The sequence below is a fragment of the Candidatus Fukatsuia symbiotica genome (genome assembly GCF_003122425.1).
Lineage (GTDB): Bacteria > Pseudomonadota > Gammaproteobacteria > Enterobacterales > Enterobacteriaceae > Fukatsuia > Fukatsuia symbiotica.
Genome location: NZ_CP021659.1, coordinates 346029 through 403699, shown reverse-complemented (window position 1 = coordinate 403699; position 57671 = coordinate 346029). Strand labels below are relative to the sequence as shown.

Genomic DNA, 57671 nt, shown 5'->3' with positions numbered 1-57671 from the left:
GACGGTGAACCTGTAATCTGCACAATACAGCAAATTAAGCGCAGAGCGTCAAAAACCTATTAAAAGAGAGTAAATCTACTTGCTCCTTCGTATACATTTATAACTTGATATCTTATAAAATTGAGATAAACATAATGACTAAATTACAATACATTAACGACGAAACAGGCAAGCCCTTATATGTGCTTTTACCTGTTACTGATTATGAAAAGCTAGTTGATAATACTGATGATGATTACGAGTCTGTGCCGTACAAAGCTGATCATCACGATGATGAAATTATCCCACATGACGTTATCTCAATCATGGTTAATCAGGACATTAGCCTAATCGCGGCCTGGCGCATTTATCTCGGTATGTCTCAGTATGAGGTTGCCGAAAAACTACAAGCTACTCAATCAGCCGTTTCTCAGTGGGAATCCGTAGATTCGACACCACAGAAGAAAACCCGAAAGAAATTGGCGGCACTGTATGGATGTCGCCTGGAACAGATGACATTGTAAGCAAGAGTCCCTTTGCACGTCCCCGAGGAATACGCTGTTATTTTTTCAATAACGCACTGACTTTAACCAGAATACCGTAGACGACACAGGCGATAATCAGCGAATTGAATGACGGAATACCGAGTTCGATAGTCATTCCCCGATGGCGCCCAGAATACAAGCAGCAACAGCAGGCCAGCCCATTAATTGTGTTGATTCTGGTAACGTCTGTCTCTGGCGTGTTACATCAAGTAAGTGACGGCTGGTACGTAAAATGTAATAGTCCACCAGCATCACGCCTGCAATAGGCGGAAAAACAACGCCGAGTAGAATAAGGAAACCCGTAAAACGCTCTAAAATTCCCAGCATTGATAGCAGGGTGCCGATCACACCTAATATTATCGTCAGCTTTGTACGACTCAATTTCCTACAGGTGACACCTTCCACAACGTTTGCTAAGGAAAGTGATGAAGAATACAAACAGGCATCGTTGTTCTTGGTCGTCGCAAGAATAACGGTCAACAAGCCTATCCAGCCCGCGCTTTGGGTCATGATAGTGACGACATCGGCGGTATTGAGTGCACGAGCAACCAATATGGCAATGCCGTTGACAATAAATTCTCCAACAATGATAGAAATCAAAGTCATCCAAAATACATGCCGACCGTTTTGGCAGAAGCGACTAATATCGGGGGTGATAAGGGCCCCTACCATATAGCCACCGGCAACAATAGTGGCACCGGCCCCGAGTGTCATCGGTGCTCCCATAGGAAGACGGGTAACAAGATGAGAGAGTGTGTGTTCCTGCAAAATACCGAATGAAATCCAGCCTATTACCAGAAAGAAAAGGGGCACTGTTATTTTTGCTGCCCAACTTAAGGCGCGAAACCCAAAGGCAACCAATACCGTGAGCGCACCTCCTGCCAGCACAGCAGACCAGGTAAACCCCAATCGTCCCCCTAACGCATAATCCAGACTATGAGCAAAAACGGCATTTTGTACACCGAACCAGCCCACCAGACTGATAGTAAGCAGTATTCCGATTAACACCGACCCGAAACGCCCAAACCCACACCAGCGTGCTAAAAGACTCGTCGATAATCCCTCGCGAGAACCCGCTAACCCTAGCCCCAGGCTAATGAACTCAAGGATGACACTACCGAAAAAAGTAGCAAGAAACGCTTGTTCAACCGTCATGGAGTGACCTAACAACGCGCCCAACATAAATTGAGACAACGAGGTTGTCATACCAATACGTACCAAGGCAACACTGAAAAAGCTTGAACGTGCAGTGAGCGGGACACGACCCACGGCGTAATCGTCGCCGATCAACTGATCCTTGTTCATCTTTCATCCTTGAATTTGGCGGGGTAGGGCTAGAGCGAGATAAACTGTACCTCGGGTTTTATCAGCTCAGGCGGCATATATCGGTCAAAACCTTCTGCGCAACAAAATTCTTTAAACATCGCTGACGAATTGACTTTAGCTTTCTTGTATATTCTTCGCAAATTATCTTTTATTGCTTGCTGAGGGTGATCTAATTTTCTGCCTATTTCCTCAGCATTCATGGACTGTAATGCATAGAACATGACTTTAAGTTCAGGTTTCGTAAACAGATCTGTAGGCGGATCTAATACTAACGTAGATGGAACACGATTATTGAGACCTTGTGAAAGGCAGAGATAATCAAGTTTACTCGCAGTATAGATTGTCCCAATACATTCCTGAGATTCATTATAAACCGGGTATTTTGGAACGAAGTAGGATAGAAGTTTTTGTGCTCGTGTATAAAATTGCGTCGAAATTATCGCTACGCTCTTTCCTTTGCTTTCGGTCTCACGGTCTTGTTTTTGGAATTCTGGTGCAAACTCCGCCCAAGGTGCGGGACATTCATCATCTAATCGACCTTCAATATCATATCCAATAGGAAGGTCCAAAAAGTCGAACGCCGCCTCATTGGCGTATACATGCCGCGACTCAGTATCTTTTACATTCCAAGGCTCATCGCTTGCGTCCATAAACGAAAAAAGTGAGTCGAAAGATTTTACAGTCACTCTCTGAGAATTTGCTTTCTTTTTCCGAGGATTAACTTTATCCATCACAGCCCCCTCATATTTCAGGCAAGTCTACTTAGGCACCGACAACGGATATAACAAGCCGAGGCCGTCTTGAGTACACGGTACCCTTTAGTGTAGAGATAACAAGGCTAAATGTGACATTTTTTATCCAATTGTATCTAATATATTCATTTTTCTACTTTTTATTGTGTATATAAAATAAATATTTTGGAGTTTGGCTAGGAATTCTTATGAGGCTAATAGTCATTTTTATAAACGAATCAACGCAAAAAGCCCCAGCTGTTAACCGAGGCTTTTAACATTAAAATTCGTGTACGCACACCATCTGCGGCATTTTAGCACAATCTTATGGGGGTTGGAGCCCCAGTCAAGCACTTTTAAAATCCTAATTCTGAATGTGAACCAAGGTGTACAAGGCGTAAAGTATCGGCATCAGATTTTTGATAGATTAATACCAAATCAGGCTTAATATGACAATCACGGTGACCCTTCCGGTTTTAGTTAACAAATGGTCTTTATTCCAAGATTCTAGCGGAGAATCATTTGCCAAAGAGATCAAGACTGGCATTAAATCTGCCTCTAACGTCGCCCTATAACGTCCTTTAGATTCACGTCTTAAGTCTCGTTTGAATTGTCCAGTTTGTTTAATTGTCCGCATTGATGACAGCTCGAATTTCCTCAATTGTCACTGTTTCTAACTTGCCAGTACGGGCTTCTTCCATTGCAGCAATGGTTGTTGCATTCGGAACAAATGGCTTGAAAGGTGGTACTCCTTTCCGTGCAACTTTGTTTGTATATTGTTTTCGCTAATACCTAGCGGTACATCTGGAACCTCGTAAAAATACCCCTGTGCATTCACAGGGGGAGATCAGTAAATCAATGATTAGCGATACGGTTATAATCACGCTGGAGAAATTTGTTAATATCGAGCTGTTGCCACTTTTCCAATGTTTCAGCAAATGTCGTGTTCTCTTCTTGTATTACAGCATCAAGCAGTTGCTTCATTTCATACAATACGACATTTTCATTTTCGCCGTGGCGGAGTACCCGTTTGATTATTTGTTTTTCTGCTTCGAAAATAGCCTTTTTAAGCTGATTGGTGAGTGCATAAATACGGCAACATTCTTCTGCGAGCAAGGGAATTTGTTGCACCTCAAACCGTTGTGGGGAAGGTGCCCCTGTTACCTAACGTAATGCATGCCAAATACCGTTACTCCATGCCTGTTTAAACCAAAATCCGTTGCTCATGCAACACACTAATTCTGAGAGACTGCTAATATCGTCGCCACTAAGCAGTTCAGGGGACTTAGAACGAGTGCGTTGGTTTTTAACCTCTCCTTTCGTCCAGTACTCGTACAAAACATCGTCACATTCTTCCTGATACTGAATAACCTTATCACGGATTTCTGGCTTAACTTTGTTCGGGCTGATGGTGTTGAGCCATGCAGCAAGCTTTCTAAGAGCGAGGCAGATCATATTTTGAGTACCACCCTTCGTAGGTATGGTGATTTCCGCCATACCTTTGCTAAACCTGTCTGAAAGCTTTTTATGTTGAGACTTCCAGTCTAACCTCATACCCTCAACGATAGATACCGTCTTTGAGTGCGGCCTGTTTGCTGCCGATGTCCAAGGCATCAAAGGCGCTGCGTTTGAGTGTTTTGTGTCCGTGCTGCTGGGGTGTGGGCTGCGAGCCGCCGCCACGGTGGCCGGAGGCTTTCAGAATGTGGTCTTTGTGCGGATACTGTTCGATGAGGTATTCTAAGGCTTCCTCAAACTCCGCGATTTCCCCGGGCTGACGGCGTGAGAACACCTTGTTGCCTGCCGCATCCGTGGCAACCACCTTGCCCGCGTCAATGCTGAATGCGTGACCGAACCGCGCTTGCACCAAATCCGCCGGAATAGCCAGGTTATCCTGGATAAACGCCGAACTGCTGAAACGTCCGCCAATCATCTCTTGATACAACTGGGCTTCCAGGGTTTTATTTTTGCTGCTGGCCTCGTCAAGCTGAGTTTGAAAGGCTTGGGTGATTTGTGCTTTCACCTGGTCGACCGCACCGGCCTCGATTAATTTCTTTTGATCGATGTGGGTGAGCGTTTGCAGTGCTTCACGGGCTTTCGCCGGGTCGTCAATGCCCGCAAACGCCTTGAGCTTGGCTTCGAGTGCTTCCTTGGCCTCACGGTGGCTTTTGGCTTCCCCATTGAGGGCGCTAATTTTGTTCAAGGCTGCCACCGCATCAAAGGGGATCGCTTTGCCGTCCTCATGCAAATACACCGGCATGCCGTTTTCCAGTACCGCTTTTCCTTCTGTATCGAGGTGTAATTTCATTGCTATTGTCTCCGCCCGCAGGCTGGGTTAACCGGTCATCCGACCCGGGCGCTGTGGCGCCTCCGCTCACAGCTGTTCATAAAAAAAGTCACCCTGGGGTGGCCTGTGTAAAGTTGGTTATCAACGCTATTTTAAAATGTCCAGTTTTTGCTACTTTACGTGATGAGAGAACATGTTAAGTTGTGCTGACATGTTGATTTTTTACTCTATATGGAGGGTTTCGCGCAGCTGTTCCAAGGTGAGCCATTCCCCTTTGTCGCTGAAAAAGTCATCGGGACGCCGTCCCTCCTCTCGCAGCATTTTAGCGCGGGTTTTACCCAGGACTTGGACTTGCCGTGCGTAGGGTTGTTGCTGTAACCAGTCAGCATAGGTGGTATCCGCAGGCACTTGCCCGTCCAGGCTGGCGCGTGTGCCCGGGTCCAGCTCATCTAAGTCAATGCCCAGGGCGCGCCAGGATTTGATGACCAGTGTCTCCGTTGAGCGACAGCAAAAGTGCAGGCGTCCCGGTCCTTGCAGATAGGGGATTTTGTGGCCGAGTGGCTGGCCGGCTAGGGTGTAGCACAAACGGTCACGGATAACACAGGGTGATGAGGTTTTGTTATCCAGCGTACTGAGCCACTGTTTTCTGTCTATCATTGCGGCGTTATTTTCAGCAAATTTATCCCGTGCTACCGCTGAAACATGGTTAACAGCGGTTTTGACCACACTGGTGAGATTTTTGCGACTGATGTCCAGTACCCCATCTTGATACTGTTTTGCCCTGCTCCCGCGTACTTTGCGTGTAATTTGCTCGATGGTATCACCCAAGAGAAACCCGTTTTTTACCGCGTTGTTGATACGCTGAAAGCGATCGCTTTCCAGATGACTGACCCAGTCGCGCAGTAAACGCCCTTGAAAGGGCTGCGCCATCGCTGCCGCGTAAACCTGTTCTGCGGTGATAATCGCTAAGGGATAGCGGTGTAGCACCACATCAGGCAGCAGCTTATCAACAAGACGGCAGTGATAACCCGCTTCGTGCTCGGCAAAGGCTAGCAATTCCTCGCTGAGCGATAAATACAGGGTACTCATTGCCTGCTGATTCACCTCTTGGACACAGGCTAACAAGCGGGCTAACTGTTTGACTTCGATGTGTTGCGGATTAACCTTCTCCAATTTCCCGAAAAGTCGGGCGGTTAGTTCAGCATCATATTGATTGAGTATCGCCACCTTTTCTTTAGCCACACCGTGGGCGTAGCGGGATTGAAACAGACTGTGTGCAAGGGCTTCATCACGCAGCCGCTGGTTGACAGTGGACATGGTAACCCCTTAATAGAAAAACCGGTTTGATGGCATGAGGATAACGGGGTGTTTTTATACAGCCTGCGCGTTACCTCACGATGCCACGCGGGCGTTACAGCAAATCCGGTGGCAAATTGTTAAGTTCATCACACAGGGTTTCCGGGTTGGCATCGGCATCAATAAGGTTCAGTGCCTGTAAGGCGCGGATGGCATCCACCTGACGAATATCCCCGCCTTGCCGCAGTGCCTGTATCGCCAGGGCGGCCGGGGCATTGAAGGCTTGCTGGGTGGTTTCAAGCTCGGTGCGAATGTTCACCTTGCCGCCGTCTTTTTCGCCTGACCAGTCTGCCATCAGTTGCAACAGGGTATCGAGGGCATCTTCTAGCGAGTTAGACAGGGTGTAGAGCGGGGATTGTTCTTGTAGGCGCTCTTCGCTCACTTGGTCGAGGGTCTTGGTGCTACTGTTTTGACTGCGCAACAGCTTGCCACCGGCTTGACGCATCTGCTCGACCAAATCCGTCAGTGCCTCTTTGCCTGCTCCTACGGCGGCGCCCGAATGTTCGGTGTACGCACTGCCCTGTTTGGTGCGGTCAGTAAAGTGTGTCGCGCTTGAGGCACCAATGGTCAACTTTTCGCCGGCTTCAAGACCAAACACATTGAGGATGGGCACCCGGGCCACATGCAAAATATTGTCTTGCTCACTCTGACTTTGCCAGTGTTTGATATTGAGTAACGCCAGATTCAATAGCGGCGGGGCGCCACACATAAAACCGGTGCGTTTGCTGTACAACGTGACCAGCGGAATACGCGGGCAAGAGGTGGCCCAGCTGTCGTGCAGTGCCCAGCGGTCAGTGCCGTCGGCTTGCCTGATTTTACGGTAGAGTTCAACCCGACCGGGCGTCAACTTGCGGATTTGCGCGATTTTCTGTTGGCGGTAAGGGGCGGTCTCGACGACAATCTCTTCTCTAATTCGCAATTCTGTCAGCTGGACCGGCCCTCCCTGGTGGCTGGATTGCCAGCCGATGACCTGACGGGGGTTAATCAACACCGCATAGGGACGGGCGCCACGGGCTTTTTCCTCGGCACGGGTTTTCAATGTTTCCACACGGGGATAGTCAACCAGTGCATGCGCCACGCCGTATTGCAGCGCCAAGCTGAAATACGCTTGCGCCCAAACATCCAGCCGGTTGCCCAGCAAATCCATATCCTGGCAGTACTCGACCATCACGGCGGGGGTGGACTCACTCAATTGGGTCGGTTCTGAAAAGACACGACCTAAGTTATTTTTGAGAGTTTCCTCGTAAGCCGGCAGCAGCGTGGCGACGGAGAGACGTTGCTGATAGCTGTGTTTATCTTCATTCGTCCAGCGCGGTAAATAGGTTTCACCCTGTTGGCGCAGGCATAAGGTGCCGCCCATCAGGGCGTCATTGATGTCCCAGGCAGCTAGCAGGCTGTTGTAGTCAAGATGGGGGGTAGCAATATAGCGTAGGCTGTATAAATTGATGTATAATTTCAAGATGACTTATCCATTAAAATTTCGCCAACATGTATTGGCTATTAAAGAGCAAGAAAAGCTTACATATGCCCAAACGGCCACACGTTTTTGTATTGGGACCGCAAGTCTGATGCGCTGGGCTAAACGAATAGAACCTTGTCTGACACGTGATAAACCCGCCAGTAAATAAAATAGCTCGAGCGGCGTTGATTCTTGATGTGGAAACCTACCCTGACGCGTCTCAATACGAGCGAGCCCAACGTATGGGAGTGAGCGCTAGAGGTATCTGCCATGCGTTGAAACGGGCAGGGTTTAGCTATAAAAAAAACATTTTATCATCCAAAAGCCAACGCCCAATCCCGAGAAGATTTTCAGATCAAGATCCAGGCCTATGAAGCCAGCGAGACCCCTATTATTTACGTTGATGAAAGCGGTTTTGCTCATGACATGCCCCGCCTCTACGGCTATTGAGCTAAAGGTAAGCGGTGTTACGGTCAACATGATTGGCACGCTAAAGCACGTACCAATGTCATTGGCGCTCAGCTTAACGGAAAATTAACCACCGTTTGTGCCTTTGAATACAATATCAATAGCGATATTTTTCATGCGTGGGTAACCCAAGACTGACTGCCAAAAATCCCTCAAGGGGCTGTTATCGTGATGGATAATGTGAGCTTTCACAAACGCCAGGATATCCAGTCTACTATACAAAAATCTGGTTTTATTCTGGAATATCTCCCGACGTATTCTCCTGACCTCAACCCGATTGAGCACAAATGGGCTCAGGCTAAAGCCCTTCGTAGGAAACGACAATGCGATATCGACACTCTCTTTTCTGACCCTTTATTTTGAATCAATTTATACGGCTACAGCCATAGTAGAGACCCTACGTGAACAATGGCACAGGCTTGATGATATAGCATAGGCATTATAAATTGATGTATCATTTAAGAATGACTTATCCATTAAAATTCCGCCAACATGTATTGGCCATTAAAAAGCAAGAAAAGCTCACTTATGCTGAAACAGCGTCATGTTTTTGTGTAGGGATAGCGCGCCTAATGCGCTGGGCTAAACGTATCGACCCTTGCCTGACTCGTGATAAACCGGCGACCAAAATAAACCGTGCAGCGTTGCTCCTTGATGTGGAAACTTACCCTTATATCTTGATTATTAACTTTCAAAGGTTGATGATCCCCAACTGATCATTGGGATGTCACCGGAGAGTTTGTTTGCGCCCTTATATCTGATGCGTCTCAATACGAACGCGCTCAACGTATAGGTGTCAGTGCTCGAGGGATTTGCGATGCGTTAAAACGAGCCGGGTTTAGCTATAAAAAAAACATTTTATCATCCCAAAATCGACGTCCAAGCTCGAAAAGATTTTCAGAGCAAGATTCAGGCCTATGAAGCCTTATATCTGATGCGCGGTTATGCGGAAGGGGGCCCGGTCAGTCATCGCCAAACAAAATCACCGTGCCCCCTTCATTGGGGAGGCAAGGGAAAGCTACAGCGGTAGCAATCAACGTGGGGGATATTAATATTTTGAATCAAGGGATGGGACAGCAATCCAGCCCAAGCACACAGGATAGCGCCGCCCTGCGAAAACAAATCAAAACAGCGATTACCACGACTATCAGTGAACAGCTCAGCAAGCCCGGTACGCCTTTATGGATGGCGATGCACGGGCGGGGGTGATTAAATAATCAGGATACAATTATGGCAATCGATACCTTCACCTGGCGTACTCAGGGTACCCCGGAGGGCAGTTTTTTACATCGCGTCAGGGTGGCGCAGTTCGGTGATGGCTACAAACAGGTTGCGGGCGACGGAATCAATCCCGAAAGCCAATCTTGGCCGCTAACCTTTCAGGGCACCGAAACAGACATGCTGCCGTTACTCACCTTTGTTCGCCAACACTGCATACAACCTTGCTTGTGGACACCACCCTATGGGGTGCTGGGCCTCTACCGCGTGGCAACCGATTCTATCCGGGTCACTCCGTTGGGAGGTAATATCCTGTCCATCAGCTTTATCTTTGAGCAAGCCTTCCAGCCTTAAATAGCGAGTAACATCATGGCAATCCATACCGACCTGCAACGTCTGTTGCCAGGCAATCGCATTCGTCTGTTCGAAGTCGATGGCACACAATTTAATGCCGATATTTTGCGCTTCCACGCGGATACCTTAGCCCATACACCGGAAGAACTGACCACCGCTGCAGCTGATGAAACCAAGCTCAACGCAAAATCCATCTGGTGGCAAGGTAAGGAATATGCTCCCTGGCCCGTACAGATAGAAGGACTGGAAACCGCCAGTGATGGACAACAAGCGCAACCCAGATTAACCGTTGCCAACCTCGATGGCAGCATTACTGCCCTGTGCTTGAAATTTGACGACATGGTACAAGCTAAAGTTATTATTAACGACACCTTCAAACACTATCTGGATGCGCGTAATTTTCTAGAAGGCAATCCCGAAGCCGATCCGACACAAGAAAAAGTCCAAGTCTACACCATTGACAGTAAATCCATGGAAACCAGCGAGATGGTTGAGTTTACCCTCTCCAGCCCGGCGGATTTGCAAGGCTTGTTAATTCCTACACGGCAAATCCATTCGCTGTGCACCTGGGCGATGCGTGGTGACTACCGCAGCGGCAGCGGCTGTGATTATGCGGGTAGCCAGTATTTTGATGAGCAGGGCAACCCCACCGATGATCTGACCAAAGACAGATGCACTGGCCGGTTAGTGGAATGTAAAAAACGTTTCGGCAAACATAATCCGTTACCTTTTGGCGGGTTTCCAGGCTCAGCACTGATAAAGAGATGATGATGCGTAAAAGAACGCTACAGGCGATGCTGGCTCATGCGGCTGCCGCTTATCCCTTTGAGTGTTGTGGTGTCATCGCGCAGCAATCACGACAAGAGCGTTATTTCCCTTGCAACAATTTAGCAGCCAAACCAACAGAGCAGTTTCATCTCGATCCTCAAGGCTACATGGATGCCGAAAATTGGGGCACCGTCACCGCGATAGTGCACAGTCATCCCGATGCAACTAGTCAGCCATCGGAATTGGACAGGGCACAATGTGACCATACCCAACTGCCCTGGTATATCGTCAGCTGGCCCGAAGGCGATGTGCGCACCATTCAGCCACGGGGTGAGCTACCACTGGTAGGGCGTGAATTTGTCCTTGGGCATACCGATTGTTGGGGATTGATATTGTCTTATTTTCGCCAGACGCATGGCATTGAACTGAACGATTATCGGGTAGCGTACCCTTGGTGGGAGTCCGGTAAGGAAAATTATTATCTGGATAATTGGTATGCCTGTGGATTTCGTGAATTTAGCGGAGAATACCAGCCAGGTGATGTAGTGATGATGCAGGTATCCGCACCGGTTGCCAATCATGCGGGGATTTTGCTGGCAGACGGCATGTTATTGCATCACCTGTATGGCAAACCCAGCCAACGCGTGCCTTACGGCGGCTATTGGCAAGAGCGTACGGTGAAAATGGTCAGACATAAGAGGTTATTATGAGAAGATGTACAGTTAATAAAGACAAATTAAAAAATGATTGTATTCACCGCGCCATTGAAGCAGTGAATATCTCTCCTTCTATAGAGAAACGTCACATCAACTGGATAGTGTCTTCTTTATCTGACGTCATTCAATAAACAGACTTGATGGGTCTTTAACTTCATTTCTTCAGTAATGTCGGTGCCTGAACAAATACCAAATATCACAAAAATACCTTTTGTTAATTAAAACGTGTGCTCCCATTCGACGCGCTACTGTTAATCAATAACAAAAAAGGGTGCTATCATTTTTTAAATTGATAATACAGTGGACGAGAAATGGCGAGTAGAATCAATTTGAGGTGATTTTATATCACAAGCTCATTTGCTAGATTATGACAATCACTGTGCTTTTTTGTCTAATATTCCCCTGTTTATAAACTAGAGGTGATTTTTATGAAAGGTAGTGTTAAGTGGTTCGACGAAAAGAAGGGCTTTGGTTTTATTACTCCTGGTGATGGTAGTCATGATGCATTGGTCTGTTCTGCAGATATTGTTACTGATGGTTTCAAGATACTTAACGAAGGTCAGATAGTAGAGTATGACGTAGAGGAGGGCGCAAAAGGTCCTGTAGCGAAAAACGTCAGATCGACATAACATTTAAACGCCAATCAGCAATCTTAGGCATGAAAGCGTAAACAAATCGTCACTGTAGTTTGAATACCATTTTTTGATAATGGTGCGTCAGTGTGATCTAACCTCCAAACAAAGAGAATATTGCCAGGCTGAATGATATCCGTAACGGTACCACCTTGAGTTGGCAATATGTCAACTTGCATAGAGAATACGATTTCACCATTCAAATGGGAACTAATGTTGTCCGAAAATAGCGCTGCATACACACCAAGCTTACACGAGTCTTTGAATGCGACACAACTGAACTAATTACTGTAAAAAATGATCTCTCATAACGTTTTTTGAAATGGACAGTTTATTTATTTTTTTCTACGTTAGTAGTCCGAAATGGCAAAATTTCATCTTCATTAGCAATGAATAACATTGCATTGTTATTACTGCTGCGATAGAGCTGTAGCCCCGGACCTCATCTTGATAAAGTTATTTTATTTTTTGATGATAAGGTTCACAGCCCAGTAGAACTACAAGGGCTTCATTATTTTTTTAATCTGTATTAATTTGGTCACTTGATGATCCCTGAATGGGATTGCTTGTGTGGTAAAGTGGATATTATGAGGTTAATAAATTGAAAATTATGAAAGTTAGTCATGCTCTTTTTATGATCGTGTCGTACATGAGTGTTACCAGCTCATGGGCAATAGACGGCAGTTGTCCACCATCCTCACAGATAACCAAGCAATGTAATGATAAGGAGTGCACTTATACAGCAACCTACCCTCCTGAGGGACTTGGTTGGACAAGCGCACGACAACGTAAAGAAAATTTAGATAATTCAAGGCCGGAGCTCAATTTCAAAGAAGCCATTATTCTTATTGATAAAAAAGTTGCTCCATTCGTATGTGTCTATAGTTCTGCTGGGTATGATAACAAAGACTTGCGATTGTTGGTTTCAAGTCCTGTCAAATCAACCGTAAATAAAGATAGCAATCATTGGAAAGAGAACAAACAATTAAATCGGTGGTCATGTGTCGATTCCGATCCTGCCAGTTGCGTGTTTGAGTATTCACAATGATGTGGTGTCAGGGCTAATGATAAAATGAGTCTTCCGCAAACAATGTTAGCGACATTAGCAAAAATTACTCAGTATTCTTCTGCTGAATAATTCAAGCTGTGCCCGACTTTAATATCATCTTAACTTTGAACAAGAAACCCTTCTGGCTGCCCCTGCAGCCTTTTTTATTTTTCGGGAGCCAATACCATGGCTGCACTCCACCAAACGTTACGAACAATCCGCCTGTACGGAAAACTCGGGCACCTGTTTGGCCGTGTGCATCAACTCGCGGTCGAGACCCCCAGAGAAGCGATAAAAGCGCTGTCGGTTATCCTGCCTGGGTTTGAGCAATTTATGTTACGCAGTCAAGCACAAGGCCTGACCTTTGCAGTATTTAACGGCCAGCACAATATTAGCAGAGAAGAATTAGCCAGCGCCCACGGCAGCCAGGATATTCGCATTGCCCCGGTGATTATCGGCAGCAAACGGGGTGGCGTGTTTCAAACCATTATCGGTGCGATGTTAGTGGCGGCGTCATTTATCCCCGGCGCTCAATTTTTGGCCCCTGTTGGCATTTCCATGATGGTCGGCGGGGTGATTCAGATGCTATCCCCACAACAAAGTGGGTTATCACGCCGTGAGGACCCTGATAACAAGCCGAGCTACGCCTTCGGGGGGCCCGTGAATTCCACCGCACAAGGCAATCCGGTACCGATTGGCTACGGCAAGCGGCGTATCGGGGGTGCAGTGATTTCTGCGGGCATTTACGCGGAAGACCAGATGTAAAAATAACAAAGCAGCGAACACAATCCAGGTCGCCAAGGCGATCTTTTTTTATGGGTAAACTATGGTCATCACAGGAAACAAAGGCGGTAGCCAGCGGCCACCTACGCCCACAGAATCCCCGGACAGCCTGCATTCTACCGCCAAAGCTAAAATATTATTGGCCCTGGGTGAAGGGGAATTTGCGGGCGAATTAGACGGCACCCGTATTTATTTGGATGGCACCCCGCTTAATAATGCAGACGGCAGCGCTAATTTTACCGGTGTCACCTGGGACTACCGCCCCGGCACCCCATCGCAAGACTACATTACCGGGATGCCGAACGTTGAAAATGAAGTTACGGTCAACACCGAGTTAAAGGCCGACACCCCGTGGGTGCGGGCTATCAGCAACACCCAGTTATCTGCGCTGCGTATTCGATTTAGCTGGCCGGCGCTGCAACGTCAGACTGATAACGGCGATGTTAACGGCACTCGCGTTGAGTATGAGATAGAGATGGCGACCGATGGCGGGGCTTACCATACTGTCCTCAAGACCACAGTGGAGGGCAAAACCAGTACAGGGTATCAGCGTTCACACCGTATTAACTTGCCTGACGCGAAAACCGGTTGGCAACTCCGTGTCCGTCGTCTGACACCGAACAGCACCAGTAACCGACTCGCCGATAACATGCACATTGAGGCATTGGCCGAAATCATTGATGCCAAGTTGCGTTATCCCAACACCGCTCTGCTGTATATCGAATTTGATGCCAGCCAGTTTCAGCACATTCCCGTGATTGCCTGTGAGCCCAAGATGCGTACAATACGGGTGCCCACGACCTACGACCCCGCAACGAGGACGTATAAGGGCACGTGGGATGGCACTTTCAAATGGGCGTACAGCAATAATCCGGCCTGGGTGTTCTATGATATTTTGCTCGCCGACCGCTTCGGTCTCGGCCATCGGTTAACCGCTGCACAGGTGGATAAATGGGAGCTGTATCGCATCGCGCAATACTGTGACCAATTCGTCCCCGATGGCAAAGGGGGTAACGGGACCGAACCGCGCTTTCTGTGTGATGTTTACATCCAATCGCAGGCCGAGGCTTTTACCGTATTACGTGATTTGGCGGCGATATTTCGTGGCATGACGTACTGGGCGAATAATCAACTCTGTGCCCTGGCCGACATGCCCCGTGACCGAGATTACCTGTACACCCGTGCCAATGTCATCGACGGACGTTTTTCCTACTCGAGTAGCTCAGAAAAAAGCCGTTACAGTACGGCAATGGTCAGCTGGAGCGACCCGGCTAACAGCTATCAGGGTACCCTTGAAGCGGTCTCGGATGAAGCCTTGGTGCGACGCTATGGCATCAATCAACTGAGTACCACGGCAATCGGCTGTGTCCGTCAGACAGAAGCTCACCGGCGGGGTCGTTGGGCGCTGTTGACTAATGCCAAAGACCGCTTGGTGACCTTTGATGTCGGCTTGGATGGCGCTATTCCGTTACCAGGGCACATCATTGCGGTTGCCGATGAAATGTTATCAGGAAGAAAAAGTGGGGGGCGACTTCGTCATGCCGTCGGCTGCGACATCACCTTAGAGAGACCCGCTGACGTCAAACCCGGCGATCGGCTGCTGGTTAATCTGCCCAGTGGCACAGCTCAGGCTCGAACCGTCCACGCGGTTAACGGTCAACTTATCACCGTCAGTGTGGCTTACAGTGAAACGCCGCAACCGGAGGCGATTTGGTCGGTGGAGGCCGATGACGTAGCCCTTCAGCACTACCGGGTGACCCGTATCGAGGACAATAACGACAACACTTATCGCATTAATGCTGTCCAACATGACCCCGATAAATATGAACGTATCGACAGCGGCACGCGCCTCGACGAGCGGCCTATCAGTGTGATTCCGTTGACCCTTCAACCCCCTCCGACACACATCACGTTGACCAGCCATGCGGTGATTGCTCAAGGTTTAGCCGTCACCACTTTACAGGTTAATTGGCAGGCAGCCAGCGGTGCGACCGCTTACGACGCCCAATGGCGGCGGGATAAGGGCAACTGGACGCCGCTACTGCGGGTATTGACTTGCGGCTTTGAGGTGCCCAACAGTTATGCTGGGTGCTATCAGGCCAGAGTGAGAGCCATTAACGCGACGGGTAGCACCAGCCTGTGGGTCACGACGCCAGAAATCCCTCTCCAGGGGAAAGAAAATCCACCACCCCAACCGGTTGGCTTGACCACCACACCAATTGTGTTTGGCATCACGCTCAATTGGGCCTTTCCTGCGGGCGCCGAAGATACCTTAAAAACCGAGGTGGAATGCAGCCGTTTTGCTCATGACGCCCATCAGAAGCCACTGATTGACATTGCCTACCCGCAGCGTCATTACACGATGCAGGGTCTGGCTGCGGGGAGAACCTTTTACTTTCGTGCCCGTCTGGTCGATCGACTGGGCAATCAAGGCGCCTGGACACCGTGGGTGCAGGGGGCATCGAGTGACGATGCGGAGATGGTGCTCGATCACATCCGTGATGATATTATGACCACGCAGGCCGGTAAAAGACTGACCTCTCAACTCGATACCCTCATAAAAACCAGCCAGGCCAATGAAAGAAAACAGGAACACAGCCGTATCACACTCCAAAAGGAGGTCAAAGACCGGGTAGAAGAAACGCTGCTGCAGGTGAATGAGAGGCTAGAGCGACAAGATAAAACATTACAACGGTATAATCAGGGACTTAAATCACGCTTCAAAATAAGCCAATTACAAACGCAAGATGTGCAAAAGACCGCTACCCATCTGGATACCGCATTTATCACCTACAAAGAGGAAATGGACACGCAATTTGACCGTGCCAATGCTGATGTTCTAGCGGTCAGACAGGCGCAATCCGATACCCACCAGGCATTCAGCCTTTACCGCCTGGATATGACTGCTCGCTTTGACAAAAATGACGCACTGATAACCGACATCCACACCGCGCACGCCACAGCGACCCAGGCCCTGGCTGACTATCAAAACCGGATAGCCGCCCGATTTGGCAAAAATGAAACGGCGATAAGCCAGACTCAGCGTGCTCAAACCCTGGCAACCCAGGCGCTAGCGGAATATCAAAACATGATTACTGCACGATTCCGTGACAACGACGCCGTCATTGAAACCAAAGCCACAACACAATTTACCTCATCAGGCGGCAATGCCCTGTACAGCATCAAAGCGGGCATTCATCATCAGGGCAAATATTATGATGCGGGTATGGTGGTGGGTGTGGAAACCCAGGGTGGCAGTGTGAAATCACAAATAGGCTTTAATGCGGATAATTTTATTCTGTTAAGCGGTCAGAACGGCAAAAAGTTCTCACCCTTTGCGGTAAAAAATAATCAAGTCTTTATACGCGAAGGCTTTATTCAAGATGCGACCATTGACACGGCTAAAATAAAAGAGGCCGCCATCACTAATACAAAAATTGGTGGGCCTCTCCAGTCGACCAACTGGGCAGCAGGCCGTTCAGGATGGAAAATAGAGAAAGCCGGACACGCTGAGTTTAACGATGCCACCTTCAGAGGGACGATATATGCCACCGATGGCTGGTTTAAAGGGACAGTGTCTGCGGATAAAATAGAAGGGGATATTCTGGACATGTCTCCTAATTTTTTTAAAACAAAAAAAGGCAGCATTCCCGATAGCCAATCTGTAATATTCCCTTTGTTTTATATAAAAAAAACAGCCTCACCACGAAGAGTGTTGCTATTAGGGAGAAAAGAGAAAGGGATAGCCTTGAGCGTATCACCTGATTGGGTCAGAGCAACGATAACCCGTGATGGCATGGATGTGCAATACCTTGGGAAAGCCGGGTCGGGGCTATTAGGAGAATATGTTAACGCTGTCAACGAAGATATTGATATCACCCTCCCGGCAGGTGAAGGGGAGGTATTAATTGGTTTAAGATTACAATCTACAAGGGGTAAGCTTAGAATGTTCAACTGGACGGCAAGCGGTGATATCTACACCATGAAAAACGCAGCCAGTATCAAAATAGCCTGATTAAAATAACTACCCGCCTATGAATTTTACCGTATGTAAGATGACGTTTTCTGTCATCTAAAATTTTATATAAAAACAGATGACAAATAACCACACAAATTGCGAAAATAAAGATGGTCTGATATAGAGTATCGTTCGTCAAGATAAGCATGGAATACATACGACTGTATTTAGCCTTCCCTACTGACGGGAAAAATAAGTCCTTAAATATTCCCTAAACCTATAGTAGGTGCTGTATGTATTCATTATCATTCGAAACACTGGAAAAATTAGATTACTAAATAATATGTGAAATTATAATTTTTATGAAAAATTTATAGTATTATTCTAAACACAAAAACCAGTATCTTCTGGTCAAATGAGTATATGTAACATCACTATTTATAGGGGCTTACTTTTACGTAAGTCGCCTTTTCGTCATTTGAGCTGATTATATGCTTTAAGATTCTCAAACATATAAACTGCTAATAATTTATCTGAATTTTTTTCAAATACAAACTCATCCATATACTCACCTTCATGCCTCTCTCCATCACCTTCTTTCAAAGTAAAAGCTAAATAAAATCTGGCTGCAACACGATCAGTATCCTCTGTGTTGATGAAATATTGCTTAAATTTAGTACTAGCAGAACGAACCTTTGGTAAAAAATCTTTAAAGAATTCTTGGGCGTTGAATTTACCTTTACCTGTTGAGAAAACGACGGACTCTTTAGTAAAAATTGTAGCGATTTCTTGATACTTTGCTGCTCCCAAACCATTAACGTATTTTTTAACGACTTCCTGACGTTGTTGAGCAAGTTCCTCGGATGTAGTTGCAAATGCAGTATTGGTGAGAGCGAAAAGTACGATGGCAAGATAAGACATTTTCTTTAGTTTCATAATAGGTTCCATATTAGTAAGTTATCCCTCATTTGCATAGTGATCCATCACTAGATTAATGTAATAAGCTACCATCTTGATTGTCAACTGTTACCGTTAGAGCTGATATAAATGGAACGGCAAGGAATGGACAGTAGAAGAAAAAAACTTGCCACCACAGCGGGTCAACTGCGAAATGTGTTTATTATTACCACTCACAAACTGACCTTGATTAACTATTCGATTAACAAGCAGCCCTTCACCGACATTCAACACATGGAATTTATGACCATGTGTGTCGCGTAGGCATCTTGGCTGAAACAGGTAGATTGGTTGCTAGTTACGACCACTTATGGGGATCCCCATCGGTCAGCTGTTACACCGTGGAACCATTAAGGCTGGCAGTAGCGATACTAGCCTTAAGCAACAAGCATGGGAAAAAATTTTTTAAAATTTAGTATTAACCTATTTTAATATATATTATTATTCTATTATCTATTCATAATAATTATCATTAAAAAATAAATAATTATCCTAGCAAATTAAAGTAGAGTATAAAATACTTTTTGACGATAAATAAGACGATTTGATACGTACAGAAACGATGAATGTGTTTTTTATACATTAAGCTATTAGCTCATTTTATTGCACGACGCTAATGGATGTTTAACGACCAACAAAGCATTAAAGGAACGAACCGTGGTAGCACCTGTTTCCTCTGAAGTTACTCACCCCCAATCTCATCAAGACACTCCAAAGTTTCAAAGCTCTCGGATATCCTTAAGAAAGGGGTCCACTGATCGTTCTTTTTCTCTGTTAGACTTTGCAAGAGAGAAAAAATGGCGTCATGCATTTGGGCATAACGGTGTGGCAAATTTACTTAGTGTGAGTAGAACAGCACATCGTGATACTGCTCAAGTTTCGTCTAATATTATTCGCCAGGCACCAACATTTCATCGATCCCCCGCTACAATTTATGTCCTTCTAGAAAATCAAAGAAAAAGTCTAAAAACATTAGCAATACAACCTTTCAAGATGGAAGAAGAATTATCACACAGTGAATATGCTAGTTGTCGTGCCTTAGTGGGAAGTCAGGCTCAGGCTCTACTACCCTTGCTGTCTACTTCTGAAAGAGGAAGTCAGCAAGTTGGTACAGAAGAGAAGAAAGTAGTTATTTTTAAGGCTAAAAATGAAACCGCTTCTATGCCTTTAAGCACTAAACACTGTACTCGGGAAGAAGAGGCACCTCCTGGATGTGTAACCAATAACCCCAAACGGTCATACCCTCCAGTTAGCCGTCAAGGAGTTGACAACCATGCAGATTTTACTCATCTCCGTCATTACAATCGGTAAAAAAATGAGCGCTAAATAAACACTGAATGTTATTAATTCTTAGCATCCATTAGTGCTAGAAAATAAAGATAAATATTGCCTCTTTCATCTTCTGGCATTTTGGCTACACATTATCTACTGCCTATTAATTTATGATGGCATTAATGGTTAACAATGAACCCCGAAAGCAGACTTGATTATCTTAAAGATGTATTACAACTACCCAGCTTAGTGTTTGATGAAGAAGGCTGTTGCATCGTTACTTTCGATGGTATCCCGATTAATTTTCAAACGATTGATGACCGCTTGGTGATGACAATTTATATCGCTGAATTGCCGGAAAATACTGAAGCTGATTTTTTCGCTAAATTACTGGCGGCCAATCTGTATTGGAAATCGACTCAAGGATGTACCCTGGCGTTTGATCCAGAGAGCCGATCACTGGTTGCTCAGGTCATTGACGATGAAAATAAGGACATTAAAAAAGTATTGGAATCACTGCTAGAAGTGACCGAGGGTTGGCGTACCTATATGGATAACCCTCCCATCCCACATAAACGACAAGATATTAGAGGAATAAGATTATGAAAACCGGTTCAGCTAGCGAAATAGTAGGTTCTTCTAGCTCGTAGACTACAGAAAAAAGAAGTGTTGAAAGCAGTGCTAAGACTCGTTTATCTTCAGGCGGTGTTGAGATAGAAGTCAGTCATGATGAAAAAAAGTCATCCTCCAAAGAAAAACTGAAAAGGGTGATGATAAGAGCTTATAACTTGCCTTTTTCACTACTTACAGCCAAACCTAAAATTAGCTCAGAGCAAGCTAGTAGTAGTGGATACTCTACAAAACAAACAGTACTCGAAAAGAGAAGTTTGCAAAACACCTCTAAGATACCTAATGTTGCAAACATTCCGCAAGAGACTGCTCATTTAGCTATGTCCCAAGAAAAAGCACCTTCACAGTTGGAAAAGGGATCCTCAGAATTTCCATATATGGTTGATCATGCCGCTGCAGCAGAATTCTATATAAAAAACGGACATCGTTCTCATAAATGTTTCCACGAACAACATGGTGTTGGATGTAATGGTCAAGCAAAAGATGTTAAAAAATCTGAAAGCTCTAGTCCACAAATTGAAAATCGCCAAAATAGTGGAAGAAATGTTTACCCTTGGCCCAAAGGGAACACGTCAGGAATAAAACCAGCTTCACATGCTGTGCCTCCTGGTCAATACGCCTAATTTATTTTCCATTTTAAAATAAATTAAAAAGCAGAATATTACATGATTGCTTATTGGCAATCATGTGAGTTCTGAGTAACAACGTGCTACCACTGTATTTTTTACTAGCAGGTAGATAGTTTGTTGGTAGGAAGCTCTTCTGCAAGAGAAGTCACAACGCTGGATTCACTAGACTTCTTCGGAAACTAGCATTCATGTAGGAATTTTGTTAAAAATCTCCTGAACAAGGAGCCCCTATGAAATATGAGGGACTCAAGGTACTGGAAGAGGAAAAATTTCGGCGCTTAACCGGAATTAAACGCAGTACATTTGAAAAGATGATAAAGATATTGAATGAAGCAGATAAGTGTAAGCAAGGAAAAGGAGGTCGGAAACCTAAGCTGTGTTTGGAAGAGCGCTTATTAATGGCCCTTGAGTATCTACGGGAATATCGCACTTATTTTCCTGTCAGCCAAAGCGATGGGGTGAGTGAGAGCACATGCTATGAAACGATTAAATGGATAGAGAATACGCTAATAAAGCATCCTGATTTTGCCCTACCTGGACACAAAGCTTTATTAAAAAGTGATAGGGAGTATGAGCTCGTTCTTATTGATGCCACAGAAACGCCGATTGAACGTCCAAAAAAAACAAAAGCAGTTTTACTCAGGAAAAAAGAAACGACCCACCTTAAAAACCCAAGTGATCGTCGATAAAAAAAGCAAAGCAGTCATCTGTACAACCATTTACTAATGGGAGGCGCCATGATTTTAGGTTGTTCAAGGAGTCTGGTGTGCGAATACATCCTGAAATCAAAACAGTGACAGATACAGGTTACCAAGGGCTTGGCAAGATTCATTCAAACTCGGCGTTGCCTAAGAAAAAGACAAAGAAAAATCTTTTAACACAAGAAGATAAACGCAACAATCGTAAGTTATCAAGCCTGCGTGTATTAAACGAAAATGTCATTGGTATGATTAAACGATTTAAAATTGTATCAGATCGTTATCAAAACAGGCGAAAACGGTTTGGATTACGATTTAATCTGATTGCAGCAATTTATAACATGGAAATTAGATAAATGAGAGTTTCCGAAGAGGTCTACTGAAGAATAAGCAAGTTGAAAAACAAAGTAACAGGTTACGTAGATTATGTACTACTAGGTAAAGGATTATCGACTGTTGTAGACAGAACTTTTAGCGTAATACGTTGCTTTGAAGGTGAGCCAGGCAGCAACGCCTATGGTTAGTTTATCGGGCTAAAGGTTTGTACAGTTAAATCAGATAGGTCGTATGTATCATTATGCATAGTAAAGGTCCTGAAAAATTTTTGCATATCATTAATAGAACTAAACAAAAATTCTCCAAAATTAGGATCAAAAAATTGAAAAGTGTTGGACTTTATATCAATATACATTCCAACAGCATGAAGTCTCTTTTCATTATAAGGACGGATTGTAAGGTAATATCTACCATCGCTAATGGGTAGCTCTAATGTTGCTATTGCGTTCTTACCCAATTTTGATTCTAGATCGTTAATATGGCTAAAACAGTATTTTTTTTCGTCTATTTCATACATTCCATCTATTATATTGTGTTTTATATGTATTTTTTTATCACCTGGATTGCTATTTCTATTATATCGCTTTAATAAGTTAACTATTTTTTCATTATGATCAGAACAATATTGAACTGCTGATCCAATTATATCTTATTTTGTAAGGTAAGCTTCTAGTACCAAATCATGTATTTCTGACTTGTGTAGACTATAATATTGAACTAATGATTCAGTTATTTTTTCATCATTTATAATATTATGTTTATTTACTAATTTATTTATGAAACTATCATCTTGGGCTATGATTTTAACAAACTCAACAAATTCTTTATGATTTTTATTAAAAATACTGACTAGCTCTCTAATACTTTCTTTATTTTTTATAAAAACATTTTCTTTTGCTAATTTAATTATATCGCTATCATTCTCACCGAAATATTTAATCAATTCAATTAATTTTCTATTGTCTTCAGAAAAATATCTAAGTTCATATTCATCCTGTGTTTCATTTTTAGTGAATGTAATTAATGTTTTTATATTTAGTTGTGCTATTTTTTTAGCTCCATCTTCTGTTTTTATAAAATTGAAAAAATTATTTTGCAGCAACGGATCACGCATACCTAACCAAGTCTCCACAAGTGGAGAACACACCCCGCGCGTTGCTAGCTCTAGATTTTTTAAAGAACGACTAGTAAAATCAGCCTGACAAAATGCCATTTTGTAGAATCCATTATAACGTTCCGCCAGTTTTTTAAGAGAAGCAATAGTTTCTTTATCAAGATAATGGCTATTTTCCTGATATTCTGTAATGGATATATCTTGTTGCGGATTTTCTTTCACTTTTTGTATTAAATTTTTTGTAAGTTCCTCCACACTTTGAGAAACTTCAACAATTCTTTGCAAAGTACTTTTAGAGGTATGATGTTGATTACTTAATACCTTATTTGTTTCTTTTCTGGCTAATGAAAAATTATTGTCTGTTATTGGCATGTTATTTACGATATATACTGTAAATTATCTATGGTTAATTAATTACTGCCTACTATAATAGAGGAGAGAACAAATGATCCTGATAAGAATATGATGAATAACAATGGCAAAGCCACAATATAATATTAAATTAGTCACGATTAAATTTAATACCATAAATTTTATGGTTAATAATAAGTAGGTTTTACTAAATTAATGTGTGTCACGAACATGAACGTAAGTTATGGTGCTGTACTAGAGATAGGACTAGGCCTTCTTGAGTCGACTTACAGGAACAGGCTTCACACTACCCAGTGCAGTTGCCCTTCTTTGGCAAAATACTACAGTTGTAGTTAAGTCGAAAATCTACAGTTTTTTCGGCATCACCGGTGACACTGCCAGAATGATGGTCAGTGCCAATCAGACCATCGCATCATCGCATCATCGCATCATCGCATCATCGGGATATTAAATCCTATTGGAAAAAACCGCCGGTTGGTATTATTGATGTGAAGGTAAGTCTGTCGATATTGCCTACGCCAGAGGATACAGTCTTGGAGGTTAATTTGAAATCGTTGTGAGAATACTCAGACGAGTACGAATTTTATATTTTGAACTAAGTGGTAAAAATCTCGGCAAAAATAGTAAGTGAAAAGGGAAACTTTTATGGAGTGAGTCTGGCTGGGAAATCAAAAACGAAGAGGGGAAGTCTGTGGAAGTACAATGATAGGGAATTATATTACGTGCCATAAACGTGCCACGGCGATTTGAGGGAGACTGATGGTTATTGATGTTTTTTGATGGTTTGTTATATTGCGAATGCAGTTATTTTGTTTTAAATCAATATATTATAATTTTACCAACGGCCTTCTAAGCCGTAGGTCACAGGTTCGAATCCTGTAGGGCGCACCAGTTTTTTCAATATCTTAACCAGATTTTATTAATTTTACAGGTGTTCTAATGGGTGTTGTTTCTGTTTCTGGATCCTCCCATGTTCGATTCTGTATTAATACCAACAAAATCCCCATCCGATAATTTCACTTCCATGCTGGTGCCCAAGGCACGAGTAGATTGTGCGTACGATCTTTAAACAGGTAACTGCCAATTCTGGTTTGGATAGCGTAAGACAGCATCCGAATAGATTGACGATAAAATTATAGGGTGAACGATGACGAGCTTGCTCTAATTTGACACGTATTTCTAATGCGAGTCACTTATCTTATTCTTTATCATTAACTGTTTTACAACACTTAGACTATATTGTAGTGACTCCTGATGAAAAACAAGGAGCAGTGTGTATTCGGATCGAGCTTTGTAAGCGTAATCTAAAAAATAGGGGCATCTACGTGAAAAAAAAATAATATTTTATTGAAAATACTCTTCATTTTATTATTACCCATGTCTGCTTTGGCCGATCAGAAAGAACAGCGAGAGTGTGGGCCTCTATGGAAAAAGTGGGATAGGTGGACACTAGTACATATGCTGGAAGAAGTGTGCACTCAACAAGAATCTCCACCCCAGCAAACATCTGATGCTGCTGAGCAAAATAAATGGAAGCCATGGGGTAGATTTAGTTAATCACGCGTTATGACCCGTCATTCACTGAATTTTTAGTGTGGCGAGTGCAGCAACGCGCGTTTTGAGTTGCTCCCCTTATGTATTCAATGATAGACCAACGATTGACACCGGAAGGAAAATATCCGTCTCTTCAGTAGACTGATCGCTCTCTGCCGTCGTATTGCTGGTGTGGTATGAGGCCAGCACGTTGGCTGTAATCTGACCTTCGTCAAAACTGAGCTGTAATCTGGAGTAAGCACTGTTTTCCTGCGGATCGAAAACCGCTTTGATGGTTACCATCTTATCGACTTTTTCTGTATCCGTTTTATCGGCAATGAGTAGCCGCAGATCCATACCCATGCGTAGGATAACCACATGTCTTCGTGAGCATCGACAGCGGCAGTGCAGTGATCCCGCCCCACGATGAAGCAATTGTATCTCTTTGTAAGAGAACGACTGGAGATCAACCGTGCACTCCCTATCGTTTTTTTGCTCCGAGGTGGTCATTATCAATAATTTCTCTACGTTATCAATATTGAGATAATGAGGGTTGTCAGCGATATCCACATTTAACGTCATGTGCTCATCCAAACGTTTGTAAATTGCTCCCTCCTGATTATCGACAATCTTTTGTGTCCCCGTAGAAGACACCTGTAGCGTAAAGCCTGGAGAGTTACCAGTAAAATAAGCGAATTGCTCGCGGCTATTAAAGCCAAGATATTGATGGGAAAGATAGAGATTTCCCTTGCCTTCATGATAGTGGAGGACAAATAAGCGACTACTTTTCGGATGATACCAGCCACGTTTATCCCTTTTTAATGGAATAGCAATCACTTCTGGGGCATTATTTTCTGAAATGTAGTGAGCACAAAGCGTACTTAATCGGTGAGCCATCCCTGTTTCCTGTATATCACCCGATGCGAAATGGTAAGGGTCACTAAAAGCATGGGTAACACCTAACAGGGTGGTGATAAATCTGTTTTTTAGTCGATCAGCTTCATTATTAATATCACGTCGACTGATATCAAGCATGATCCCATTTTGAGTTACCCCATTGAGATGACCTCCCCCCGCTGGAGAGACACCGGTAAAGTGATCACCGTTGAGTAAGGTGTTTGCCGGTAATGGCACTAATGCCGGTATTTCAGCGGCAGGGATCTTAGCCGTGGTGAGCAGATCATGATAGGTAAACAGTTCGATAATATCGATTGCCGGTAAATAGCCAATTTCGACACCGTCGCTGTCATTGCTATTTTTCACCATCCACGCGCCTTGCTGATCATTGGCCATCCCCAAGCAGCTCCAGTCTGCAACCAGGCTCGGTGCTTGATTACAAATCAGTAGCTGTTTGCCAATACTATCATACCAGGCGGGCAGAACATGACCGTCATCGCTGGTTCGTAGATCAGTGATAGTCAGAAGAGGTGCGACCTTAATCGGCTTCTTTTGCCCGCTTTCGCTCGAAAAAGAGGTGCCTTGCTGTGCTTGTAATTCACCGACATAAGCCGTCAAAGATAATAACCAATGGCTATCACCACTGTGCCATGTTTTGCTGATGCGTTGTAAACAGAGTTGCTCATCGACTGAGAGATAATAACCTTGCCCCTGTTTCATACTGATCAGGACACCCTGATGACAATCTGTTATGTTGGTTATCTGCGTATTTATCAAGCCAAAATCAGTTAACTCAATCTCCCGCGCTCCAGACTGACCTTTTTGTAGGTAAAGTTTATAAAACTGCTGCTGATTATCGGGTTCTGTCACGCTCCAAAAATAATGGTGCTGATCTTCACTGTCTCCTTTGACGATACCGGCCAAAGTGGTCAGGTAGCGCGTATCATACAGGATAGCGCTATCAATTTTTGCATCTATCCTGCCAGTCACGCCATGTAAACTCTCAGGCAGTGGCCATATCAGCCGGTTACCGATGGAGACTGTTGTATTGGTCTGTGGAAGACCCAATTTAACGATACTACTGTGACCGGGGTGCAATGAAGAGAAACGTGCTCCAGCAGAAGAGTTGACGGTTTTTTCCTTCATGAAGCGATGCAGGTCCTCAAGGCTATCACTGTGACTTAACGTCGTCATCAGGTTTCTGGGAAGGTCTCGGGCTTCTAGCAGTGTCATACTTCCTTCAGCAGAAGAGGTATCAATCATGCAGATCAGATGGATCTGTTGGCTAACATAACCACTGCTCATCTCCCCTGTATGGTAGGTATATCTGTGCTGAAACAAGATACCTTTGGCAAACACCTGTGTTTGTGTGATCTCTGATAGAGCAGCAGGTGGGCGACCCACCATACTGGTGGTGTGATTGACAACCGGTAGATGAATGGCAGGCAGATATAATTTACACAGCTTTTTAGTACGGTTGTTCGACATCCAAAAGACGTTTTCATAGGTGCTGGACTCGATAACGGTCGGAGGGACAGGCCGGATCAGCTGACCCCGACTGCCTGCTCGCTCTCGAGACCGCTCAAGGGTCAGAGTAATATCACCGCGATACCACGCAAAATTCTCATTGTGAAAAATCAACTCAACATGACTGCGTGCAATTTCACTGTTGAAAGGTGTATCGTCGTGGTTGGCAGTATAGAGTAAAGTGGAACGCTCCTGCCTCATGGGATAAAAACAACCTACAATCTTTTCAGCGTTGCCTTGGTTATCATGGTGTAAGTAATCATCAAGATGAATATAATTAACGGCATGGTTATTAAGCCTATTCTGTTGTTGAAGATAGTGTGGCAACGCCGTTTTTACCCGTTCACCATAGGTTGCGGGATGGCTGAGGTCAACGTTCAAATCAGCCACATTGACGCGGTAAAAAATACTTTGCTGATTATCCAGTTTTTTTATCGTACCCTGAGGTAAACGCACGCTAATTTGGGTCTTTTCACTATTTCCAAGAGTAATGGTGGTGATAACTTCAGTACTATATTCCCCCTCGGTCTTCAGTATACGACGCACAAATTTCAGTGTACGACTCCTCCCTGCACCTGCATTATTTTTCATTTCAATCGCGTCAAGATGGCTAGCATCAATGATCCAGTCTACCTGTTTGTTAGCACAAATAATCGTCATATTCGCCTGTGCTCTATTTAGCACTAGGACCGCCGTCGCTGGCCCCTGTTCAGGCGCACGTAGCCAATAATGTAAATCTTTCGCGTATACCGGCTGATTGATGAACGAATGTACCGGTTGTGTTGGGTCAATCCCCGGTGCAATCAGATGATATTGATTATTGCCTAATAAAATTTCTACGTTGGTCAACAGATAGTTCAAGCGGAGTTCGCTCGGCATCAAATAGTAAATACCTCTATCAACCGGATCAGTGTGGGGGAGCAACGGCAATTTTTCTGGCTTCTGCTTTTCTAAAATTCGGCACTCTGAGAGAGTGTTTATCTTGGCTCGTGGCTGATTGGGTAAAATCAAGGTTGTTATGTCAGCCACGTTATTGTTTTTAGCGCAGGTAGTAACGGTTTTATGTGTGTCGCGCAACCGATATAAATTGAGATAAGGCTGGTCACTGAATATTTCTTTGTTGTTGCGCAGTTGTTGCCCCTCTTCGTTAAAGATGACAGAAATATAATCTGGGTTCCTTAGGTCTAACTGTTTGACTACCACGCCCTGACAGGGCACGAATACGCCTCGCTGTAAGGTAAAACCGCCTTTTTCCCAACCGGTAAACATATTTTTAAAATAATCGATAATAAACCGGACCTTTTCAGCCTCATTGAGTGAATCAACGACAGTTTGTTGTATAAAAAAGCCCGCCACTGCCAACGCAATACCGACGATAAACAGCCCTGTGACCAGTAGCGCCAAGCCAAGCAAGCCGGCAATGACACTCCCGATAAAGAGTGACAGACCTGCAGCCGAGAAACTCAACTGTGTGATTGCAAGGGTACGTTGCCCTTCGCTTTCAGCCTTGCTTAGTTCGATGGTACTGAGAACCACGTCGGCAATGCCTAACCCTAGCCCTACGGGTAAGGCAATGAGTTGAAACAGACGAGAAAAGGCGGTAAAACCGGTTTTGTTTAATACAACATTGCTTAATACAGTACTGCCTGATGCAGGGGCGCTTAATGTCGTACTGTTTAACCCCATCTTCTTCAATGCGGTAAAAGCCGCACGATTCTGTAAGATCTGACGTCGTAGAAAAGCGTTTTGCAACGAAGCCAGACTGCTAACGCTATCACTGGTGGCATTAAAACCGACCTGTGTCATAGCAACATAGGTATGTACCTGTAAAATGTTGGCCAGCGGTGTATCGCTGGGGAGGGTCACACCATTGCGTAACCAATGCTGGATTGCCATGATCGCAAACACCGTATTCACACCCATGCCGATAATCTCTGTTTTGCTAAAGAATTTATTCTGTATGAGACGCGCATTGCTTGTCAGGTGGTAGTAATCAGCGAGGATTTCTTGTTGTTGATCCAAAAAAACCTTCATTTTGGCAAATTCGTCGCTGGAAGTAAGGAGCTCTTTCTCTTGAATGCCATCATTATGCAAATAGGGAACCACATACTTGCCATACCCTTTATCATGTCTGGTCGCTGAAAGTAACGGCGACCATTGCTCGGCCGGCAAATGGTTTTCAGCCAGTAAGGCTTGATTGGCCTGACTGAGTGACTCACTGAGCATGATCGGGTCGCCAAATAAAGTACGAAAAGCAGGCTTGTTGCTTAAAGCACGTAATCGGGTGAGGTAATCCTTATCAGCATACTTTCTGCGCAATTTACTGACACCGACAGTCGCTGCCTCTGATTTTTTGATGATCACGGAACGATAATATAACGGGGTATCACTTCTCCCCCACTTAGATGGAGAAGATTACCTTCGATTATTTCAAGCGCCCGTTGTATTTTGCTTTGATGGACTGACAGCTCATCTTCAAGTTTCAGGACTTCTCGGGTCGTGTTAAGCAATAACTCCTCAACCGAACCTAAGTCAATGCCACGAACTGCCCCTTTTTTGCGTATATCACGATCAATAATACCGGCACTCTGTGGATCACTTAAATCGAGACAAAACAGATCAAACTCATCGTGCAAATAACGTTCTTTCAAACGCATAAAAGCTTCTTCTGGATCAGGAAACAGTTCTTCCATACAGAAAGTTAATTCTGTCGTGCCAGAAGACAGATCCAGTGCAGCCAACCAGGAGAGATAATCATCATGATCTTTGGTGAGTTGTAACGCTTTCTGCCAGGCAGACATGGCACGTTCACTGCCATTGACAATAATCCCCTGGCCTTCACACATCCCTGCTACCAATGCCATACAATCCGGCGCCATCAATACCTGCCCTTTCTTCATGTTATCCATCAGCCTCAGCACGGTTTTTTCATCTACCTTGCCACTGAGTCTGACTTTCTGCCCGTCGGGAACCTTAATCATATAATCGACACCAAATCGACCGCTGTAAGAGCTATGTATCTTTCTGGTACGTGCCGCAATATCTTTTGTCTCCAGAATACGCTCACTGACTATTTTTCCATCATCCTGCTGCGTAAAAATCAGTTTTTTGCTACTCTCTTTGACGAGTGTCCACTGGATATACCATTGATTTTGTGGTGCATTCGGGTTAAGCGGTACACCTGTCCATTTACGACCCAAAACATCGACAGTGACTAAATTATCACGGGCACTGATACTATTTACCTTGATTTTCTTGGCAGAAAAAGTGCGATAAAGACGCTCGACAAAGCCTTCTGATGGCTGCTCTACAGTCAGTTGTTGCACGGGCCTGTTAGCCTCTATAGGCGTCGATTCGGTAAGATTACACGCCACCAGGCTCACCCGATCAACGGCAATAAATGCGCCAGAGGTATCTTTAGCTAATAAATTGGCGTCAACCAGTAATTGCACGATTTTTTCTTCACCCATCGTTCTCATAAAGCTACCGTGACCGATCAGGATGATGCGTGTTTTACCGTTGAATGCAAAATTCGGTTTGGCATTCACTTTTACCAAGCGCTGATGTTGCTGCGTATAACAGTAATGGGCAGTGCGATCGCCATTTTTGTTGTAGAGAAAACGCGCCATTTGGTTAACCGAGGCATCGTCCTGCAACTGTATAATGTATTGACTATCGTAGTTGCTTTTATGGTGAGACACATAGTGAGGCGATTTCATTCCTGGTTCACGCAAACGTGACCGGTGGGCTTCTTCGGTCAAGAAAAAAGCACGCTTAAAAGGAAAGAAAATTTTTCTCGACAATGATCTTTTGCTATCTGATGCAATATCCTGATTATGTAACAAGGAAGAATAAGCATGATGGTAGGTGGAAACGCCTGCAACCTGGTCTGTACCCGGGATACTTGCTGTGATGGCACCTTCTGAACGGTAACAAAACAGCGTATCAGCATGGATCAGCAGCCCTTTGGCTTTGAGTTCTGTGGTCATCGTGTTGAGGGTTTCTTGCGGGATCGGGTAATCAAGCTCGCCAACATGATGTTTGTCCATTACCTCATGTATTTGCTGCAAATTGGTTAATAGTTCGTTGATGAAAAAGCTATCTTTCTTCGCTACTACTGCCTTGTTATTCCCATTGGCGTAACTGTACTGAAAAAGTGGATCGACAGTTAGCTTGTTCAGTGGCAAAAAGGGTGAATCTCCTCGATCCAGAACGAGTTGCACCCACTTCCTGATACGTCGTATCTCATGAGGGCTTCTGTCCTGCAGCGGATCAAGATACCCCCCGTGATTTTCACTGGCAATAACCGCAGCACGCCCAGGCATTTTACCGCGTTCGGTCAACTCATCTAAAATAACGCGCATAATGACTTCATGATTACGCGTATCTGTTGTACCGGCGGAATCGAATTTAGTTACTAAAGAAAATAGCCACTTATTAAACGTGGGCAGCACATCGGTATCAAGGTAGAGGCCACCATGTTCCTGCAAAAGCATGAGACGACTGATATCGGTTGCAGCAAGCAGGTTACCCCTTGAAGCGAGTTCTCTGATATAAAGCAAATAATGAGGTTGATCACGCATCGAGTAAAAATCAATCAGATTAATGTTTTTCCTATCACGATGAGGTATGCTCTTTTTCAGTTTTTCAACACTGATATGAAAACTTTCCGCGTTGGCTCGGCGAATTTTTTCCAACTCACCGGGTTTTGCTAACCCGTTATCTTCCAAAAAGAAGCTTACTGCTTGATCAAAAGAAAATTTTTGATTGCCTTTCTTACTGGAATCAATCAGTGACATCTTTGCCACAATGCTCTTATAAGCCCGGCTTTGCCACTCCATCAAGTGGGTTTTGAAGGCCTCATTACTTCTATATTCTGCATTCAACGAATGTTTAATCGCCACTTCCTGTAGGCGCTCGGCGAGCTCCCCCGCTAACAGGGTGCCCGAATCCATCCAAATATTTATCTTGTAATTACTGGCGTTTTGCTGTGCCCAAAGATTAATGTAGTCAAGCTGCACCGCCTCCAGTTTGACTAAAGACATAAAATGCATTTCTTCCGGCACAGGTACTGAAATAGTGGCAATACGTCTTGTGATGGAACGCACGAGATTACGTTGATAAAAGTTAGAGTATTTAGATTTTTCAAGCAAATAGAGAAGACCGCTCAACTTTTCCATTTCTTTTTTTGGGTTTTCCATTCTTGGAACAGGTTTGGTAAAGCGTTCAGCACTGCTAGCGAGATAGTCTACAAGGGCCGTAACCAGCTTTTCTTCAGTAGTCGTTTTTAGCAGGCTGTGATTTTGGATGAAAAATAGACTTATTTTTGTGGCGAGATCTGACTCGGTCATCTTAATTTGCCTTTTTTATTAGAAGTTCCAGTAAAATCGTCGCATAAACTGGGAAAAGTAAACACCGTACTTCTCTTATCTGCTGAGACTGAGTGTGGTAACATCCTCTTAATTCAAGGGACGTTAAGTGCTCGGTAGCGATAATCAGCAACCTGGGGATGCGACAAATTTAAGTTTAACTAAATAATGACAATTAGAGAAACTTAAGTCAAGGGAGTTTAAGATAACCTGATTATGGAAAGTTCTGGTCAACGAATTAAAAGCAGACGCCTAAAACTGAAATTAACTCAAAAAGAGTTAGCGAAAAGGGTAGGCGTAGCGCATGTTACGATTTCACAATGGGAACGTGGCGACACCTCTCCACGCGGCGATCGCTTATTTTCTCTCGCGGAAGCGCTCGATTGTGAGGCTTCCTGGGTGTTACGAGGCGATTCCTCTTTAGCAGAGACGCCGACAGCAGAAGTAACCAGGGAGAAAGAACAACTCACTTCCAAAGAAACAATATTGCTTGATTTATTTTCTGGCCTTCCAGAAAGCGAACAAGAACAATTAATCAAAACGCTTGAAGAGAAAAAAGAACATTATGCCAGGTTATTAACTGAACTGTTAAATGCCAGAGATAGAAAAAAGGCTTAAAATACAAGTTATTATTTGGCACGAAGAATTTCGTATAAGTTTTGAAAACCTATTCAAAATCGTCGTGATAAAGCCGCCGTTTTGTCGCTGCTGTACAAATACGATGCCTTGCTCTAAGGCTCAAAATTTCATGACGATACTATATGAGGCGTTTATCTCAGAAATCAATTTGATGAAATTCTTCCCTGACCCACTCACTCCCATAACCCGTTACTGTTTTCATGTTCGTGTTTCCTGATGTACCTCGCTCCTTTACTATTGACTCTACCAATCATCCAATTCCACCTGAATCATTTTTCATTTTTACGCCATTCATCGGCAGTACAGATTTGCCTGAATTCTTGGCATCCAGCGAGCGCTTTAAAAATCTTATCAAAAGATATTGTTTGTATGTCAAAAACAGAGCGGTAGAGCAAAGAGGAAATAAACGCTTATGGAAGATATGTTAAATAAATATTTTTAATTTTTTGGGTCATTGCTGGTGGAGTTTGCGTGAGTTTCAAGGTAACACCTTTATTAAATGGCATACAATAAAATTGGCATGATTTATGCATATATTATTGTCATAAATTTTGCTTATAAATGATAAAATTTAATCACCGATAAGTAAAAGATACAGCAATAGAGCATAAAAAATATGATCAAAACCCAGATTAACCAAATCAAGATCAGTAAGATGACTGTCGCTGATCTACGCAAAAACCCCCGGATCCCGTATGGGTAAACAGGATTCATGGCTGGGCTTACACTAAAACACTCAAACCCGTCTTGGGGTCATTTCGGCCGAAGAGCAGGAAAATGCCCGCGAGCAAGCCAGAACACGAGTTTCGCACGAATCTAACCTGGTGCAGCCAATAGTACTCTGATGTGTGTAGTAATAGCGTTTTTAATGACAGCCCAATTTTGTTGGTAAAGGGTTATTTTTTCGGACAGACGGCGTTTATGTTGTTCAAACCAGGCAGCCATGGCTAGAAAAATATGATTTCTTTGCGCCCGGCCCGTGCGGGCCTGACAGCGTTCTATACCCAAGTGAAATCAAGATGCAGGATTTAGCGCCTGGAAATTATCGTTTAAGCGAGATACCAGAGAACTTGCCATTTGTGGTAGCTTCACCTCAAAGAAGTTTAAGATATCGTTCTTAAAACTCTGTTTAGATGGGTAATATCTATTGTTTCGTGTTTGCTCATTCATCACCTTCCACAATCGCTCTATCGGGTTTAGATTCGGGCTATACGGCGGAAGGTAATGAAGCTGGATATTCAACGTAAGCGCGGCGTCTTGCACAAGCTGTGAACGGTGATAGCCTGCACCCTCGAGGATCACATGTGCCGTTGTCGTGATGGGATAATGCGCGCGAATGGCAGACAGGAAGTGAACCACATTTTCGCTGTTAATCGTCTCATCATCACGGATTATGGGGTTAGCCACATTCTGGATGTTCAAGGCTCCCATGATATTCAACCGCGTTCTGCTCCCGGTGGTCTCTATCGTTTTATCCTGGCCTTTTCGTATCCAGCCGTAGCTTATTTTGGTGGCTTGTGTCGGATGAACGGCATCAATAAACAGTATGGGGTCATTACCCGCGGCGTCTTTCAATTCGCTGTAGGTCTTTATAAATTGCGGCTGTTTCTCAACGGCAAATTTATGCGGAACACCTTTCGGCTTTTTATAGCTAAAGCCATGCTGCTTCAACCCTTTATACAGACCTGATACGGTAAAGGTGATGTTCCAGCGTCCAGCGATATACGCCACAATTTGGTGATTGTGGTGGTAGAGCTGCTGGGTGAGATGTTCAACCAGCGACGTGGTCTGTTCCGCATTGAGATAGCCATCGGAGCCGCCATTTTCAGGCTTGAGCTTGTTGAGTTTATGATAGTCTGTAAGGTGGCGCCGCACCGTGGTTTCATTAATGAGCTGTGAGTGAGCAATCATAGGGGGAGTCCAGCCGTCTGCGGACAACAAAACACACCGGATCCTGTCACAGACACGGCGGTCATGGCTTTGACGATGTTGGGCTTCGAGGGTAATTTTCTGGTCAGCAGTCAGCTCTATTTTCATGGCTATGAGCATGATCCTTATCGACTTCAAAATCAAGCATCTTCATTGATCACGGGTATATACCACAAGTTTGTTTGATTTCCCGATGATAAACTTCAACAGACCAACGGGCCTCGGTGACAGCCTTCATCTGTTCCCGGGTGGGGTTCTCTTTGTTCGTTGCAACATAATCAATGCGACCGTGTTTGGTCACAAACTTGAAGACTGTCACCCAACCATCGCCCCGCAGGTGTACTGAAAGCCCTTCTTCTGGAATATCAAGTGAGGCTAATGTGACGTTGCGATTAACTATCCGGTTCTTTCTCAAGGTGGTGACCCCAATCCAGCCAGGAGAACGAATGGCGTTGAGATTATCTAAACTTGAATACCGAATACCACGCATCCATTACCACCGCTTCAGGGGCTATACCCCTCGCTTTTGCCAGTTTGAGCATGTCGCAAAAATGCGAGTTTTTTGTTTTTCCGTCGGTCTCTTTGTCGTCAATTCGGTAGTCAATAGGCACTGACTCTCCCTTTTCAAGACCCTGCCACAACAGATTAACCAAACCAATACCGGCTATCACATCATGTTCATTACCAGAATAGTGATAATGAACTCGCTCTATCTTCTTACTCCGTTTTTTGGCTAGCACTCTATCATCCGCAATCAGAAAACAAGGTGCTTCCCGGTCTATCGAGGGGGCGACAAGTTGCCACAACTCTTTCGGACGAAAACACCGGCTCTTTAACCACCGGCTTACGCTATCATGCGATACCCTCGACGGGCTCACTTCTGACAACGCTAGACCAGAATATCTGACACTACTCGCTTGTAAAAATGCTTTATAAAGGTCTTTCGTACAGGGATAGTCTGACATCTCATTACCATTCTTATCTTTTTTCCTACTCTCCTTTTACCATCATTTAGTACAGTGCGAAACTCGTGCAGGGATGAGAAAACCGCTACCGCGCTGAGTGCGGTGTTGACGACATTGCCCTATAGCTTCACAATGACTTCGGTCGATTTGCGGCACGGCGTCGCCATGGCCGAGATGATTCAACCCGGCTCGTCAAGAACCCTCTCTTTCGATGCCCTGTGTGAACTCGCTACTAGCGATGATTTTGACTGGGCAACCGACGAACAAAAAGAAACCGTAATAGCGAATATTGGCACAATTATTGCATAAAAGCAATGACCAGACGCACCGCACGTGATTACCAGGATGGTCAATTGACTTTTGCCGGTGTGGTATTCGGTCTTATCGAACTGGCCAGCTTTTTGTTGCCATGTGGTCTGGCGGCAAAGCAGGTATCAAAGCTGCGCTGCTGTCCAATAAAATCGTCGTTACTTCAAGGTCGCTCAGTACCTTAAAATTCGTCTTGACATCAAAAAAGCCGGCAAAACGTTAGTTATTGGTCTCCTTGACGCCACGAATCCGGTGGGTTTTCTAGTCCCATTTTATCAAAGAGGTAGAAAGGTTTTCTCGTTGGCGTACAGTAGTTATCAATGGATGCGAAGAAAATTAGAGATTATACCCTGTCTGGCTCGGATGAAAAAAATGCAGCCTCTGTCTACTGAGACACTAAAACGGACGGTGATCTATGTGGATGATATTGACCAACGCTATCCCCTGCTAACATGTTGCTGAAGCCTGTGGTCATCAACACCGTAAAAAAGCTTAGCACTGATATGACTGCGGTAGAGGCAGAAAAGTGGGTAGGAAAAATCTTCCGTTATCGCGGTGATCTGGAATATAGCGTAACGTATTAATTTTGATTACAATGTATAGCTAAATTATTTAGCAGGGAGTTAGCGATGAGCCACTCTGTCGATTTTCGCCGTAAAGTTCTGGGTATTCGAGAGAAAGAAAACCCTGCGTCATCCCAAGGCAGACGAAGAGATACGGCACGCCTTCCAGGACACGATAGCCTGCTATAAAAAGCAGGGAAAACCGGTCGTTTATCTGGATGAAAGCGGTTTCGCACACGATATGCCACGAACCCACGGTTATGCTGCACAAGGTCAACGCTGTTGGGGTACCCAGGATTGGCAGCCTAAGGGCCGAACAAATGTCATTGGCGCGTTACTGGGAACCGTCCTGATGGCGGTCGGATTATTTTTTTGTTCCATTAACAGTGATGTTTTTTACGCTTGGGTTACCCAGCGCCTTTTGCCTACTCTTCCTCCTCATTGTGTCATCGTGATGGATAACACCAGTTTCCACAAACGTCTCGACATTCAGCAGGCTATCAGTAAAACCGGGCATCGGATTGAATATCTCCCTCCCTACTCACCTGCTCTCAATCCCATTGAACATAAATGGGCACAAGCCAAAAGCAAAAGAAGGGACTTAAATTGCAGCCTTGACGCCTTATTCTCTCAATATAGTGCATAATCATTATTATGTTGCTCAGCTATATCGATATACTTTCTGCCTAGCAAATCAACACGTTGCATTACTTTTCCTACATTTAACCCATATTATCCTCTGTGAGATGGAGATCAGGTGATAAAACAGGATGCTCTATTGTGGTGGCAAAAGAGAGGACGCGATACGAGTGAGACTTGGGCAATCCGTGTCGCACCTGTTACGACAGCTGTAGTAGGTTCGGTGCCGATAGAGATCCAACGGGAGCAAAAAAAGATCATCGCCAGACACAGTGATCAGCGCGTCTATTTATCGGATAAAGGCATAAAACCCCTCGAAACAATAAGACTGGCGGCATTAACACTGCAAAAATTGTTTACTCAACCTTTTTATCAGTGAATTAAATCGCTTGCCGGACAGGGATACTATTAGCCTGGATGACCGTGGTCGGGGCGTGCTGCGCGCCTAGGCGGCACTCATGGGAACAGGTTACAGTGCACGCCCCGTACAAATTTCTCATCTGCTGGTGGATAGTAACGATAACGATGCGATACAGTCGTTATTGCAAATACAAAATGCAGCAACCTTAGCAACCTGGAAAGAAAATACGGCTTTACATTTATCTCATTCCAACAATCTCCTGCCATTGCTTTAAAAAGCGTATCTTGAGTAAAGGAAGAGGGGGAATAATCGATAAAAGTTTAATTGTCGGAGATTTGTTAAACAGGTTTTTAGTGTGGATTGATTTAGGATAAGTTAAAAATAAAGTGCGCATCAAAATTTAGCTAAAAAGAAATTTCATATACAACTAATCTACGCCTTTTTTTTATCTCTAACATGTAACAACTCCGTTAAAAGTTGAGCATAATGGCGTTTTTTCTCTTTAAGCATTGCAATCAATTGCTCTTGTTCGCTTGCCGGAAGGCCAGAAAATAAATCAAGCAATACGTTTTCTTTTGGTGTCAGCAAATCTCTTGCCGAAGATGTTGCACTTAACGGTGTATTAGGTACCACATCCCCACGTAATACCCACGAAGCCTCACAATGGAGCGCCTCCGAGAGAGAAAGCAAGCGGTCACCACGCGGTGATGTATCGTTACGTTCCCATTGCGAGATCGTCACATGCGCCACCCCCACCCTACTGGCTAGCTCTTTTTGCGTGATTTTTAGCTCTAAGCGCCTATTTTTAATTCTTTGACCTGGATTTTTCATAATTAAGTTATCTTAAATCGCCTTGACTTAGGTTTATCTAATTGTCATTATTTAGCTAAACCTAAATTAAAAGCGCGCCACCGCGGTATCAAAAAATGGCTGGCCCTAGCGTGTTGATTAAACCTTCCACAAAGAGCTTAGTAAATCCCTTGGATAAAACAATGTTACCACTTTCAGAATTCGCAAATAAGAGAAGCATATACCCATTCATCTTAAATGGTTTTAAGACGACATCACTAATGTCACCTGGCATATTCTCTCGATCATTAAGTACTACTGACATAATTTCAACATTCTCTTTAGGGCTTGGCTATCGGGTATTAGGCTTAAATTTTAGGGGCCTGTTGTTATGAGCGTAAAGTTATCGAGCTATGTGTGGGATGGCTGTGCGGCAAGCGGTATGAAAATAGCTAAAGTGGCAATTATGGCTCGCTTGGCTGATTTTGCTAACGATCAGGGGATCTGTTGGCCCTCAGTGGCGACCATTTGCCCGTCAAATTGGTGCCGGTGAAAGTACTGTCCGTACGGCCCTGGGTGAATTAGAGCGTACCGGTTGGATTATGAAAAAAAATCGGCGGGTGGGTAATCGTAATGCCAGCAATGTTTATCGGATTAATGTTGAAAAACTCCGCGAGGCGGCGCAAGTATCAGATACCGCAAAACGTGATATTTCAAAATGTAATATTTCCGAGTTTGATACTCCAAAACCTGATACCGCAAAATGTGATATATCAGAATTTGATACCTCGGAACTCAGCAAAATTAATGGGTTTCACCCGCCAAAATCTGGGGGCGATCCGTCAGTAACTTCAAAACAGGATCCATCAGACAAAAAGACTGTTAGTCAATCCCCTGCGACAGACGATCGGCAGCAGCACGATGGGTCAAAAATTGATTACCTCACCGTACTGGAGGCGTATCACCGTATTCTGCCGGAAATGCCACAGGTACTGGATATGACGATCGAGCGCAAAATCAAACTGCATCAACTATGGAAAAAATTCGACTTCAACCAGGATAAATGGCTTAACTATCTGTATTACATTGCTAAAAAGTGTCGTTGGATGTTACAGGAACGCCCTAATACAGTCACGGGAACAACCTGGCGGCGCAAAAATTTCGATTATCTGATCACCGAAAAATGCTATCTGACCGTCAGAGAAGGGCGGGCAAATGATTTACCGAACGTCGCCAAAGTGGATATTGCGAGCCGTGATGATGCTTTTACCCGACTGGTCGCGCAACGCAGAGAACCACGAAACGCAGTGGAAAAATTAGCGCTTGCCGCCGCTAACAGGATTGGGTTAGGCAGGATGAACGAAGTGACAGGACGGATAACCTGGAAAAGTATTTGGGTGCAAGCACAGCTACAGGTGAGTGAGTACCCACAAAATGATCACATAAAAACATCTTGTGGGTGACATGTTATACCCAATGAATTTCGAGTTACGGCAAGGCAGCAATCAATCGAATCCAGGTAATACATTACTGGGATGAATGCGAGCAGCCAACGCCGCCGCAACTTGAAAGACGAAGGGTATAGAGCCTGCGAATAGCTCAATGCTCCCTTACTTCTTTAAAGCTTAGTATTCAACTAAATGGATTATAAACATGAGCAAAGAAACATTAATACGTGAAATACAGGACACACTGAGTACAGACATAATGATTTTTCATCGAGTCTCTCTCTTGCTGAATGAATACCAGGAATTTGCTGCTTCTGGCAGTGATCAAGAACTCAGCGTGTTGGCACGTATGCAAACGGAGCTTGAACAACTGTTAAACCATGAAGATCGCTTGATCAGTCCACACCAGACGACAAAAATTCAAACTGTTTTGGACAAAGTACTACAACAAAAGCACAGCTTATTAACACCGATAGAGAAAAATATCCATTTTGTCTGGATCGGTGCAATAGGTTCTGCGCAAATTGCTTATATGAAAGCCTGGGCGTGTTACAACCCGGATTATGAGATTCAGTTGTGGCACGATCCTAATGCGTTACTTGCCGATGTTTTGCGCAAAAAAATCAAGCTGTACGCGGGTACACTACTGGGCATCGGCAACAATATGGGGCCAGACAGTACGGCATCAACGAATATTAGAGCCATCATCGATTTACAAAACGAATTTTACAAAGATTATTTCCTTCCTGGGATCGGCCACAAACAAACTTTTGATGACTGCGCCACCCGATTCCTGTTAGCAAAAGGATGGAATACCCTGGAGGAACTAAACCAAATAAAATCGGCACATGCGCACTCTTTCAATACAGCCATCACTGAGCTTCAGACTGCCCAGAGAACAGGGACAAAAGCTCAGTCGAAAAAACCTATCCGTTTGTGCGAGATAAACGCTACCCTGTTTCAGAACGCGACCGGAAAAGATTATTATCAATATTACCTTAAGGAACTGGGTTTGCGCCAAAATCTGGCCTCAGCTTCTGACAAGGCTCGTTACATGATCCTTTATAAAAAGGGGGGTGTTTATCTTGATGCCGACCTGTTGCCACATCCTCACAGTGCAGTTTGGCAGAAGATAGAAATAGAGTTACTGAGCAATCTCAACAAAAGAAAAATCATCAACGCGGCTTATTTACAAAGTGACTCCTCTTACATGACCGGGGTATTCTGGATGCATTTAGTCGATGTGCTAAGATCCATTTTTACGGGTAGATCTATCGCCTTTGATACCAACGTTTGTCGTCGACGTGCGTATGTAGAAATAGTTTTGATGAACAGCCTGTTACGTGCCTGTAATGGCGACGGTCAACCGCCGAAACCTGATTATCACCAGCTTGCCCACGATATCAGTCAAGGCAATCTAGATCCCTTTTTCGATGCGGTCCAGCCGCTGTTTGCTGAGATTGATCAGATCATTGCGACCCTGCCTAAAGAGATATTAATGGATCCCTTAGGTGAGCTGCGCATGCTGCAAGATGGGCTAGGCTACATGGAGCATCCTTATGTGGAAGGACGGATCACCAACTCTTATCTGTTTGCCCCTAAAGACAGTTCTGCCATGTTGCAAATGCTGGATTTGGTTTTTCAAAGGGATGTAAAAATAGCAGAAAATCATTTGGATAGGCTTGATGTTTCCAATCCACCCACACCCACTCGCAGACACTCAACGTTAGACGTTAATTTAATGATGTACCGCTATGATGGCTGGATAGCAGGCTCTGTCGCTACCGTCTATAGTTCAGGACCGAAGATCATAACGGACTGGCTCGCCAATTATGTCGCCAGTCATCCCAGGTTAGCTGCGCATTTTGAGGTGTTTAAGCAGCAATTCTTTATTTTTTCAAACATCAGTAGAGACACCGAAGAGGACATGAAATCCACCTGGATCGGATCGGCCATGATGACCCGGGATAGCTACTACGAAAAACCTTCCAGTTACCAAAGTCAGTTAGTTCTGCAATTTGACAGTGACCCTGCAACGGAAGCCGCAGCACGTTGGCTGTATAACAAAAGGAAAGAAAACAGCCTGTGGGTGAAAATCATTCTCTCAGGGGGAAGAGAGCGCATCAGGATCCATGGCGATATTCCAGCGAATTTTAAATTTTACGATGATGGCGCAGACGAAAAAGCCCGTATCCTGCTGGTGGGGCGTGGTGAAAATAGGCAATTAAGCGGCTTCAACGGCAAAGAAATCGCAAAAAAAATCTTAAGGGTGTTGAGCAGTCAAGAGGTAAAAAGCCACATCGATCCACGTTTTTCACCAAGCGATCAATCCGCTGATGTCATCTCTCGTATTAGCGTGGTCTCCAGTGGTATTGAACAATTTGGTGGAGAGGTACCAGGTACCAGCTCCGGCACGCGTTTCTCACTCAATTATGGATTTACTTACCAGCTACTGACTCATCTTCGAGACGCTCATATTAGCATCTCCTCAGGGGTTTCCGTACGTGATGCTATCATCGGTGTCGATGCTGTTGGACGAAAATGGACAGGGAATTGGGATGCACTGAGTGCAACCATCCTTTGGCATGCTTCCCAATCTGCTTATAAATGGATCGGAGTGCTAAATCCTGGTAGTCAAGAAGTCAAGTTTACCAAAACCTGGTTGGAAAAAGACGTTTTAACACAGGTACGCCCGTGGATCGATATCAATAAGCACGGCAGATTTAGCCTCTTTAGTCGCTATGCATTTAGAGATGGGATAATTCCTTCCAAAATGCGTGATACTTTTAGTGAGGAAGATTTTACCCTGTTTACTGACAAATTCGATAAATCTGTGGGACACCGTATTTTGATGGCTGATGTGATGGTGTTGTTTTCTGGGATGAAAAAAAAGGAATGGGTTGGCGGGAAAAAGGTACGTACTGCCATTGTCGATGAGCGAGCCGATCAACTGCGTATACTGCGAGATGTCTTACGACAGGTAACATTCAATGAACATCAGGAGCAATGGCTTGCCTGGCTAGCGTCTTCCAAACTGGTCTCTGATAAAATCCATCAAAAACTGCGACAACTGTTAACAGACCATCCGCGCTACTATGCTCAGCTCAGAGCATCAGCAGATGAAGATCTTTTTGATTTTTATTATATCGATTTCGCCAAAAAAAACGCCTATTATCCGATCATCAACCATCTGGGAGCAGAATCTCAGAGCATTAAAGTGATTTATTTGGGCGATATGGAGAAACGTCTACACGCCTTAATAAGAAAAAAAGAGTTAGACTTACCCGCAAAAACCTTATCATTGGGTTTTTTTGAAGAAAATGTCTTAAAATTGATCAGCGATCAGACAGAGTTGCTTTATTCTATTCACAACACCGGTAAAAAAGCCGTTTCTACTGAGACGTTTCAATCAGATATTTCTGAGATGGCTACCGATTTGCTGCTAATACGTCCTCGAAAAAACGCTTCGCCTCTGGCCGAATCTTATCTTGCCAGTGCCTTAATTTTTGAAAATTTGACCAAGGAAATCGCCCTTTTGGGGAGTTCGGTTCCTGAAGGTTCCTTGGCGCTATTGCAAAAAATCATTCCGATTCGTGGTCAAAATAAATCCAGAGTGCCTTTTCTGGATCCTCGAACCGGTCAGGTGACGCATATCGATACCAACAAAAGGGTCTTCAGGCAAGCACGCGATCTATTGGCAAAAAGTTACCTTATCCCCCTGCCTGATGACGGTTTGATGGCGACGTCAAGAGGCGGCTATTCAATCAAAATGGCGGCCGATCTCTCGAGCTGGATTTTTAATAAAATCTTTGTGGCGCGTTTTCTCATCGAGCAAATTAAAGCAGGCAAAGGTCTGTTCGCCGCACCTGATACACAAAGCCTCTCCGATGGATTAGGGCAAGCCCTGGTACTACAACATTATGTCGGCATCCTGGGAATGGCCAATGATCTGGCAGATGATCTTGCCAGATTGTCCTATTTCACCGTAAGCAAGGTTTTGAATATACAAGCGGTGGAATTCTCTTTGCGCAGAATGGCGTATTTTTCCTCCGAGTTGCTTTCAGGTACGACGAGCACCCGTCGTTATGCGGTGTTAGCCAAAGGTATTTTGGAAAAAAACCAAATCAAATATGCGCTAAAAAAAGTCACCAGTGGTATTAGCAAGAGTGCGATGGGGCTAGGACTGATTTTCAGCGCCGCGGATGTAGCACTGACCACCGAGGCATTTTTAAATGCCCCGGATAGCGACTCACAAATGATCCTAGGTACACAACTTGGTTTTAGTGTAGTGGGTTTTGGCATACAGCTGGGCGCTATTGCTGCCGCACTGGCCGGCGCAGCGAGCCTGGCATTGGCACTTGGCGTACTTGCCTTGATTATTGCCGTAACCGCGGTGTTGGTGATTTTGTTACTGGAATCTTTTCAAAAAGAAGCGAGTGAAGTTAAAGCCTGCGCCCTATTTTTCAAAACACTGAAAGAAAGCCGCCAGACGGGTTATGTACTGAAAAATGGCTGTTTTGTCCATGAAGGTCCCGCCTGTATCACAAAGATAGAGTTGGCGACACATTGCAAGATTACTTTTGGATCGCAAAAATACCAAACGTATGGCAGTAAGTTCCCCGGACGTTTTCAAGCTAAATTCGGTAAATTAAATATATTACGGGAATTTAACAGTGCTGGTGTGGTACTCACTGCGCTACCAGCTGGCAGCGATACTGAGGAGGCATTGAGTCATAATCTGGTTTTACCTTGCATAGCACAGAACAGCTATGATTTTTCTTATACAGGGAGTGCATCTGAAACTGCAAATTATGAATTTGATGCAATCTTTGCCACTGTTAGGGCGCTTGAACAGGATCATAAAGATTTTGTTTTTTTTCATCGCCGCATGATCCCTGGTGTTTCGCAACTTGGATTTTTCTTTCATGAGATGAAAGCGATCACCACGAGCAGAATACCTACCAACATCAAGGTGAGCATTGCGCAAAATCAATGGGCGCTTCATTTTCCTTGGATAGAAAACCGGGAGGATTACAAAAGAGAATACAATGTCTTTAAAAAAGAAAATCCCGATTTGCAAGTCATGGAATATCAATATTTTAAGGAGAAAGTAACAGAACAGGAACAGCTGTTCCGCAAAGAAATTATCAGTAACGCCAGTGAGATCACCTACCACATTGAAAACAGCTCCGGCACTCAACAAATCCTGGTTTTACCACCGACTGCCTTTCCGTTAAAATTGCAGCTACAAGGGGACAACTGGCTAATTAGCGCACTCGCTCTAGGCACGATAGCACCCCTCCGCAGGGAAAGAGATCAATTGTACATCGGTGAACACCAGGTCAAGGCCACCCTCACTGCGGACCAAAGCCTACAGGTTCAATACCTGATTCATCCGAAAGCAACCCTCATTCAGCGTATTACTGCAAGCGGAATGAGTATTGGCTCACTGACCTTCGATGCCTCTGACTACCCTGGAAGCAGCATAAAAACAGAACTTAGTCTTTTATGTCAGAGCCAGGCAAAGGCTTACCCTGATTTTGCGGCGTTACCGTATCTGTTGCTTAAAAATTACCAGGAGGATGATTACCGCGGGAATGCCCATTATCTGGTTAAAAATGGCATGGTGCTCTGCACGCCGGTACTGGCACCCTTTAAATCTGTCACTAAGCATACACACTTATTAACCATTGAAGCCGGCAAGGCTTTTTTCTATGCCAACATTGATCTGAATGCCACGGTTGTTGCCGAGGCCAAATCAGACATGGCAGATCATTCTTTTCAGCCCACTTTCTGGATTACTCATAACGGACTTTCTCTGTTGGAGTTCATCAATTATTCTTTTCTTCCTTTTTTTTCTTCATCGACACGATTAACGATCAAGACAGGGATAGTACAAGAGCAAGGGCAATTGATGCTTATCGAACATTACAAAAAAGGGGCTTCATCGATAGAGGTACAGTACGTGATCAACATCAACTCTACGACGAATCAACCGTTATTACTGAGAAAAATCCAGCTTAGCCAAAATATCTTCAATACTCTCACTCTGGATGCCTTGTTTTCAGGCACACTGTCTTCACAGGTTACGCTTGAACAACTTCGATCTCTTCTGTGCAGCATACTGCTGGGTGATGATCTGTCACCTAGTGATCTACCAAGGAGCAACACACAGGCCGCTGCTGGCAACATCCATACTGATGAAATAGTTCATATTACTGATAACGAAAATACTAAAGAGCATTGGTGGAGCCGATCATGTGGAATACTCGCGCCTATCACATTGCCAACAGAAAAACGGGAAAAAATCAAGCCGATATGGAGCGGAAAAACCGACTATCAACAGGCCAGCTTTTGGATGCCAGCAGAGAATGAAGATCAGGCAGGGATGAAAAAGCTTTACGTCAAACGTAACACTGAGCCTTATGCTGATTATACAAAACTGGGTCTGCTCAAACACAGTGGACACACGCCAGAGCGGCTATATATCGAGGACATACAAGGCAACACTTACGCCATCGATGTTTCTGGGCGGGCGTATTTGTCTATTGTCGGTAGCACATGGCTAGCAACCCACAAAGATGATCTTCCCGTCGCTTTTTCCACCTTACTGACCTGCAATGATGACGAAGCCGACGAGCGTTTTCATCTTCCTGTGCTATGTATAGAAGGATTTTCATACACTGATGATGATCCTTCAGCGGATCCGCAACCACTCAAAGCCTGGTATGACACGTGCCTGAAAAGATTTTATTTTCATCGGCCTATTAATGGACAAAAACCAGATTACCTGACTAACGATACGCATGGCAAGGCCGCCCTGTGGGATACCCACAACAAAACTCTTTTTTATGTAGGCAGCATGAGTATCGACCAGGTACAGGAGTTTGATACCCTGATCCCTAAAGCTAAGCTGCCACATTCAGAAATCGTGATGTGTGACGTACAGCAAGCCTGGAAAAACGAGGGGCTCATCCATATAAAAAACAATAAATTGCTCTTTAGCGTTGATTTTAAGCAGTCTCCCTATCACTTTGCGCTACAGGGTATCAGCGAAGAATACAGCTCACCTTATTTGCTGTCTTATCAACTGGCGCATGCTTTAAAACGGGAGTTTTTCTCTCTTTTTGGTGATAGCAACGATACCTATACCTATGATCATTATCTGAGTTGGGAAACCCGTCTTCCCAATACGTCTTTTGGTGTGCAAAGGTTATCTGCGATTAATTTTACCAAAAGAAAAGTACAACTACGGAAAATCCTGATAGAAAAAATAGCCCAAAAAACACCGCAAGATGAATCTATTACGCCAGGAAATATGTGGGCTTTTTTAAAGGCAGATCTTATTAGTCGCCTGCCAAAGGCACATCTCCGTACCAGCGACATACACACAATGATAAGAGAAGTTTTCACTACAGTTCAAAGAAGCAGTACACGTAATATTATATTGGAGCAAAAAAGACTTCTGCAATTTAGCCAATATGGATGGTATGACACAGATTCTCACGCCTTATTCATCATCCCTCTCGATGCGCAGAAGCTTGCCCATTGCCAATATTTGGCGATGAGTCGAGATGAAAAAAGCATCTATATCAGTGTTGACGAAGAAAATCTGTATAAACTTTCGGCGCGACAGGTGTGGCAAATAATGGACGATTGGCCGGAGGCATCGCTGCTGGTAGAAACACCTTTGTTTATCAAACGCTTTGGTGATGAGCTGATCTTTATTGAAAAAAGATCACCTTCATCAGGATTCCAGAAAATTGAGCCTTTTTCTGCTGATTTTCTCTCAGACATGCTAGAGATAAAAACCTTACATCTGGGGCGTAAATCTGAGACCCTCTGCATCAACATGCAAGATTGGTCAAAGATAAATTTCGTCATTCAGGCTCATGGCAGAAAGTTTGATGAAGATATTGAGCTGATTGTTAAGAATGACAATCTGGAGGAGTATAAGGTACAAAGAGAAGGGCTTGATCTGTGGATCAGCCACCGTAGAAGAGAATTTGCCCTGTGTATTGCCAAGGTATTTAATCCAGATCCTGTGCCTGAAGATATTACCCTGAAAACAGTCAGACCGGAGAATGTGATTACCTTTACTCTGGGTCAACTGGTTGAAGAATATAATAGGAAAATCAACAAATCGGAGAAATTTTATGATCAGCTAGTCTATCCCACTTATTTCCTGGATGATCTGTTAATCGATCTCGCCTAATACTACAGTCGTAATGACGTCATGTATAACGAAGTGCTGCAAGATTGATGATATTTTAACCTGTGCTATTAGATAACTTCGGTGGTCGGCGATTTTTAACAAATTAACGAACAGGCTGAGCAGAATCCATGAGCAGTGGGTATAATAATTTATTACAAATAATATATTATTTAACAATAAGCTAATCTTGTTAGATATATTAAAATGGAAGGCGATTTTAGACTCGGACTCGCCTATTCTGTTTTTGTTGCATAGCAATCAGTTACAAGTGGTGGTTGGCATTTCTATTTTTCAATGAGCGATTAAATTTTATGGAGAATACACTAACCTTTCAGGGCACTTATTATCAAAGATCTATCAGGACAGGTGATTTGGAAACCGGATCAGAATGGGATGTACATAAAATATGGGAGAAAATTAAGGACTTTTTCTCTGGAACTGACAGCAAGAAAATTTGTGTTGCTTTCTATAATCTATTCAAAAATGAAACAGTAGATAAAACAGAACAAGCAAAGGCATTGTGGGAGTTAATGCTTTCTCTTACAGACGACAGCAAAGATAAACTCAGTTTGGAACCTGATCTTAAGAATGTAGACAAGGTTTTAGTAACTCTGGCTTTGCCCGGAGAAAGTACAGCTTTTTCAGCATCAATTGAAATATCCGAGCTGGCGGAGACTTATAGCACATTCTTCATGAAGAAAAGGTCTTCACATGATGGTCTCTGGTGCGTAGATAAATTGCGATATGCATGAGGAAACAAAGTAGGTAAAGAGTTATGTAAAACCGAGATGTCAGCTACGTTCAAAAAATTTTTAACCAATTTATCCACAAAAATATCCAATCCAACCGGTAATGTAGATACAGAAATTCACGTCCCTTTTTCATATATTATGGGCCACGCATGTATAAAGGGTAATGCAAAATCATTCAACGAAATTATGCAGACACATTTAGAAGGCTATACTCCGAAAGATGCTAACAGTACTTTAGTAAAAGTTTTATCAGAAATACTATATATTGTAGACGGCAGCCCTGTAGCCATGGATTTCATGAAAAAGCTTCTCGATGAAGGACATGAGAAACAATACTTCTTTATTGCAAAAAATTTCTTTAGAAACCCCCCGGGAACTACCATCTCAATCTCTCACAGCTTAACCCTATACAAGAAGGAATAATATCTCATTTAGTGGGCAGAGGAGAGCTTGACCGGTTGAAGGAAATAGATGTCAAGTATCATGACTGTTCTCAGATAGTCGAGCTAGTAAACAAGGGTTTATCAGAAGAAAAAGACACTACAAGAGATGAGGCATTCATTGCTAATGCAATAGGTTCTATCACTACCAGTATGGGAATTGTCTCCCATGAATGGTCACGTTGGATGAACAAACACATAGAACACGCTATGAATATAGGCCGTTACGATATAGTTAAAAGCTTGGGGGAACGTTTTTGGAATGAAGAATACAAGTATTACTCTCATTTCTTTATTAAGTCTGTTTTAGCAATCAGTACAAATGCAAATAAAAGTGATTGCGATGAAGAAAGAACTGGAATCGTATCGCATTTTTTAGAGAAGGTTGCCGACAAAAAAGATAATAGACCTCTTCGGAAACTCTGATTTATCTAATTTCCATGTTATAAATTGCTGCAATCAGATTAAATCGTAATCCAAAACGTTTTCGCCTGTTTCGATAACGATCTGATACGATTTTAAATCGTTTAATCATACCAATGACATTTTCGTTTAATACACGCTGGCTTGATAACTCACGATTGTTGCGTTTATCTTCTTTTGTTAAGGGATTTTTCTTTGTCTTTTTCTTAGGCAACGCCGAGTTTGAATGGATCTTGCCAAGCCCTTGGTAACCTGTATCTGTCACTGTTTTGATTTCAGGATGTATTCGCACGCCAGACTCTTTGAACAACCTAAAATCATGACGCCTCCCATGAGTAAAGCTTGTACAGATGACTGCTTTGCTTTTTTTATCGACGATCACTTGGGTTTTTAAGGTGGGTCGTTTCTTTTTTCCTGAGTAAAACTGCTTTTGTTTTTTTGGGGACGTTCAATCGGCGTTTCTGTGGCATCAATAAGAACGAGTTCATACTCCCTATCACTTTTTAATAAAGCTTTGCGTCCAGGGAGTGCAAAATCAGGATGCTTTATTAGCGTATTTTCTATCCATTTAATCGTTTCATAGCAAGTGCTCTCACTCACCCCATCGCTTCGGCTAACATGAAAATAAGTGCGATATTCCCGTAGATACTCAAGGGCCATTAATAAGCGATCTTCTAAACCCAGCTTGGGTTTCCGACCTCCTTTCCCTTGCTTACATTTATCTGCTTCATTCAATATCTTTATCATCTTTTCAAATGTACTGCGTTTAACTCCGGTTAAGCGCCGAAATTTTTCCTCTTCCAATACCTTTATTTGTTCATATTTCATGGGGGCTCCTTGTTCAGGAGATTTTTACCAACATTCCTACATGAATGCTATAGCAGGCGCCGTATCAGTTGATTATGAAAATCAGAAATAACATATTGATATTAATTAATATTTATTAACAAAAGTGATCACGTTACATGGCGCCTGCTATAGTTTCCGAAGAGGTCTAATGAACGTTATAAATATTTATTAGGTATCGCGCGTCAATGTGTTCCTCGCGATAAGGCCGAAGATATTTTCCCTGATCTTAAGCCTGATTCTGTGACATATGTCCGTTGATGGAATTGTTTTATCATGTTGTGGTTCTTTCTTCTTAGCATGCTTATTTCCTTCTTGGTTTGGTTACCTTATAAGGAACCTGTGAAAAATCTTTTGTGCTCGCTGATACTGCGTCAAAAACGGGCTCAAAATGCGCATTGACTCCCTTTTTGTATACAAAGAATAAACTGCGCTTTTTCGCCCATTTTTTCCTCGTCTAAGCGTCGCTCAAAAAGATTTGGAACAGGTTCTAAGAAACTACATGCTAGTGGAAGTGGACAATGTAAATTAGCAATTTACGGGCTTTTAGCATTAGTGCTGACAGACAAGAATAGCTAAATACAATTTTTAGGGTTTTTGATCTTTCACCCATTCTTCATAAATGTTATCTGCCCAGCCAAGAAAACAGCCGCTTTTACTGCGGCTTGGCTTGGGAAACTCTCCTTTTTTCGCGTACATCCGCCATAACGTTGGATGACTTTTCCCCATGAGTTTACACATTTCTTTTAGTCCGATATATCTGGTAGTCATAATTATCCCAGGTTGTTCATTCCCATGTCCGTCATGATGCTTGATATTTGACAGCTTGATAGTCTTGTTATCCGCCGACAGTCAATGTTTGCCTTAATGGGCATAAATTTAGGATAAACTAAAAATAAAGTCAACGCAGAATTTAGCTAAAACTAAATTTAATATAAAAAACACGCTGAATATAATAAGAACACCTCGATTTCATATAATAAATGACAGTTCTACAACAATTTTTTTCGATTCTATACCTTTTCTTATCCCTAGCGTCTAGAACCTGTTCCACATCTTTTTCGCTGTGCTCATCAGAAGAGGAAAAAGGGGTAAATGAGCATGTTGAGCGCATTTTTGACGAATTACTTAGCCAAAACACGGCGAGCACAAGAGATTTCGAATAGGTTCTAACAACTCTGTCAAAAATCGAGCATAATGTTGTTCTTTCTCTTTAAGAGTTTTAATTAATTGCTCTTGTTCACTTGTCGGAAGTTCAGAAAACAAATCAAGTAATACATTTTCTTTTGGTGTTAGCGCATTTTTTGCTGAAGGTGTTTTGCTTAACGGTATACTAGGCACCACATCCCCACGTAATACCCATGAAGCTTCACAATTGAGAACTTCTACGAGAGAAAATAGGCGGTCACCGCGCGGTGACCTGTTATTACGCTCCCATTGCGAGACAGTAACCTGTGCTACGCCTACCTTCTTGGCTAACTCCTTTTGTGTCATTTGTAGTTTCAGGCGCCTATTTTTAATTCTTTGACCAGGATTTTGCATAATTAGGTTATCTTAAACCGCCTTGACTTAAGTTTCTCTAATTTTAATTATTTAGTTAAAGCTAAATTTAAGAAAGGTAGCCTTCAGGGAGCATTATCGAATATTTTTTAACATTAGACTTTTTGCAAAACAACTAAATGGATTATTAACGATGAGCAAAGAAACATTAATACACGAAATACAGAACGTACTCAGTACTGACAAAGCGGTTTTTTATCGAATCGATCAGTTGCTAAAAGAATACCAAGGATCGGGTACTGTCGGCAGAGACCAAGAACTCAGTGTGTTAGCACGTATACAAACTGAGCTGGAAAAACTGTTAATTTATGATTACCACCTGGTTAATCTACAACTGATGTCTAAAATCCGAACCATTTTAGACAAAGTTTTACAAGAAAAACACAGCCGATTAACGCCGGTAGAGAAAAACATCCATTTCGTCTGGATTGGCACGATAGGCTCTGTACAAATCACTTACATGAAAGCCTGGACTTATTACAACCCGGATTATGCCATCAATTTATGGCACGATCCTGACGCATTGCTTGCCGGTGTCCTGCGCAAAAAAATTAAGCTCTACGCAGGCACGCTACTCGGTATTGGTATTGGTAATTTGGGGCCAGACAGCACCGCCTCAACGAGTATTCGAGCGGTCATAGATTTACAAAACGAATTTTACAAAGGTTACCTCCTCGCAAAAAACAGTCCGAATGAAACGTTTGATGACTGTGTTACCCGATTCCTGTGGGACAAAGGGTGGAGTACCCTAGATGAACTAGAGCAAATAAAATCGGAGAATAAGCGTGCTTTCAATCGGGCCGTTGCTGAGCTTAACGCTGCTCAGAGTGTTAGAACGCCCACTCAGCCAAACAAGCCGATTCGTTTACGTGAAATCAACACGGCCCTGTTTCAAAATACAGCAGGAAAAGACTATTACAAATATTACCTTAAAGAGCTGGGTTTAAGGCAAAATCTCGCTTCGGCTTCTGATAAGGCCCGTTACATGATCCTCTATAAAGAGGGCGGTGTTTATCTGGATGCTGACCTATTGCCACATCCTCATGGAGAGGTTTGGCAGAAGATAAAAACAGAACTTCTGGACAATATCAACAAGAAAAAAGCCATCAATGATACTTATCCACAAGATGATCCCATTTATGTGAAAGGGGTATCTTTGCTAGAGTTAGTGGATGTATTCCGATCCCTCTTCTCGAATAAGCTAACCATGTTTGAAACAAACATCTATCGCCGACGTGCTTATGTCGAAATAGTTTTGATGAACAGTCTGTTACGCGCCTGTCATGGTGACGGTCAGCCACCGAAACCAGATTACCAACAGCTGGCCCTGGATATCAATCGAGGAAACTCGGATCCCTTTTTCAACGCTATCCAACCCCTGTTTCCAGAGATCGACCGCATCATCGAGACCCTACCCAAAAAAATGTTGATGGATCCCCTGGGTGAGCTGCGAATACTACGGGATGGCATAGGCTATATGGAGCACCCTTATGTAGAAGGACGGATCACCAACTCTTATCTTCTTGCCCCTAAAAACAGCGCTGCGCTATTGAAAATACTGGATCTGGTTTTTCAAAAAGATACAAAAATAGAAGAGGATCAGATAGATAGGGTCAATGTTTCCAATCCACCCAGCCCACCGCGCCGCTCTTCTAACGAGTACTCCACACTAGATATAAACTTAATGATGTACCGCCATGATGGCTGGATAGATGGCTCAGTAGCCACCGTCTACAGTTCGGGGCCAAGGATCATCACCGCCTGGTTAACCGATTATGTCACCCAGCATCCCGAATTGGCCGCGTATTTTGAGGTGTTTAAACAGCAATTTTTTGTTTTTTCAAACATCAGTAGAAATACCGAAGAGGATATGAAGTCTACTTGGATTGGATCGGCAATGATAAGTCGGAATAACTACTACGAAAAGCCTTCCATCTATAAAAGTCAGCTGATTATACAATTTGATAGTGACCCCTCAACTGAAGCTGCAGCACGTTGGCTGTATAACAAGCGCAGAGAGAACAGTCTATGGGTGAAAATAATTCGTAATGGTGGGCGTATCGCTCTTCATTGCCACATCCCAACGAATTTTAAATTTTACGATAACGGTGCTGAGGAAAAAGCCCGTATCCTGCTGATTGGGCGTGGTGAAAACGGGCAATTGAATGGTCTTAACGGCGATAAAATAGCGGAAGGAATCGTAAAGGTACTCGCCAGCCCGGAAGTCAAGCCCTATATCGATGCACGCATTTCGTTTACGGACCAATCCACAAATGTGATCTCACGGATTAGTGTCGTCGCCAGTGGCATCGAATCCTTTGACACAGAGGCATCAGACATCCGCTCTGGCACCTCTGTCTCCCTCAATCATGGATTTACTTATCAGCTACTGACACAGCTGCGGCAAGCCGGCCTGGTGATCCAGGGAGGAATTTCTATACGTGATGCTATGATCGGTGTTGATACGGTGGGACGAAAATGGACGGGGAATTGGGATACATTGAGCAAAAAAATTCTTTGGCACTCTGCTCAATCCGCTTATAAATGGATCGGTGTGTTAGACCCTGCGGATAAAACCGTCAAGTTTACTAAAGTCGTATTGGGAAAAGACCTCCTAACACAAATACGTCCCTGGATAGACATCAATAAGCACGGCAGGTTTGGCCTTTTTAGCCGCTACGCATTTAGAGATGGACTCATTCCATCCAAAATGAGTGATACTTTTAATGAAGACGATTTTGCCCTGTTTACTGATAAATTCGATCATGCTGTTGGGCACCGCGTTCTTATGGCAGATGTCATGGCGTTGTTTTCTGGCATGAAAAAAAAAGAATTGCCCGGGGGAAGAAAGTTCGTTCAGCTATTGTCGACGAACGCGCTGATCAATTGCGTATACTGAGAGATGTTCTACAACAGGTGACGTTTAACGAGCGACAGGATCAATGGTTGACCTGGCTTGCCTCTTCTAGACTGGTAGAAGAAAAAACGCAACAAAAACTGCGACAATTGCTAACCGACAATCCACATTACTATGCTCAGCTAAGAGCATCGGCAGATGAAGAATTGTTTGATTTTTATTATGTTGATTTCGCCCAAAAAAATGCCTACTACCCGATCATCAATCACCTGGGGACTGAATCCCAGAATATTATATTGATTTATCTGGGTAATCTGGGAAAACGTCTGCAAGCCCTGATGAAAAAAATAGCGCAACCTGGATCACTCGTCTCAACCTCATCATTGGATTTTTTTCAAGAAAACATCTTAAAATTAAGCAGTGAGCAAACACACTTGGTTTATTCTGTTTGGAAAACCGGTCAAGGCACGGTTTCTACGGCCATTTTCCAAGCAAATGTAATCGAGATCGCCGCTGATTTACCGCCAATGATCCCGCGAGAAAAAACCTTGCTTCTTGCCGGATCATATCTTAACAGTGCCTTCCTTTTTGAAAATCTAACAGAAGAAATTGCCCTTCTAGGTCGCTCAGTTCCAGCAGATTCTCTGGCTTTATTGCAAAAAATCACGCCGGTGAATGGTCAAAATAAATCGAAAGTCCCCTTTTTGCATCCCAACACGGGCGTGATGACGGAGGTTGAAACCAACAAAAACGCCTTCAGACAAGCACGGGATAGCCTGGAAAAAAATTACCTCATCCCTTGGCCTGATAACAGTTTAATGATGTTTTCAGAAAAGGGGTATTCATATAAAAAGGCGGTCGATCTTTCAAGCTGGGTGTTTAATAAAATCTTTGTAGCACATTTTCTTATCGAGCAAATCAAAGCGGGTAAAGGTTTGTTCGCTCAGCCTGAGACACAAGGTCTCCCCGATGGATTAAGACAAACTCTGGTGCTACAACATTATGTCGGCATCATGGGGATGACCAATGATCTGGTCGATGACGCCGCCAGATTGTCTTATTTCACGGCGAGCAAGGTTTTGAACAGACAAACGGTGGTGTTTTCTTTACGTAAGATGGCCTATCTTTCTTCAGAGCTCCTCGCAAGCACGACGACCACCCATCGTTACGCGGTGTTAGCCAAAGGGATCCTGGAAAAAAACCAGATCCAGTACGCACTGAAAAAATTCACTACCAATATCAGCAAAACCGCTATGGGCTTAGGGCTGGCGTTCAGTGCCATCGATGTGGCATTGACGACCGAGGCTTTTTTAAATGCCCCGGATAACGATTCACAAATGATCCTCGGTACACAATTGGGTTTTAGTGTGCTAGGTTTCGGCATACAGCTGGGTGCTATCGGGCTGGCATTAACCGGTGCGACAAGCATGGCGCTGGCGCTTGGCGTACTGGCTTTGGTTGTTGCCGTGACCGGTGTATTGGTCGTCTTGCTGTTGGAATCTTTTCAGAAAGAAGCCAATGAAGTTAAGACTTGCGCTTTATTTCTCAAAACGCTGAAAGAGAGCCGTGAGACAGGCTACCTACTGAAGAATGGCTGCTTTGTTCATGAAGGTACCGCGTGTATCCGCGGGCTGGAATTAGGTACTGACTGCAAGATTATTTTTGGATCACAACGATACCAGGCGTATCGGAGCACTTCATCAGGCAGTTCTCATGCTAAATTTGAGAGATTAAATGTATTAAAGGAATTTAAGAGTTCTGGTGTCGCTCTCACCGCACTGCCATCCGGCAATGATACCGGTGAAGTGTTAAATCATAACCTCGTTTTGCCTTGTATTGCGCGGACTGACTACGATTTTTCTTATACAATGAGTGGATCTAGAACCATAGACGATGAATCCGATGCAACCTTTGCTAGCCTCAGGGCGCTGGCCAGGAATCACGAAGATTTTGTCTTTTCTCATAGCAAAATCGTCA

At 43.8% G+C, this 57671-nt stretch carries 51 protein-coding genes, 1 tRNA gene and 7 pseudogenes (2 of these 59 cut by a window edge); 38 read left to right on the top strand and 21 right to left on the bottom strand.

Features of this window, described 5'->3' with window-relative positions:
- Both CCS41_RS01940 and CCS41_RS01935 read left to right on the top strand, forming a co-directional pair.
- Positions 1 to 63: the final stretch of a type II toxin-antitoxin system RelE family toxin gene (locus CCS41_RS01940; RefSeq protein WP_072551174.1), read on the top strand. It extends 198 nt beyond the left edge of the window; only the last 63 of its 261 coding nucleotides appear in the window; its start codon lies beyond the left edge, outside the window; the stop codon is at positions 61 to 63.
- 71 nt (positions 64 to 134) lie between these two features.
- On the top strand, positions 135 to 503 hold the full coding sequence (locus CCS41_RS01935) for a helix-turn-helix domain-containing protein (protein ID WP_072551175.1): 369 nt from the start codon (positions 135 to 137) through the stop codon (positions 501 to 503).
- 37 nt (positions 504 to 540) lie between these two features.
- Here CCS41_RS01935 and CCS41_RS01930 read toward each other — a convergent pair.
- From CCS41_RS01930 to CCS41_RS01885, 9 genes and pseudogenes are all read right to left on the bottom strand, one after another.
- A pseudogene (locus tag CCS41_RS01930) lies at positions 541 to 1829 on the bottom strand (cytosine permease).
- Between the two features lie 29 nt (positions 1830 to 1858).
- Positions 1859 to 2581 (bottom strand): helix-turn-helix transcriptional regulator, encoded by a 723-nt coding sequence (locus tag CCS41_RS01925; RefSeq protein WP_240313799.1) that lies wholly within the window; start codon positions 2579 to 2581, stop codon positions 1859 to 1861.
- A gap of 356 nt (positions 2582 to 2937) precedes the next feature.
- Positions 2938 to 3018: a hypothetical protein gene (locus CCS41_RS17885; protein ID WP_425286347.1), complete on the bottom strand. Its 81-nt coding sequence runs from the start codon at positions 3016 to 3018 to the stop codon at positions 2938 to 2940.
- Positions 3009 to 3218, bottom strand: a complete 210-nt coding sequence (locus tag CCS41_RS01915) for a type II toxin-antitoxin system YafQ family toxin (protein ID WP_119797095.1) — start codon at positions 3216 to 3218, stop codon at positions 3009 to 3011. Before CCS41_RS01915 ends, CCS41_RS17885 begins: the two co-directional genes overlap by 10 nt.
- 218 nt (positions 3219 to 3436) lie before the next feature.
- Positions 3437 to 3712: a hypothetical protein gene (locus CCS41_RS01905; RefSeq protein WP_119797094.1), complete on the bottom strand. Its 276-nt coding sequence runs from the start codon at positions 3710 to 3712 to the stop codon at positions 3437 to 3439.
- A gap of 164 nt (positions 3713 to 3876) precedes the next feature.
- Positions 3877 to 4195: pseudogene (locus CCS41_RS01900) on the bottom strand (phage antirepressor N-terminal domain-containing protein); the annotation flags it as partial.
- Positions 4140 to 4886, bottom strand: a complete 747-nt coding sequence (locus tag CCS41_RS01895; RefSeq protein ID WP_119797092.1) for a DUF6651 domain-containing protein — start codon at positions 4884 to 4886, stop codon at positions 4140 to 4142. The pseudogene CCS41_RS01900 and the gene CCS41_RS01895, both read right to left, overlap by 56 nt.
- 201 nt (positions 4887 to 5087) lie before the next feature.
- On the bottom strand, positions 5088 to 6182 hold the full coding sequence (locus CCS41_RS01890; RefSeq protein ID WP_119797091.1) for a hypothetical protein: 1095 nt from the start codon (positions 6180 to 6182) through the stop codon (positions 5088 to 5090).
- Between the two features lie 94 nt (positions 6183 to 6276).
- Complete coding sequence (locus CCS41_RS01885; RefSeq protein WP_240313798.1) at positions 6277 to 7680, bottom strand: DUF4055 domain-containing protein; 1404 nt, start codon at positions 7678 to 7680, stop codon at positions 6277 to 6279.
- A gap of 1 nt (position 7681) precedes the next feature.
- Between CCS41_RS01885 and CCS41_RS16255 the strand changes: the two genes are divergently transcribed.
- The 14 genes and pseudogenes from CCS41_RS16255 (at position 7682) to CCS41_RS17350 (ending at position 17682) form a co-directional block, all read left to right on the top strand.
- Positions 7682 to 7849 carry a transposase gene (locus CCS41_RS16255; RefSeq protein WP_240313797.1) on the top strand — a complete coding sequence of 56 codons (168 nt, stop codon included), beginning with the start codon at positions 7682 to 7684 and terminating at the stop codon, positions 7847 to 7849.
- Entirely contained in the window at positions 7827 to 8054 is a 228-nt protein-coding gene (locus CCS41_RS16250; RefSeq protein ID WP_240313796.1) for an IS630 transposase-related protein, read from the top strand. The genes CCS41_RS16255 and CCS41_RS16250 overlap by 23 nt, the downstream gene beginning before the upstream one ends.
- Before the next feature lie 265 nt (positions 8055 to 8319).
- Entirely contained in the window at positions 8320 to 8511 is a 192-nt protein-coding gene (locus tag CCS41_RS17515; RefSeq protein WP_240313880.1) for a transposase, read from the top strand.
- Positions 8512 to 8612: 101 nt separating this feature from the next.
- The gene (locus CCS41_RS16240; protein ID WP_240313795.1) at positions 8613 to 8864 is read left to right on the top strand and encodes an IS630 transposase-related protein; all 252 of its coding nucleotides are present in this window, start codon (positions 8613 to 8615) and stop codon (positions 8862 to 8864) included.
- A gap of 271 nt (positions 8865 to 9135) precedes the next feature.
- Positions 9136 to 9357: a hypothetical protein gene (locus tag CCS41_RS01865; RefSeq protein WP_119797090.1), complete on the top strand. Its 222-nt coding sequence runs from the start codon at positions 9136 to 9138 to the stop codon at positions 9355 to 9357.
- A gap of 21 nt (positions 9358 to 9378) precedes the next feature.
- Positions 9379 to 9720, top strand: a complete 342-nt coding sequence (locus CCS41_RS01860) for a phage tail protein (protein ID WP_072551155.1) — start codon at positions 9379 to 9381, stop codon at positions 9718 to 9720.
- Positions 9721 to 9735: 15 nt separating this feature from the next.
- The gene (locus tag CCS41_RS01855; protein ID WP_072551154.1) at positions 9736 to 10488 is read left to right on the top strand and encodes a phage minor tail protein L; all 753 of its coding nucleotides are present in this window, start codon (positions 9736 to 9738) and stop codon (positions 10486 to 10488) included.
- Between the two features lie 2 nt (positions 10489 to 10490).
- Positions 10491 to 11198 (top strand): C40 family peptidase, encoded by a 708-nt coding sequence (locus CCS41_RS01850; protein ID WP_072551153.1) that lies wholly within the window; start codon positions 10491 to 10493, stop codon positions 11196 to 11198.
- On the top strand, positions 11195 to 11335 hold the full coding sequence (locus tag CCS41_RS15500; protein WP_162859953.1) for a hypothetical protein: 141 nt from the start codon (positions 11195 to 11197) through the stop codon (positions 11333 to 11335). Before CCS41_RS01850 ends, CCS41_RS15500 begins: the two co-directional genes overlap by 4 nt.
- A gap of 297 nt (positions 11336 to 11632) precedes the next feature.
- Complete coding sequence (locus tag CCS41_RS01845) at positions 11633 to 11833, top strand: cold-shock protein (RefSeq protein ID WP_072551152.1); 201 nt, start codon at positions 11633 to 11635, stop codon at positions 11831 to 11833.
- Positions 11834 to 12437: 604 nt separating this feature from the next.
- Positions 12438 to 12884 carry a DUF3757 domain-containing protein gene (locus CCS41_RS01840; RefSeq protein ID WP_162859952.1) on the top strand — a complete coding sequence of 149 codons (447 nt, stop codon included), beginning with the start codon at positions 12438 to 12440 and terminating at the stop codon, positions 12882 to 12884.
- Positions 12885 to 13070: 186 nt separating this feature from the next.
- Positions 13071 to 13649, top strand: a complete 579-nt coding sequence (locus CCS41_RS01835) for a tail assembly protein (RefSeq protein WP_072551150.1) — start codon at positions 13071 to 13073, stop codon at positions 13647 to 13649.
- A 61-nt stretch (positions 13650 to 13710) separates the two neighbouring features.
- A pseudogene (locus CCS41_RS17355) lies at positions 13711 to 16245 on the top strand (TipJ family phage tail tip protein); the annotation flags it as partial.
- A gap of 225 nt (positions 16246 to 16470) precedes the next feature.
- On the top strand, positions 16471 to 17682 hold the full coding sequence (locus CCS41_RS17350; protein WP_323586429.1) for a phage tail tip fiber protein: 1212 nt from the start codon (positions 16471 to 16473) through the stop codon (positions 17680 to 17682).
- Between the two features lie 417 nt (positions 17683 to 18099).
- Here CCS41_RS17350 and CCS41_RS01825 read toward each other — a convergent pair whose 3' ends face one another.
- On the bottom strand, positions 18100 to 18561 hold the full coding sequence (locus CCS41_RS01825; RefSeq protein WP_119797088.1) for a hypothetical protein: 462 nt from the start codon (positions 18559 to 18561) through the stop codon (positions 18100 to 18102).
- 111 nt (positions 18562 to 18672) lie between these two features.
- On the opposite strand from CCS41_RS01825, the gene CCS41_RS15495 reads away from it, so the two are divergent.
- From CCS41_RS15495 to CCS41_RS01805, 5 genes and pseudogenes are all read left to right on the top strand, one after another.
- Positions 18673 to 18846 (top strand): hypothetical protein, encoded by a 174-nt coding sequence (locus CCS41_RS15495; RefSeq protein WP_162859951.1) that lies wholly within the window; start codon positions 18673 to 18675, stop codon positions 18844 to 18846.
- Positions 18847 to 19239: 393 nt separating this feature from the next.
- Positions 19240 to 19893, top strand: coding sequence for a hypothetical protein (locus CCS41_RS01820; protein ID WP_119797087.1), 654 nt, complete (start codon positions 19240 to 19242; stop codon positions 19891 to 19893).
- Positions 19894 to 20046: 153 nt separating this feature from the next.
- Positions 20047 to 20460: a type III secretion system chaperone gene (locus CCS41_RS01815; protein WP_119797086.1), complete on the top strand. Its 414-nt coding sequence runs from the start codon at positions 20047 to 20049 to the stop codon at positions 20458 to 20460.
- Positions 20461 to 20624: 164 nt separating this feature from the next.
- Entirely contained in the window at positions 20625 to 21107 is a 483-nt protein-coding gene (locus tag CCS41_RS01810; protein ID WP_162859950.1) for a hypothetical protein, read from the top strand.
- A gap of 236 nt (positions 21108 to 21343) precedes the next feature.
- Positions 21344 to 22167: pseudogene (locus tag CCS41_RS01805) on the top strand (IS5 family transposase).
- Between the two features lie 164 nt (positions 22168 to 22331).
- Here the strand turns inward: CCS41_RS01805 and CCS41_RS17510 are convergent.
- Positions 22332 to 22664 carry a YopT-type cysteine protease domain-containing protein gene (locus CCS41_RS17510; protein WP_119797084.1) on the bottom strand — a complete coding sequence of 111 codons (333 nt, stop codon included), beginning with the start codon at positions 22662 to 22664 and terminating at the stop codon, positions 22332 to 22334.
- A 132-nt stretch (positions 22665 to 22796) separates the two neighbouring features.
- On the bottom strand, positions 22797 to 23633 hold the full coding sequence (locus CCS41_RS01795) for a hypothetical protein (protein ID WP_119797083.1): 837 nt from the start codon (positions 23631 to 23633) through the stop codon (positions 22797 to 22799).
- A 392-nt stretch (positions 23634 to 24025) separates the two neighbouring features.
- On the opposite strand from CCS41_RS01795, the gene CCS41_RS15900 reads away from it, so the two are divergent.
- The gene (locus CCS41_RS15900) at positions 24026 to 24193 is read left to right on the top strand and encodes a hypothetical protein (protein WP_205411450.1); all 168 of its coding nucleotides are present in this window, start codon (positions 24026 to 24028) and stop codon (positions 24191 to 24193) included.
- A gap of 234 nt (positions 24194 to 24427) precedes the next feature.
- Positions 24428 to 24524, top strand: a tRNA-Ser gene (locus tag CCS41_RS15490).
- A gap of 741 nt (positions 24525 to 25265) precedes the next feature.
- Here CCS41_RS15490 and CCS41_RS01785 read toward each other — a convergent pair.
- A complete protein-coding gene (locus CCS41_RS01785; protein ID WP_119797081.1) occupies positions 25266 to 29954 on the bottom strand; it encodes a TcdA/TcdB pore-forming domain-containing protein in 4689 nt (1562 codons plus the stop codon).
- Positions 29951 to 32941, bottom strand: coding sequence for a TcdA/TcdB catalytic glycosyltransferase domain-containing protein (locus CCS41_RS01780; RefSeq protein ID WP_119797080.1), 2991 nt, complete (start codon positions 32939 to 32941; stop codon positions 29951 to 29953). The genes CCS41_RS01785 and CCS41_RS01780 overlap by 4 nt, the downstream gene beginning before the upstream one ends.
- A gap of 234 nt (positions 32942 to 33175) precedes the next feature.
- Between CCS41_RS01780 and CCS41_RS01775 the strand changes: the two genes are divergently transcribed.
- The gene (locus tag CCS41_RS01775) at positions 33176 to 33577 is read left to right on the top strand and encodes a helix-turn-helix domain-containing protein (protein WP_119797079.1); all 402 of its coding nucleotides are present in this window, start codon (positions 33176 to 33178) and stop codon (positions 33575 to 33577) included.
- Between the two features lie 837 nt (positions 33578 to 34414).
- On the opposite strand, the pseudogene CCS41_RS17025 reads toward CCS41_RS01775, so the two are convergent.
- The 3 genes and pseudogenes from CCS41_RS17025 to CCS41_RS17505 all read right to left on the bottom strand — a co-directional run.
- Positions 34415 to 34603, bottom strand: a pseudogene (locus CCS41_RS17025) (IS701 family transposase); the annotation flags it as partial.
- A gap of 9 nt (positions 34604 to 34612) precedes the next feature.
- A complete protein-coding gene (locus CCS41_RS01765; RefSeq protein WP_119797078.1) occupies positions 34613 to 35635 on the bottom strand; it encodes an IS630 family transposase in 1023 nt (340 codons plus the stop codon).
- 58 nt (positions 35636 to 35693) lie between these two features.
- Positions 35694 to 36492 (bottom strand): annotated as a pseudogene (locus CCS41_RS17505) (IS701 family transposase); the annotation flags it as partial.
- A 132-nt stretch (positions 36493 to 36624) separates the two neighbouring features.
- On the opposite strand from CCS41_RS17505, the gene CCS41_RS15485 reads away from it, so the two are divergent.
- The 7 genes from CCS41_RS15485 (at position 36625) to CCS41_RS15480 (ending at position 38638) form a co-directional block, all read left to right on the top strand.
- Positions 36625 to 36801, top strand: a complete 177-nt coding sequence (locus CCS41_RS15485) for a hypothetical protein (protein ID WP_162859948.1) — start codon at positions 36625 to 36627, stop codon at positions 36799 to 36801.
- Positions 36802 to 36806: 5 nt separating this feature from the next.
- Entirely contained in the window at positions 36807 to 36986 is a 180-nt protein-coding gene (locus tag CCS41_RS01755; protein WP_119797077.1) for a hypothetical protein, read from the top strand.
- 267 nt (positions 36987 to 37253) lie between these two features.
- Positions 37254 to 37385 carry a hypothetical protein gene (locus tag CCS41_RS17020; protein ID WP_275887670.1) on the top strand — a complete coding sequence of 44 codons (132 nt, stop codon included), beginning with the start codon at positions 37254 to 37256 and terminating at the stop codon, positions 37383 to 37385.
- A gap of 45 nt (positions 37386 to 37430) precedes the next feature.
- Positions 37431 to 37553: a hypothetical protein gene (locus tag CCS41_RS17015; RefSeq protein ID WP_275887669.1), complete on the top strand. Its 123-nt coding sequence runs from the start codon at positions 37431 to 37433 to the stop codon at positions 37551 to 37553.
- Entirely contained in the window at positions 37516 to 38010 is a 495-nt protein-coding gene (locus tag CCS41_RS01750; protein WP_323586427.1) for a transposase, read from the top strand. Before CCS41_RS17015 ends, CCS41_RS01750 begins: the two co-directional genes overlap by 38 nt.
- Positions 38011 to 38121: 111 nt before the next feature.
- Complete coding sequence (locus CCS41_RS01745; protein ID WP_119797075.1) at positions 38122 to 38382, top strand: hypothetical protein; 261 nt, start codon at positions 38122 to 38124, stop codon at positions 38380 to 38382.
- Positions 38383 to 38461: 79 nt separating this feature from the next.
- On the top strand, positions 38462 to 38638 hold the full coding sequence (locus CCS41_RS15480; RefSeq protein ID WP_162859947.1) for a hypothetical protein: 177 nt from the start codon (positions 38462 to 38464) through the stop codon (positions 38636 to 38638).
- A gap of 158 nt (positions 38639 to 38796) precedes the next feature.
- Here the strand turns inward: CCS41_RS15480 and CCS41_RS01740 are convergent, their stop codons facing one another.
- Complete coding sequence (locus tag CCS41_RS01740) at positions 38797 to 39195, bottom strand: helix-turn-helix domain-containing protein (protein ID WP_119797074.1); 399 nt, start codon at positions 39193 to 39195, stop codon at positions 38797 to 38799.
- A 349-nt stretch (positions 39196 to 39544) separates the two neighbouring features.
- On the opposite strand from CCS41_RS01740, the pseudogene CCS41_RS01730 reads away from it, so the two are divergent.
- From CCS41_RS01730 to CCS41_RS01710, 5 genes and pseudogenes are all read left to right on the top strand, one after another.
- A pseudogene (locus CCS41_RS01730) lies at positions 39545 to 40616 on the top strand (helix-turn-helix domain-containing protein).
- Positions 40617 to 40806: 190 nt separating this feature from the next.
- Positions 40807 to 48816 carry a TcdA/TcdB catalytic glycosyltransferase domain-containing protein gene (locus CCS41_RS01725; RefSeq protein WP_119797072.1) on the top strand — a complete coding sequence of 2670 codons (8010 nt, stop codon included), beginning with the start codon at positions 40807 to 40809 and terminating at the stop codon, positions 48814 to 48816.
- A 275-nt stretch (positions 48817 to 49091) separates the two neighbouring features.
- Positions 49092 to 49568 carry a hypothetical protein gene (locus CCS41_RS01720; RefSeq protein ID WP_205411448.1) on the top strand — a complete coding sequence of 159 codons (477 nt, stop codon included), beginning with the start codon at positions 49092 to 49094 and terminating at the stop codon, positions 49566 to 49568.
- A 36-nt stretch (positions 49569 to 49604) separates the two neighbouring features.
- Positions 49605 to 49991 carry a hypothetical protein gene (locus tag CCS41_RS01715; protein ID WP_119797070.1) on the top strand — a complete coding sequence of 129 codons (387 nt, stop codon included), beginning with the start codon at positions 49605 to 49607 and terminating at the stop codon, positions 49989 to 49991.
- Between the two features lie 35 nt (positions 49992 to 50026).
- Positions 50027 to 50434 carry a hypothetical protein gene (locus CCS41_RS01710; protein WP_162859946.1) on the top strand — a complete coding sequence of 136 codons (408 nt, stop codon included), beginning with the start codon at positions 50027 to 50029 and terminating at the stop codon, positions 50432 to 50434.
- Between the two features lies 1 nt (position 50435).
- Here CCS41_RS01710 and CCS41_RS01705 read toward each other — a convergent pair.
- The 3 genes from CCS41_RS01705 to CCS41_RS01695 all read right to left on the bottom strand — a co-directional run bounded on the left by CCS41_RS01705 (position 50436) and on the right by CCS41_RS01695 (position 52819).
- A protein-coding gene (locus CCS41_RS01705) for an IS5 family transposase (protein WP_240313793.1) occupies positions 50436 to 51259 on the bottom strand; the annotation gives its coding sequence in 2 pieces (ribosomal slippage) (positions 50436 to 50872 and positions 50872 to 51259; 825 coding nt in all).
- Between the two features lie 606 nt (positions 51260 to 51865).
- Positions 51866 to 52048 (bottom strand): helix-turn-helix transcriptional regulator, encoded by a 183-nt coding sequence (locus CCS41_RS01700; RefSeq protein ID WP_119797068.1) that lies wholly within the window; start codon positions 52046 to 52048, stop codon positions 51866 to 51868.
- 357 nt (positions 52049 to 52405) lie between these two features.
- Entirely contained in the window at positions 52406 to 52819 is a 414-nt protein-coding gene (locus CCS41_RS01695) for a helix-turn-helix domain-containing protein (RefSeq protein WP_119797067.1), read from the bottom strand.
- 151 nt (positions 52820 to 52970) lie between these two features.
- Here CCS41_RS01695 and CCS41_RS01690 point away from each other — a divergent pair, with 151 nt between their 5' ends.
- Positions 52971 to 55736 carry a TcdA/TcdB catalytic glycosyltransferase domain-containing protein gene (locus tag CCS41_RS01690; protein ID WP_119797066.1) on the top strand — a complete coding sequence of 922 codons (2766 nt, stop codon included), beginning with the start codon at positions 52971 to 52973 and terminating at the stop codon, positions 55734 to 55736.
- Positions 55724 to 57671, top strand: partial view of a hypothetical protein gene (locus CCS41_RS01685; RefSeq protein ID WP_162859945.1) — the 5' end (the start) only. The gene runs 3302 nt beyond the window's last position; only the first 1948 of its 5250 coding nucleotides appear in the window; the start codon lies at positions 55724 to 55726; its stop codon lies off the right edge, out of view. The genes CCS41_RS01690 and CCS41_RS01685 overlap by 13 nt, the downstream gene beginning before the upstream one ends.

Bases quoted from the DNA above. Each gene is read 5' to 3' on its own strand.
- CCS41_RS01935 (WP_072551175.1), top strand. From the start codon at position 135: ATGACTAAATTACAATACATTAACGACGAAACAGGCAAGCCCTTATAT.
- CCS41_RS01925 (WP_240313799.1), bottom strand. From the start codon at position 2,581: ATGGATAAAGTTAATCCTCGGAAAAAGAAAGCAAATTCTCAGAGAGTG.
- CCS41_RS01915 (WP_119797095.1), bottom strand. From the start codon at position 3,218: ATGCGGACAATTAAACAAACTGGACAATTCAAACGAGACTTAAGACGT.
- CCS41_RS01895 (WP_119797092.1), bottom strand. From the start codon at position 4,886: ATGAAATTACACCTCGATACAGAAGGAAAAGCGGTACTGGAAAACGGC.
- CCS41_RS01890 (WP_119797091.1), bottom strand. From the start codon at position 6,182: ATGTCCACTGTCAACCAGCGGCTGCGTGATGAAGCCCTTGCACACAGT.
- CCS41_RS16255 (WP_240313797.1), top strand. From the start codon at position 7,682: ATGACTTATCCATTAAAATTTCGCCAACATGTATTGGCTATTAAAGAG.
- CCS41_RS17515 (WP_240313880.1), top strand. From the start codon at position 8,320: ATGGATAATGTGAGCTTTCACAAACGCCAGGATATCCAGTCTACTATA.
- CCS41_RS16240 (WP_240313795.1), top strand. From the start codon at position 8,613: ATGACTTATCCATTAAAATTCCGCCAACATGTATTGGCCATTAAAAAG.
- CCS41_RS01860 (WP_072551155.1), top strand. From the start codon at position 9,379: ATGGCAATCGATACCTTCACCTGGCGTACTCAGGGTACCCCGGAGGGC.
- CCS41_RS01855 (WP_072551154.1), top strand. From the start codon at position 9,736: ATGGCAATCCATACCGACCTGCAACGTCTGTTGCCAGGCAATCGCATT.
- CCS41_RS01850 (WP_072551153.1), top strand. From the start codon at position 10,491: ATGCGTAAAAGAACGCTACAGGCGATGCTGGCTCATGCGGCTGCCGCT.
- CCS41_RS15500 (WP_162859953.1), top strand. From the start codon at position 11,195: ATGAGAAGATGTACAGTTAATAAAGACAAATTAAAAAATGATTGTATT.
- CCS41_RS01845 (WP_072551152.1), top strand. From the start codon at position 11,633: ATGAAAGGTAGTGTTAAGTGGTTCGACGAAAAGAAGGGCTTTGGTTTT.
- CCS41_RS01835 (WP_072551150.1), top strand. From the start codon at position 13,071: ATGGCTGCACTCCACCAAACGTTACGAACAATCCGCCTGTACGGAAAA.
- CCS41_RS17350 (WP_323586429.1), top strand. From the start codon at position 16,471: ATGGACACGCAATTTGACCGTGCCAATGCTGATGTTCTAGCGGTCAGA.
- CCS41_RS01825 (WP_119797088.1), bottom strand. From the start codon at position 18,561: ATGAAACTAAAGAAAATGTCTTATCTTGCCATCGTACTTTTCGCTCTC.
- CCS41_RS15495 (WP_162859951.1), top strand. From the start codon at position 18,673: ATGGAACGGCAAGGAATGGACAGTAGAAGAAAAAAACTTGCCACCACA.
- CCS41_RS01815 (WP_119797086.1), top strand. From the start codon at position 20,047: ATGAACCCCGAAAGCAGACTTGATTATCTTAAAGATGTATTACAACTA.
- CCS41_RS01810 (WP_162859950.1), top strand. From the start codon at position 20,625: ATGATAAGAGCTTATAACTTGCCTTTTTCACTACTTACAGCCAAACCT.
- CCS41_RS17510 (WP_119797084.1), bottom strand. From the start codon at position 22,664: ATGTATGAAATAGACGAAAAAAAATACTGTTTTAGCCATATTAACGAT.
- CCS41_RS01795 (WP_119797083.1), bottom strand. From the start codon at position 23,633: ATGCCAATAACAGACAATAATTTTTCATTAGCCAGAAAAGAAACAAAT.
- CCS41_RS01780 (WP_119797080.1), bottom strand. From the start codon at position 32,941: ATGACCGAGTCAGATCTCGCCACAAAAATAAGTCTATTTTTCATCCAA.
- CCS41_RS01775 (WP_119797079.1), top strand. From the start codon at position 33,176: ATGGAAAGTTCTGGTCAACGAATTAAAAGCAGACGCCTAAAACTGAAA.
- CCS41_RS01765 (WP_119797078.1), bottom strand. From the start codon at position 35,635: ATGAAAATAGAGCTGACTGCTGACCAGAAAATTACCCTCGAAGCCCAA.
- CCS41_RS15485 (WP_162859948.1), top strand. From the start codon at position 36,625: ATGACTTCGGTCGATTTGCGGCACGGCGTCGCCATGGCCGAGATGATT.
- CCS41_RS01755 (WP_119797077.1), top strand. From the start codon at position 36,807: ATGACCAGACGCACCGCACGTGATTACCAGGATGGTCAATTGACTTTT.
- CCS41_RS17020 (WP_275887670.1), top strand. From the start codon at position 37,254: ATGTTGCTGAAGCCTGTGGTCATCAACACCGTAAAAAAGCTTAGCACT.
- CCS41_RS17015 (WP_275887669.1), top strand. From the start codon at position 37,431: ATGAGCCACTCTGTCGATTTTCGCCGTAAAGTTCTGGGTATTCGAGAG.
- CCS41_RS15480 (WP_162859947.1), top strand. From the start codon at position 38,462: ATGGGAACAGGTTACAGTGCACGCCCCGTACAAATTTCTCATCTGCTG.
- CCS41_RS01740 (WP_119797074.1), bottom strand. From the start codon at position 39,195: ATGAAAAATCCAGGTCAAAGAATTAAAAATAGGCGCTTAGAGCTAAAA.
- CCS41_RS01725 (WP_119797072.1), top strand. From the start codon at position 40,807: ATGAGCAAAGAAACATTAATACGTGAAATACAGGACACACTGAGTACA.
- CCS41_RS01715 (WP_119797070.1), top strand. From the start codon at position 49,605: ATGTCAGCTACGTTCAAAAAATTTTTAACCAATTTATCCACAAAAATA.
- CCS41_RS01700 (WP_119797068.1), bottom strand. From the start codon at position 52,048: ATGACTACCAGATATATCGGACTAAAAGAAATGTGTAAACTCATGGGG.
- CCS41_RS01695 (WP_119797067.1), bottom strand. From the start codon at position 52,819: ATGCAAAATCCTGGTCAAAGAATTAAAAATAGGCGCCTGAAACTACAA.
- CCS41_RS01690 (WP_119797066.1), top strand. From the start codon at position 52,971: ATGAGCAAAGAAACATTAATACACGAAATACAGAACGTACTCAGTACT.